Here is a 55838-nt window from a genome sequence, read left to right as displayed (position 1 = left end):
CCGGCCGGCACGGCACGGGTATCGGCCATGGCGAGCCGGGCGTCCTTGCCCAGCAGGGCCGGCAGATCGGCGATCCTGGCGCTGGCCGGGCCGCCATCCTGCGGCGCCACCAGCACGATGGCATTGCCGAGCAGGGTGCCACGCGTCGCCGTCTTCACCAGATCCTCCTTCTGCAGGTAATCCATCCAGTCGAGATCGGCCGAGATGAACAGATCCGCCGGCGCCCCGGCCTCGATCTGCCTGGCCAGCGCCGAGGAACCCGCGAACGAGGTCTTCACGCCGGCCGCCTTGCCCCGGGCGGTCCCGGCCCAGCCGGCATCGACCTCGGCCAGCGCGTTTTTCAGGCTGGCGGCGGCGAAAACGAGAAGATCGGCGGCATGCGCTGCCGGCGCGGCAACGAACAGGGCGGCGGCAAGGGCGAACACAGCAAGGGACGAGGCAGGGCGGCGCATGGCATCTCTCCGTTATATCCAAAGGACTATAACGACAGGCCGGCGCGGGCTGCAACCGTTATGTCCGAACGGCTATTTCGCGCGTTTCTTCTGCAGGGCGGCGATTTCGGCGGCGCAGGCCTTCACGGTGGCGGCCTCCATGCGGCGGAAGCGCGCCAGCACCTCGACCCCCAGCGGGGTCAGCGCCGCGCCGCCGCCCTTCGCCCCGCCGGTCGCCGCCGCGACCAGCGGCTGACGGAAAAACCCGTTCAGTGTCTCGACCAGCATCCAGGCGCGCTTGTAGCTCATGCCCATGCGCCGCCCGGCCGCAGCGATCGAGCCGGTCTCGGCAATCCCCTCCAGCAGATCGGCCTTGCCCGGCCCGAGCATGACGTCCTCGGCCAGATAGACGCGCAATCGCGTGCGCGGATAGGTGGCGGACTTAGGTTTCGCAGCGGCTCTGGGCATGGATGGACTAGACCACAGCCCCGGCCAGGCAGCCAGTGCCGACCGGCTTTCGCCTTGTCAGGCCGAAATCCGCAGCGGCTGATCCTCCGGTGCCGCGCTGCTCGTGGCGTCCGCCGGCAGCACCAGAATTGCCTGGGTGCCGCGGCCGGGCTGCGAATGCAGGCGCAGCTCGCCGCCATGCAGACGGGCAAAGGCGCGAGCCAGCGGCAGGCCGAGTCCGGTGCCGCGGCCGGAGCGGGCTGTCTGGCTGTCACGGCTGACATAAGGCACCAGTGCCTCGCGGGCTTCGGCGGCACTCATACCCGGGCCGGTATCGGTCACCGCCAGGGTCATGTCGCCACTGATGATGTCGCGGTCACAATCGACCGTCACCCGGCCGCCCGGCGGCGTGAAGGCGATGGCATTGGCCAGCAGGTTGACCAGTGCCTGGGTCATCACGCGGGCATCGGCCTGCAGCGGATTCTGCCAGCATTCGGCGGCACGGTTGGCGATCACCAGCGTCACGCCGCAGCGTTCGGCCTGCACGGCAGTCATGCGCCGGGCCGATTCGACGATGGCGCCCGGCGTAGTCGTCTGGCGCTCCACCACCCAGCGGCCGGATTCAATCTTCGACAGATCCAGGATGTTGTCGATCACCGACAGCAGATGCCGGGCGCTGTGCAGGATATCGCCGGCATAGTCCTTGTAGCGGGGCAACAGCGGACCGAATATTTCGCTGTTCATCATCTCCGAAAAGCCGATCACCGCGTTCAGCGGCGTGCGCAGTTCATGGCTCATATGAGTGAAGAAGTTGGCACGGCCGCGCAGGGTGCGCCGGGTCACGCGGTGACTGCGCTCCAGCGCCAGCATGGCGAAAATCTGCTGCTTCTGCCAGTGCAGCAGCACGCGGGTCGCGAAGGCCAGCAACAGGCCGGTGAACAGGAGGATAGCGCCTGCAATCTCGATGCGGAAACGCGGCGAGTAGAAATAGTCATTTGCTGAAGCCGCCACCAGCCGGGCCGAACGGCCGTCAGGCGTAAAAGCGTAAGCGACAGTCCAGTGCCGCCTGCCGGGCGTGCTGAGATCGGCAACACCGCGGCCGTCGACGGCCATGTCATTCCGGTGGATATAGTCGGAGAAAGCCTCCAGCAGATCGCGATCGCTGGCGTCGAATGTCGAATTGCGTTGCCAGGAGTTGGCCATATCCGCCGGATAAAGATACGTCCGGATCATCGAGCCGTTGGTGTCCAGCAGTTGACGGATCGTCTTGTCGGCATGCGGCTTCTGCCGGATATCTCGCAGTACATTGTTTACTGACGCATCCGCCTCGGGTTGCTGTTCCAGCACCTGCAGCAGGGCCCAGCTCGACAGGGCCACCAGCGATTCCTTGCGTTGCAGGCGCAGATCGCTGATCAGCCAGACGGCGCCGGCCAGCATCAGCATCAATGCGAAACCGCCGCTGACCAGCAGCACGACCGCGCGTTGCCGGTAAGTCGACCGGTAGATATCCTGGCGCCGGTGCCGCCTGTTGCGCCGCGACAGGCTTTCGGCCTCGCCAGGCATGGTGCTGTCGGTCATGGGGAAGCTGTTCGGCGAATCACTCGGCGACGCGCAGCCTCGGCCGGCGTTCGATGCGGAAGAAGCCGACCAGCTCGGACAGCTGGCCGGCCTGGTCGGCCAGCGACTGGGCGGAAGCGGAGGTCTCTTCCACCAGCGCGCCGTTGCGCTGGGTCATCTCGTCCATCTGGCCGACAGCAGTGTTGATCTGTTCGAGTCCGGTTGCCTGCTCCCGGCTCGCCGCGGCGATCTCGGCGACGATCTCGGAGACCTTCTTGATCGCACCGACGATGCCGTCGAGCGAATTGCCGGTCTGGTTCACCAGGTCCGCGCCGGTCTTGACCTGGGTGTTGGATTCGGTGATCAGCGCCTTGATGTCCTTCGAGGCATTGGCACTGCGCTGCGCCAGCGCGCGGACTTCCTGGGCGACCACGGCAAAGCCCTTGCCCGCCTCGCCGGCGCGCGCGGCTTCGACGCTGGCGTTCAGCGCCAGCAGATTGGTCTGGAAGGCGATCTCGTCGATCAGCGACACGATGTCGGAAATCCGCCGGGCGCTGTCCTCGATGCGGCTGACCGCGACGACGGCATCGCGAACCACGCTGCCGCCGGTTTCGGCGCTCTGGCGCGCGCTGCCGGCGAGCTGGTTGGCGGCGGCGGCATTCTCGGCATTCTGTTTTACCGTGGTGGTGATCTCGTGCATCGAGGCCGCCGTCTCCTCGACGCTGGCTGCCTGGCTTTCGGTCCGCTGCGCCAGATCCTGGCTGCCGGTGGAAATCTCCGCCGCCGCCGCCCGCACCGTGGCAGCGCTCTGCTGCAACTGCAGGGCGAAGCTGCGCAGTTTGCCAGCCATGGCGTTGACGCTGTCCTTGAGCGTGCCGAACACGCCGCGATAACTGCCTTCAACCGAACGGGTGAGATCACCCTCGGCCATGCCGGCGGTTACCGCGGCCATCTCACCGGTAATCTGCTGCAGCATGCCGGTCAGGCCGTTCAGCCGCTGGCTCAGGGTCAGCAGGAAGCCCTCCTTGCCGGCTTCGTCGAGCCGCCGGTCGAGATCGCCGTCGGCGACGCGGTTGCACAGGTCGGAGATTTCCTCGATGGCACGGCGTTCGCGTGCCTCGCGTTCGGCGCGCTGTTCCTCGGCCGTGCGGCGCTGTGCGGCGATTTCGGTTTCGGCTTGCTCGCGGGCGATCATGCTGTCCTTGAACACCTGTACCGCACCGGCCATGGCACCGATTTCGTCGCCGCGACCGGCGCCGGGAATGGCGGTGGCGAGATCGGTGCCGGCCAGCCGGGTCATCGCTGCGGTCAGCGCGCGGATCAGGCGGATGTCGCCGAAGATGGTCAGCAGGGCGCCGGCCAGGGCCACGGCCAGGGTCAGCGCGAATATCGCAATAATCCAGATATAGCTCGACGATACGGTGCGGTCGGCGTCGGCGGCGATCTGGCGGGCCTGGCGGTCCTGCAGGCCGGTGGCGGCTGTGATGGCCTCACGGAAATGCACGGCAGCGGCATTGAAATCGCCGGTGATCAGGCCGGCGGCCCCGGTATGGTCGCCGGCCTGTTCCAGCTCTTCCAGCCGTCGTTCGGTGGCGCCGAAATCGCCCCAGGCGGATTTCAGCGCGGCGGCCCGTTCAGCCTCCTCGCCTGGCGAGATCGACGGCGTATAGGCCGTCCACAGCCTGTCCATATCGTGCCGGATCGCGGCCTCTTCGGTCTGCAGCCGCTGGCGTGCATCGGCCGGCAGGTCCAGTTGGCCGGTGACATCGAGCCGGGCCAGCCGCTCGAAATCGCTCGAGAAGCCGCCGAACTGCATCAGCGTCGCGGCATTATCCTGCAGCCCCAGCGTCGCGCTGCCCAGATCGCGCAGCCGCAGCAGCATGACGCTGCCCATGACGGCGACACACAGCACAATCAACGAGAAGATGGCGATGATCCGGATACGCATGGAGAGCTTGGCGTGCATGGCAGTCCCGTGGGTGTGGCCGGCAGACACGGCTGCCGTGAAGGAAGGAGGAAGCGGGAAGGGAACAAATGTCTGACTAGAAGCCGGGCTGGAGCAGACCGGCAGCGGCAGGTGGACTCGCAGAAGTAGTGAGTGGATGGGAGGCCGATACGATCACTGCTGACGGACACATTATTGCTAGCCACTTTCGCGTGAAAGGCTGCGGATAAACTGTCAGGCCATAATATGGCGGTAATCAGTCAAAAATTATTAAATCTTCTTAATGTTCGGCCAAGAAGATCGGAAGCCCGGGCAGTTGTGATGATTCGCACACCACTAATAGTAGTCAGCACATCAACGGCTGACACCATTTGCCCAAGGCGTCTGGCCTGGAGAAATACTCGCAAAACGAGTCATACTTATGTATCACTGGCAGTTCAGGTATAAAAATAAGATCACCGTCCTAGCCACCACAGCCTCCGGGTCATCCGACGGAGATATCGGTGTCTTGCCATAAGGTCATCTGGGACTGGAGAGCGGGGACGTGGAGACGGGCATCTGCCGGCCGTGAATCGCCCGGGGCCCGCATTTGACAGTATAATGCGGTCCGGCATACTGGCATTGCACCGCAGCATAGCCAGTCGCCTGCGGATTTGGGTGGAACAGAAACAATGACCGAGAAGCCTGCCGACCTGTCTTTCCCCGAAGCCAAGTTTCCTGAAAGCTGGGCGAAGCTCGCCCGCAAGGAGCTCGGCGACAAGCCGCTGGACGGCCTGGTGTGGGACAGCCCCGAAGGCATCGCCATCAAGCCGCTGTATACCGCCGCCGACCTGGAAGGGCTGGAGGGCCTGGATACCCTGCCCGGCTTCGCGCCGTTCACCCGCGGCGTGCGCGGCACCATGTATGCCAACCGGCCGTGGACGATCCGCCAGTATGCCGGCTTCTCGACCGCGGAAGACTCGAACGCCTTCTACCGCAAGAATCTCGCCGCCGGCCAGCAGGGCGTCTCGGTCGCTTTCGACCTCGCCACCCATCGCGGCTATGACAGCGACCATCCCCGCGTGGTCGGCGATGTCGGCAAGGCCGGCGTCGCCATCGACAGCGTCGAGGACATGAAGATCCTGTTCGACGGCATCCCGCTCGACAAGATGAGCGTGTCGATGACCATGAACGGCGCCGTGCTGCCGGTGCTGGCCTGCTACATCGTCGCCGCCGAGGAACAGGGCGTTAAGCCGGAACAGCTTTCAGGCACCATTCAGAACGACATCCTGAAAGAGTTCATGGTGCGCAACACCTATATCTACCCGCCGGGCCCAAGCATGCGGATCATCGCCGACATCATCGGCTATACCGCCAGCCACATGCCGAAATTCAACTCGATCTCGATTTCCGGCTACCACATGCAGGAAGCCGGTGCGACCGCGGTGCAGGAGCTGGCGTTCACCTTGGCCGACGGCCTCGAATATGTGCGCACGGCCATTAACTCGGGCCTCGATGTCGATGCCTTCGCCGGCCGCTTGAGCTTCTTCTTCGCCATCGGCATGAATTTCTTCATGGAGATCGCCAAACTGCGCGCCGCCCGCCTGCTGTGGGCGCGCATCATGCAGCAGTTCAACCCGAAGAAGCCGGGTTCGTCGATGCTGCGCACCCATTGCCAGACCTCCGGCGTCTCGCTCACGGAACAGGACCCCTACAACAACGTGGTGCGCACCGCCATCGAGGCGATGGCTGCCGTGCTCGGCGGCACCCAGTCGCTGCATACCAACGCGCTTGATGAGGCCATCGCGCTGCCGACCGAATTTTCCGCCCGCATCGCGCGCAACACCCAGTTGATCATCGCCGAGGAGACCGAGGTCACCCGCGTGGTCGACCCGCTGGCCGGCTCCTATTACGTCGAGGCGCTGACCCATGCGCTGGTCACGCATGCCTGGGCACTGATCCAGGATGTCGAGGCGATGGGCGGCATGACCAAGGCGGTCGAAAGCGGCATGCCGAAGCTGAAGATCGAGGAGGCCGCCGCGCGGCGCCAGGCCCGCGTCGACAGGGGCGAGGATGTCATCGTCGGCGTCAACAAATACCGTACCACCAGCCAGGACGTGCCCGAGCTGCTGGAGGTCGACAACACCCGTGTGCGCGACCAGCAGGTCACCCGGCTCAAGACCATCCGCAACACGCGGGACAAGGCCGCGGCGGAAGCAGCGATCAGGGCGCTGGAAGAGGGTGCAGCCGGCAGCGCCAACCTGCTGGAGCTCTGCGTCAACGCGGCGCGCGCGCGCGTCACGGTCGGCGAGATGTCCTCGGCGATGGAAAAGGTGTTCACCCGGCACCAGGCCACCATCCGCTCGATCGCCGGCGTCTACGGCGCGGCCTATGCGAATGACGAGGGCTTCATGAAGATCCAGCAGGACATCGAGGCCTTCGCCGCCGAAGAGGGCCGCCGGCCGCGCATGCTGGTGGTCAAGCTCGGCCAGGACGGCCATGACCGCGGCGCCAAGGTGATCGCCACCGCCTTTGCCGATCTCGGCTTCGATGTCGATGTCGGCCCGCTGTTCCAGACCCCCGAGGAAGCGGCAAAGGATGCCATCGACAACGACGTGCATGTGATCGGCGTGTCATCCCAGGCGGCCGGCCACAAGACGCTGGTCCCCCAGCTGATCGAGGCGTTGCGCAGGAACGGCGCCGGCGACATCCTGGTGATCACCGGCGGCGTCATCCCGTCGCAGGATTACGAATACTTACGCAAGGCCGGCGTCGCCGGCATCTATGGCCCCGGCACCAACATCCCGCAGGCGGCGGCCGAAATCCTGCAGCTGGTGCGCAACCAGCACGCGGCCCCTTCCGCCAAGGGGGCGGCCAAGGGCGCCGCGGAATAGCCGGCCGCCCGGGGTCATCATCCGCCGGATCATCATCCGGCCGTATTTTCCCGTCGTATATAAGCCGAAGCCACCCTGGAGGCCGATATGGCGCTGCCCTTCTTCGTCACCCCGCTCTATGCCGCATTGTGCGGCCTGCTGCTGATGGTTCTTTCGGCACGGGTGATCCTGCTGCGCCGTGCGCTGAAGGTCGGGCTGGGTGACGGCGACCAGCCGGTGCTGCGCCGCGCCATCCGGGTGCAGGCGAATTGCGCCGAATATGTGCCGCTGGCGCTGATCCTGCTGCTGCTGCTGGAAATTTCGCACCAGGTTCCGGTGGTGGCGCTGCATGTGCTCGGCCTGCTGCTGCTGGTCGGCCGCATCGCCCATGCCCTCGGCGTCTCGCGCAGCGGGGGCACCGGGCTGGGGCGCATCATCGGCATCGGCGGGACCTTCAGCATGATGATCGTCGCTGCCGTCTGGCTGCTGGTGATCGCGCTGGCCGCCCTGCGGGTCTAGGCAAAAGCCGGCTTGCCGCCAGCCGGCGGCGCGTCCAGACTGGTATCAAAGACCGGGAGGGCGCCATGGAGTACGATTATATTGTCATTGGCGGCGGCTCGGCCGGCTGCGTGCTGGCGCGCCGGCTCAGCGATGACGGCACCACACGGGTCTGCCTGATCGAGGCGGGTCCCCCCGACGACCATGTGCTGTGCCGGGTGCCGATGGGCGCCGCCGTCTTCATGCCGGTGAAGTGGCGCAACTGGGGCTTCCAGACCGAGCCACAGCCGGGCCTGGGCGGGCGGCGCGGCTACCAGCCGCGCGGCCGCATGCTCGGCGGCTCGTCGTCGATGAACGCGATGATCTACGCGCGCGGCCATGCCTCCGACTACGACGACTGGGCGACGCTGCATGGGGCGGCCGGCTGGAGTTTCGCCGATGTGCTGCCGTATTTCCGCCGCGCCGAGCACAATGAGCGGCTCGACGGCGCCCTATTGGATGGGGCGCTGCATGGCCAGGGCGGACCGCTCAATATTGCCGACATCAACACGCCGAACCGCTTCAGCGACATCTTCCTGCAGGCCTGTGACGAACTGCAGCTGCCGCGCAACGCCGACTTCAACGGCGCCGAGCAGGAGGGCGTCGGCTATTTCCAGGTCACCCAGAAGAACGGCGAACGCTGGTCGGCGGCAAGTGCCTATCTGACGCCGGAGGTGCGCGCACGCCACAACCTGCATATCGCGACCGGCACGCGCGCCTTGCGCATCATCCTCGCCGGCCGCCGCGCCGTCGGCGTCGCCTGCCGCCAGGGCCGCCACGAAATCTCGCTGCGGGCGAAGGCCGGCGTGGTGCTGGCGGCCGGCGCCTTCCAGTCGCCGCAGCTGCTGATGCTGTCGGGCATCGGACCGGGCAGCCAGCTCGACGCCCATGGCATCCCGGTGCTGCACGAACTGCCCGGGGTCGGCCAGAACCTGCAGGACCATGTCGATTTCGTCCAGCTCTGCAAGGCCGACAGCACCGATCTGGTCGGCCTGTCATTGGGTGGCGGCCTGCGGCTGCTGCGCGAGATCGGCCGCTGGCGCCGCGACCGGCGCGGCATGCTGACTAGCAACTATGCCGAGGCCGGCGGCTTCCTGCGCAGCGACCCTTCACTGCCGCGGCCCGACCTGCAGCTCCACTTCGTCGTCGCGCTGGTCGACGACCATGCGCGCAAGACCCATCTCGGCCACGGCTACAGCCTGCATACCTGCGTGCTGCGGCCGAAAAGCCGCGGCACCGTCGGCCTGCACGGCGCCGATCCGCTGCTGCCGCCGAAGATCGACCCGCAATTCTTCAGCCATCCCGACGACATCGACCTGCTGCTGAAAGGCGTGAAGCTCGGCCGCCGCATCCTGCGGGCACAGGCCTTCATGGCGGAACGGCCGCGCGAGCTGTATCTCGACGGCATCGAGGATGACGACGGCCTGCTGAAGCAGATCCGCAGCCGCGCCGATACCATCTATCACCCGGTCGGCAGCTGCCGCATGGGTGCCGTCGACGATGCACAGGCGGTGGTCGATCCGCAGCTCCGCCTGCGCGGGCTGGAGCATCTGTGGGTGGCCGATGCCTCGGTGATGCCGGGCCTGGTCGGCGGCAACACCAATGCACCGACCATCATGATTGCAGAGAAGGCTGCCGACCTGATCCGGTCGGCGGCTGCTTGACGCTCCGTGTCAGGCCGGCCGGCGCTTCAGCAGCTGGGCCTCGACGGCCGCCAGCAGGTCGCTGCGTCGTACCGGTTTCTGCAGCACATGGTCGGCGCCGAGCTGGCCGATCATGTCGAGCAGGTCGCGGGCGGCGATCTGGCCGCCGCCCGACATGGCGATCACCGGCAGGTCGGGCCAGCGCCGCTTGACGCTGCGCACCAGTTCGATGCCGTCCACCTCGGGCATCAGGATGTCGGTGATCACCAGGTCGATCTCGCCCGCCTCGATCAGCGCGAGACCGGCCCGGGCGCCGTCGACCACCAGCGGCCGGTAGCCGGCGCCCTGCAGATGGGCGCGCAGCACCATGCCCAGATCGGCATTGTCATCGATGATCAGAATGGTTGCGGCAGCTGTCACAGGGATCCGTTCAGAATTTGGCGTTGTATCCGGCCAGCCAGCATATAGCATCTACAGTATACAACACCCGTATAGTACGGCAATCTGGGATTGAACATTTTATCCAGAAAGAAACGGAATGCTCAGCGACCATCTGCTCCGGGCAATCATCGACACGGCGATCGACGGATTCATCCTGATCGACGAGACCGGCCATGTGGCGCTGTTCAACCCGGCCTGCGAGAAGCTGTTCGGCTATCGCCCGGACGAGGTGATCGGCCAGAACGTCACCATGCTGATGCCGGAGCCGTATCACAGCGAGCATGACGGCTATCTGCAGCATCACCTGAAGACCGGCGAGAAGCGCATCATCGGCATCGGCCGCGAGGTGCGTGGCCGCCGCAAGGACGGCAGCGAATTCCCCTTCCAGCTCGCCGTGGGCGCCTTCGAGCGCGATGGCCGCCACATGTTCATCGGCGTGATCCACGACCAGTCGTCATGGCGCGACAGCGAGGCGGCCCAGCGCGACAGCGAGCAGCGCTTCCGCCTGCTGGTCGATACCGCCATCGACGGCCTGATCATGATCGACGAGGCCGGCCGCATCGCGCTGTTCAATCCGGCCTGCGAGAAGCTGTTCGGCTATCGCCCGGACGAGGTGATCGGCCGCAATGTCAACGTGCTGATGCCGGAACCCTATCGCAGCGGGCATGACGGTTACCTGCACCGTTATCGCGGCACCGGCGAGAAGCGCATCATCGGCATCGGCCGCGAGGTGCTGGGGCGCCGCAAGGACGGCAGCGTGTTTCCCTTTGAACTCGCGGTCGGCGAATACCGCCAGGACAAGACCAGCGTCTTCGTCGGCGTGATCCATGACCTGTCCCAGCGCCGCGCCAGCGAGGCCGGCATGCGCGACAGCGAGGCGCGTTTCCGCCTGCTGGTCGACTCGATCCAGGATTACGCGATCTTCATGCTGGATGCCGAAGGCAAGGTGCTGACCTGGAATGCCGGCGCCCAGAACCTGACCGGCTATACGCCGGAAGAGGCGATCGGCCGGTCCCGCGACCATTATTATCCCGATGCCGAGCGCCAGGCCGGTCTGCCGGACGAGACCCTGCGCACCGCCCGCGAAACCGGCCGCTACACCAATGCGGAATGGCGCCGCCACAAGGACGGCCACCGCTTCTGGGTCAATGTCGAGATCACGGCGATCCACAACGAAGCCGGCGAGCTGACCGGTTATGTCAACGTCACCCGCGACATGACGGCGCTGCGGCAGACCGAGGAACTGCAGGACCAGTTGCGCCAGGCCCAGAAGATGGAAGCCATCGGCCAGCTCACCGGCGGCGTGGCGCATGACTTCAACAACCTGTTGGCGGTGATCGTCGGCAACCTGGAACTGCTGGAGGACCGCCTGCAGGACGCTGACAGCCGCCGGCTGGCGCAGCAGGCCCTGCGCAATGCCGTGCGCGGCGCCGAACTGACCCAGCGGCTACTCGCCTTCAGCCGGCGGCAGAAGCTGAAGCCGAGCCGGATCGACGTCAACGCACTGCTGACCGGCATGCAGGAGATGATGCAGCGCAGCCTTGGCGAGACCGTGCAGGTCGAAACCCATCTGGCCGACGGTTTGCCGGCGGTCGAGGCGGATGCCAGCCAGCTCGAAAATGCCGTGCTCAACATTGCGCTGAATGCCCGGGACGCCATGGACAGCGAAGGTCGGCTGACCATCACCACCGCTTTGCAGGTGGTCTATGAACCGCGGCCGTCGGGCGACCGTACGATACCGCCCGGCAGCTATGTGACGATCGGCATCCGCGACACCGGCACCGGCATGCCGCCCGATGTGAAGGCGCGCATCTTCGAGCCCTTTTTCACCACCAAGGACATCGGCAAGGGCAGCGGGCTCGGTCTGTCGATGGTCTACGGTTTCGTGCAGCAGTCGGGCGGCATGATCGATGTCGACAGCGAGCCCGGCGATGGCACCGAATTCCGTCTGCTGCTGCCGGTGGCGGCTGCGGCCGGCGTGGAAAGCGTCACAACGCGGCGCTGCGTGCTTTGCGTCGAGGACAATCCCGATGTGCGGACCATGACCGTGGCCCTGCTGAAGACGCTCGGCTACGCCGTGCTGGCGGCGGCCAGCGGCCCGGAGGCACTGACGATCCTGCAGCGGCCGGTGTCGGTCGACCTGATGCTGACCGACATGATGATGCCAGGCGGCATGGGCGGCGTTGCACTGGCCGACAAGGCGGTCGAGCTGCGGCCGGGCCTGCCGGTGCTGTTCATGTCCGGCTCGCTCAGTGATGACGCGCTGCGCGGCACCCGGCATGCCGGCAGGACGAAGGTGCTGCACAAGCCGGTGCGCAAGGCGGCGCTGGCCGAAGCGATCGGCGAACTGCTGCCGGGCAGAAAAGCCGATTAGGCTTCGGTTGGGTCTTTCCAGGTGACGCTGTAGAGATCGAAGCGGCGGTCCTTCAGGTTCTGCACGGTGCCTGACTGGCGCGCATTGGCCAGGCTGTCGAGCTGCAGGTCGGCAATCGCCACCATCTCGACATTCGGCGTGGTGTCGGCGGCGATGCCGTCGCGGGCGAAGGGAAAGTCGCAGGGTGTCAGCACGCAGCTCTGGGCATACTGGATGTCCATGTTCTCGACATCGGGCAGGTTGCCGACATTGCCGGCCATGGCGACATAGCACTGGTTCTCGACGGCGCGTGCCTGGGCGCAATAGCGCACCCGCAGCCAGCTCTGCCGCTCGTCGGTGCAGAAGGGGATGAACAGGATCTGCGCGCCCTGGTCGGTCAGGTGGCGGCCAAGTTCGGGGAATTCCGCGTCATAGCAGATCATCACGCCGATCGGGCCGCAGTCGGTCTCGATGGCGTTCATGGTGTCGCCGCCGGTGATGTTCCACCAGTAACGCTCGTTCGGCGTCGGATGGATCTTGCGCTGCTCGTGCACCGAACCGTCGCGCAGGCAGACATAACAGATGTTGTAGACGCGGCCATCCGTCGCATCGCGGGTCGGATGCGAGCCGCCGATGATGTTGATGTTGTAGCTGACCGCCAGTTCGCTGAACAACGTGCGGATGCGGTCGGTATAGTCGGTCAGGGCGGCGATCGCCTCGGCGGCCGGGGCGCGCTTGTTCTCGATCGACAGCAATTGCAGCGTGAAGAGTTCCGGGAAAACCACGAAGTCGGCCTTGTAGTCGGCCACGGCATCGACGAAATACTCGACCTGGCGGGCAAAGTCGTCGAACGCAGCGATGGCGCGCTGCTGGTACTGCACGCAGGCGACCCGCACGGTATTCTGCTGGCGCAGGTTGGGACTGGCGGCGACATGGTCTTCCTCGCCGACCTGCGGGTTGCGCCACAGCATATGGGTGGCGAAGCCGCGCGATTCATGGTCGGAGGTCAGGTAGTCGCGCAGCACGCCGATCGGCTCGAAGCCGTTGCGCAGCTGGAAGCTGATCACCTGGTCGCGCAGGCGGCCCTCGCGGGCGAGTTCGACATAGCGCTCGGGTGAACGCACCTGGTTCCAGCGCCTACTCAGGCCCGGCATGCGGCCGCCGAACACGATGCCCTTGAGCCGCAGATGCTGGCACAGCTGCTTGCGCGCGTTGTATAGCCGCTGGCCGATGCGCAGGCCGCGGTAATCCGGGTCGACGCAGATTTCCATGCCGTAGAGATAGTCGCCTTCCGGATCGTGGCGCGAGGCATAGCCGCGACCGGTGATGCTGACCCAGTCATGCGGCTGCAGGGCGAGCCGGCCGCCGATGCGGAAGGTGGCGCAATAGCCGACGATGGCGTCTTCATAGACGGCGACGAACTGGCCGTCGGGGAAATGATGCTGGTGGCCGCGCAGCTGGGCGATGGAATAGGCGCCGTTGCTGCCGAGTGCAGCATAGACCTTGGCGGTCAGCGCGCGGATCGCCGCCATGTCCTTCGGTGTCGCATTGCGCACCACCAGCTTCGGCCGGCTGCTGCCGCTGCGGCGTGTGGGACCCGGGATGCTGCCGGCCTCGGCCGGCGCTGCTTTGGGTGCCGGCTTGGGGATGGCGGCCTTGGCAGGCGCGGGCTTGGTGGGGGTCTTGCGGGGTTTCTGGGCCATGGGTCTCTCGCGATTTGCTCGTTCTTGCCGGCTGCCCGTCCGGCCGTGCTGCCGGCCGGGGCCGGCATGAGGCAAAAGGCAGGCGGGCGCCGGAGCAGGACTCTGGCGGCGGGCGAGGCATCGGTCGGCGATGCCTGCGAGTGTGGTCGGCTGGTCCGGGTGGACCGGGGGAGGCAGGAGGGGGCCGCCCGGCGGCTCCTGGGGGGAATAGGAGGGGGGTGCCGGACGGCCCGAACAGGCCTGCTGAACTGACTGCCTGTTGTTCGATGGGGGTATTCAAGCCGGCAAAAAGGGCGGAATTAGGGCGTCCGATGACAAAATGCGAAAACCGCCTGTCTGGCTGGCGATCCGGTCAGGCTGCCGGTCGCTGCGGGTCCGGGCGGTTCTGGCGGGCCGGCCGCGCCAAGGGCCGTGACGGGAGCGCCGGAACGGGCCGCAGGGCGTGCTGTCGCGAAACTGTAATAATAGTAAAACCCTGAGTTATTTGACTTATTTTCCGGGGGTCCGGTAGAGTGCGCGGCCATGAGCGTTCCCCCCGCTTTGCTGCATCTGGCGATCCCGCCCGGCAGCCTGCGCCGTGCCCGGCGCCATCCGCGCCTGGCCGCCCTGTCCGGACAGCGGAGCGCCGTTTCACGTCCTGCCCTGACCGTTGAAGATACCGCCGGCCGTGCCTTCGCCGCCGCCGGCTGGCTCTGCCTTGGTGTCGCGGATGCCGCGACACAGCGCCACGAAACCCTTCCGGTCGCCGGCCTGCCGCTGAAGGATGCACCGCCGCTCGACGACAGCAGGACGATCCTCGCCGAGGGCCAGGCGGAAATCACCGGCCGGCTGCTTGCCGACGGGCTGGAGCTGCGACTGGTTCACCAGCGACTGACCAGAGGCGACGAGACCGCCGACTGCGGCGAGATCCTGCTGCAGGGCCCCGCCGATGCCGCCATTGCACTCGCGCTGGCGCTGGCCGACGACCTGCCGCTGGCCTGGAGCGGCGCCCCGCCGCTGATCTCGGCCGTCGCCGCGCTTGGCATCGTCGAGCCGCCGCCGCTGCGTGCCGGCCCGATCCCCTTCGACCTGCCCGGGGATGCCGACACGCTTGCCATGTTCTGCGCCATCGTGCGGCACTGCCTGCTGCAGTTCGACGGCAACATGCTGCCGGTACTGCGCAACCGCGACATCGAGGGGGTGCACCAGATGCGCGTGGCATTGCGTCGCCTGCGCTCGGCGCTCAGCCTGTTTGCGCCGGCGCTGCCGGCCGCGCTGACCGACCCGCTGATCGCCGAGCTGCGCTGGCTGAACGGCCCGCTCGGCCGCAAGCGCGATATCGACGTATTCCTGGCCGAAACCCTGGTGCCGCTGAGTGCGAAGCTGCCCGACCCCAAGGGCCTGCGCCATCTCGCCACCGTGCTGGAGGATCGCCGCGAGGCGGCCCAGGTGGCACTCGATGCCGCGCTGCGCTCGCCGCGCTGCCTGCGGCTGCGGCTCGGTTTCGAGGATCTGCTGCTGAAACTGCCACAGGCGGTGACGGATTCCTGGGATACGGCGCTGCGCGAGGCGGCGACCCAGCCGGCGCGGCGCTTTGCCGCCGCGCTGCTGCAGCGGCGCGCCCGCAAGGTGCGGAAGCTCGGCAAACGTCATGACGAGCTGGATGCCGAATCCCTGCATGTGCTGCGCATCCAGGCCAAGAAGCTGCGCTATGCGGTGGAATTCTTCCGCCCGCTGTTCGGCCGCAAATCGGTGCGGCGCTTCCATGGCGCGCTGGCGCAGCTGCAGGACTGCCTCGGCGCGTTGAACGACGCTGCGGTCGGCAACATGCTGATGCGCGACGTGCTGGCGGCGCCGGCCGGCGATCCGGCCGCAGCGGCCATCGCCGGCTGGTTCATCGGCCGCCAGGAAATGCAGCTCGCCCATCTCGGCGATGCCTGGAATATCTATGCGAAGACCGCGCCGTTCTGGAAGGACGCGCTGGAGGACTGAGCTTCAGTCGATCAGCCGGCCCGCGGGATCGAAAAACGGATAGGGACCGTCGTAGTCGCCGATCACCGCCGTATGGGTGACGAGGCGATTGTCGTGCCACCAGTGCAGCATGAAACCCGGCGGCTCCATGCGGAAGCAGCTCGGCGCGCTCTCGTCGATGTCGAGCGCCACCTGGTGCGCCGGGCTCGGGCAGGTCAGGGCCGGCCGGCCGCCGATATCGGCGCGGATGGTGCGGTGCAGGTGGCCGCAGAGGATCAGCTGCACCTGCGGATGCCGCGCCATGATCGCGGTGAACGCTTCACGGCCTTTCAGCCCGATCCGGTCCATATGGCCGATGCCGGTCACAAACGGCGGATGATGCATCATCACCAGGGTCGGTGCGTCGGGCTTCTGTATCAGTGTGGCATCGAGCCAGTCAAGCCGCGCGGCGCAAAGCTCGCCGCCGCCTTCGCCGGGGATCACGGTATCGAGGCCGACCAGCCGCAGCGGATAGTCGTCATCGATGGCGAACTGCAGGAAGCCGCTGTCCGGCAGATAGCCTTCCGACGCAAAGGCGGCGCGCATGCTGTCGCGGCCGTCATGATTGCCGGGGATGGCGATGATGCGCTGGCGCAGCGGTGCCAGGATCGATTTCAGATGATCGTATTCCTCGGGCCGGCCGAGGTCGACAAGGTCGCCGGTCAGCAGGATCAGGTCGGGCTGCGGCTTGAGCGCCAGCAGTTCGGCGACGCAGGCGCGCAGCATCGCCGCAGTATCGACCTTCTTGTAGGCCAGTTTGCCGGGCAGCTTGATATGGGTGTCGGTGATCTGGGCGATCAGCATGGGGGCTCCGTTGAGTCTTGTCATTCCCGCGCAAGCGGGAATCCCATTTCTGAATGGGACCCCGGATCAGGTCCGGGGTGACGATTCAATACTCCTACAGCACGAGAAGATTCTGCGCGGCGATCTGCAGGCCGACCGCCTCGCCATGGGCGAAGTCGCGGCGCTCGATGCTTTCGGCCACCAGCGGCTGTGCCTCGCCGACCTCGACGAACAGCCGGGTGCGGTCGCCGAGGAAGAAGGCCGCCGTGATGGTGCCCTGCAGCGGCGCGGCGTCCGGTGCGGTGATGCGGATGTCCTCGGGCCGGAACAGGATCTCGGTGGCTGCCGCCGGGGCCTGCGCCCAGGCCAGGTCGCCGGCGCGGCAGGAAAACACGCCGCCGCGGGTGGTGCCGGTCAGGCGGTTCATGGTGCCGATGAAGTCGGCAACGAACCGCGTCGCCGGTCGCTGGTAGATGTCGCGCGGCTTGCCGACCTGGGCGACGCGGCCATGCTCCATGACGACGATGCGGTCGCCGAGCGCCATCGCCTCGGCCTGGTCGTGGGTCACATAGATCGCCGTGATCCCCAGGCTGCGCAGCAGGGTGTCGATTTCGAGACGCAAGGTGTCGCGCAGCTTGGCATCCAGCGCGGTCAGCGGCTCGTCGAGCAGCAGGGCGCGCGGCCGCACCGCCAGCGCACGGGCCAGCGCAACGCGCTGGCGCTGGCCGCCCGACAGCTGGTCGATGCGGCGGTCGGCGAGTTGCTCGATGCGCATCATCGCCAGCATCTCGGCGACGCGGGCGCGGACGGCGGCGGCCGGGCTTTTGCGGATGCGCAGGCCGTAGCCGATATTCTCGGCGACGCTCATGTTGGGGAACAGCGCATAGGACTGGAACACCATGCCGACGTTGCGCTTCTCGATCGGCTGGCCGGTGACATCGGCGCCGTCGAACAGCACGCGGCCGCCAGCATCCGGGTCTTCAAGGCCGGCAATGATGCGGAGCGTCGTGGTCTTGCCGCAGCCGGATGGCCCGAGGAAGACCACGGTCTCGCCGGCGGAAATCTCGAGATCGAGCGGCTCCAGCGCGCGGGTGCCGTCGGCGAAGGTTTTCGCGCAGTTTTCCAGGCGGATGGCCAGCGGGCTCTGGCTCATGGCGATGTCGGTCATCCTTCACTCTCCGGCTTGGCGTGGGCGCGGCTGCGCGGACGGCTGAACCATTGCAGCGCGATCAGCAGCGGCACGATCATCAGGAAAAACACCAGCGTGTAGGCGCTGCCGACCTCGAGCCGCAGGCTGGCATAGGCATCGGCGAGGCCGACCGGCAGGGTCTTGGTCAGCGGCGTGTGCAGCAGCCAGGTCATGTTGAACTCGCCGACCGAGAGCGTCACCACCATCAGGGCGCCGGCGAGAATGCCAGTGCGGCAGTTCGGCAGCACCACGGTGAAGAACCGCGTCCAGAAGCCGGCGCCGAGCGAGGCGGCGCCTTCCTCCAGCGTCTGCAGGTCGATGGCGCTGAGCACGGCGAGCACCGAACGCACCATGAAGGGCAGGGTGAACAGCACATGGCCGACCAGGATGAAGGCCCAGGAGGTGCGGAAGCCCGACAGGCCGCCATAGGCGACAATCAGGGCCAGCGCGGTAGCAAGGCCGGGGATCGCCACCGGCATCACCATCAGCTCCTCGATGGCGCGGGTCAGGGCGGTCTGCCGCTTGGCCAGCACATAGGCGGCCGGCACGCCAAGCACGAGCGTGCAGGCGAGGCAGACGATGGCGATCCACAGCGACAGGAAGATGGTGTCGCTGTAGCCGGTCCAGACCTCGACCACCCAGCGCAACGTGAAGCCGCTGCTGATGCCGGTGAAGTAATTGTTGGTGACGCCGGCGAGGATCGACAGGATCACCGGCACGATCAGAAAGGCGCAGACGAACAGCGTAAAGCCGAGCTGCAGCCAGAACAGGGGTCCGCGTTTGTGGATCATGGCGCGCCTGTCCTCTCTCAGCCGGCCGCGGCGACCGAGGTGCCGGCCGCAGTACGCGCCAGCGCCAGTACCGCCCAGGTCACGGCGCCGAGCACGAAGCTGAGCGCGGCGGCCATGGCGATATTCGCCGACAGGGTGAACTCCGTGTAGATGGTCATCGGCAGCACGTTGATGCGGGTGGCCAGGGTGAACGCCGTGCCGAAGGCGCCCACGGCCGTCGCGAAACAGATCGCGCCCGACGACAGGAAGGCCGGCTTGAGCCCCGGGATGATGACGTCGAGCACGACGCGCAAAGGCGAGGCGCCGAGCGAGCGGGCGGCTTCTTCGAGTTTCGGGTCGAGCTTTTCGGTGGCGGCCATCACGGTGAGGATGATGCGCGGGATCGAGAAATAGACATAGCCGGTGAACAGCCCGGCCATGGAATAGGCGAAGACCAGCTTGTCGGCGCCGAGCATCTGGGTGATGTCGCCGATCAGGCCCTGGCGGCCGGCCAGCATGATCACCATGAAGCCGATGACGACGCCGGGAAAGGCGAGCGGGAAGGTCAGCATCGCCACCAGGGTGGCATTACCGGGGAATCTGTGGCGCTGCAGGAAGACGCCGGCGATGCCGCTGATGACAAGCGTCGCCGCCGTGGTCGCCGCGGCAACGGCCAGCGTCGCGACCAGGCTGCTGAAATAGTTGGCGTTGGTGACGATGGTGGCATAGGCCGACCAGCCGAGCTTGCCGCTGCCGCCGATCAGGAACAGGCGCACCATCGGCAGCAGGAAAAAGGCGGCGAAGAAAATGCCCGCCGGCAGCAGCAGGGCCAGCAGCCTTAAGGTGTCGCGGCGCATGGTCAGAATCCTGCCATCGTGTTCGGTCCCCGGACTACGGAAAAAGCGGGGCGATGGCAGGCCATCGCCCCGTCAGTCTGTCTCAAGCTAATCAGGTACTGTTACCCATACTCTCACTGTAACACCGTACTGTGATCCTGGCAGATCAGTGCACTTCCGCCCCGTAGCGCTCGACGATGGCCTTCTGCGATGCGGCCAGCTTCTTCAGGTCGACCGCCTTGGCGCGGGCGTATTCGGAATCGGGCAGGAACTTCGACTTCGCCTCGGCCGACAGCTTGTCGGCGAAGACCGGGCGCAGGTAGGCATTGCCCCACATCGCCTGGCTCTGGTCGGAGAGCACGAAGTCGAGCACCTTCTTGCCGTTCGCCTCATGCGGCGCCTTGTTCACCAGGCCCATCACATAGGGAAAGGTCAGCGAGCCTTCCTTCGGGATGACGAATTCGACCGGCGCCTTGTCGACATACTGGCCGCGATAGGCGTTGAAGTCGTAGTCGAACAGGATCGGGATCTCGCCCGAGATGACGCGGGCATACGACGTCTGCTTCGGCACGATCGGGTCGTTCTTGGCCAGTTCCTTGAAGAACTTGATCGCCGGATCGAGGTTGTCGTAGGTGCCGCCGAGCGCCAGGTTGACGGCCATCACGCCGAGCTGGCCGACAGCAGCCGAGGTCGGGTCGAGATAGCCGACCATGCCCTTGTATTCCGGCTTCAGCAGGTCGGCCCAGCTTTTCGGCACCGGCCGCTTGCCGAGCGCGGCCTTGTTGACGAACAGGCCGAGCGTGCCCGAATGGATGGTGAACCAGTAACCGTTCGGGTCCTTCAGGTCGGCGGGGATCTTGTCCCAGTTCTTCGGCTTGTAGGGCATCAGCACGCCGGCATCCTTGGCCGGATCGGCCGCGATGCCGCCGAGGTAGGTGACGTCGGCGACCGGATTGGCCTTCTCGGCGATCAGGGCGGCGATGGCCTGGCCGGAATTCTTGTTATCCGGCGGCACGGTGATGTGCAGGGTCTGCTGGATCGCCTTGAGCTGCGAGCCCCAGTCGGCCCATTGCGGCGGGCAGTTGTAACAGATAGCGGCCTCTTCGGCTTTCGCCTGGGCGATTCCGAAAAGCACGGACGCGCCGAGCGCTGCGCCGAGCATCACACGTTTCATCATGGTCAACCTCTCCTGCCGGTTGGCTGTTCTGCGAAGGAAGTGTCGTCCGACCAGACGACGAGACGGACGCCGGCGTCGCGCAACAGCGCGGCGATGGCGTCGGGCACCGGGCGATCGGTGAAGACGGCGGTCGCCTCGGTGATCCGTCCGCCGCGCACGGTGGCGCCGCGGCCGAATTTGGAATGATCGAGCACCAGGAAGCGCTGGCGGCAGTGCTGCGCCAGGCTTTCGCGCATATGCACCTCGTCGAGGCTGAAATCGAGCAGGGTGCCGTCCTCGGCGACGCCGCCGACGCCATAGATGCCGATGTCGACGGCGAAGCGGCCGAAAAAGCCATGCGCCTCGCCGGCGATCATGTCGCGGTCGAGGTTGCGCAGCCGGCCGCCGGCCACGGTGATCTCGCAGGCCGGGTTGCGGCTCAGCGCCATGGCGACATTCAGGTTGTTGGTCATCACCTTGAGGCCGGGATGGTCGACCAGCGCCAGCGCGCATTGCTCGGGCGTGGTGCCGATGCCGAAGAACAGCGAGGTGCCCTCCGGCACTTCGGCAGCGACGAGCTGCGCGATGCGGCGCTTGGCCTCGATGTTCAGCACCTGGCGGGCGGGATAGGCGAGGTTCTCGCCATCGGGCGGCAGCTCGACGCCGCCATGGCGCCGGCGCAGCAGGCCGCGGTCGCACAGCAGGTTGACGTCACGACGGATCGTCTGGGGGGTCACGCCGAAGCGGCCGGCCAGCACCTCGATGGCCTGAAAGCCCTCGCGACGTACAAGGTCGACGATGGCGCGTGCGCGGTCATCCGCTGGCAGCATCCCCACTCCGTTCATTTCCAGTCCCAGTCGGCCACTCTGCCCGTTGGCATGTTCAAATGAACATTGACAGCCGTTCTTTTCGTTATCATGACTTTCACATGAAAATTTCATGTCGTCAAACGAACGCGCCTAAGTGGCGGCGCCTGCAAGTGCGGCAACCGGAAGGGCGCGGGGTCGGCCGCTCAGGAGGTCCTGAGGGCCGCCTCGATATGGGCGGTGAAGGCGCGGGCCTTGGCGCTGGCCTGACGGCCGGCCGGATAGACCGCCCAGAGTTCCAGCGGCGGCAGGCTCCAGTCGGCCAGGGCCTCCTGCACGCGGCCGTTGGCCAGTTCGCGGGCGAACATCCATTCCGAGCCGATGGTGAGGCCGAGGCCGGCCAGCACGGCGGCGCGCACGCCTTCGGCCGCGGTCAGGCGCACGCGGCCACGCACGCTGACCGAGGTTTCGGTGGCGCCATGGCGGAAGGTCCAGGCGGTGGTGATATTCGATTGGGCCAAGGCGATGGCCTGATGGGCGCTCAGGTCAGCCGGCGTCGCCGGTATGCCGGCGCGGGCGAAATACGCCGGCGTGGCGAGCACCAGCCGCCGGCACTGGCCGAGCTTGCGCGCCGTCAGCGTCGAATCGCGCAGGCTGCCCATGCGCAGCGCGACATCGATACCCTCGCCGATCAGGTCGCTGCTGGCGTCATCCATGATGACATCGATGTCGAGCGCCGGATGGGCGGCGAGGAAGGCCGGCAGGGCGGGGATCACATACAGGCGGCCGAAGGTGACCGCCATGGACACCCGCAGCCGGCCGCTGAGGCCGGCGCCGGCGCCGCGCGCGGCCAGCTCGGCCTCGTCGGCCTCCTCAAGCGCGCGTTTGGCCCGCTCGTAGAAATTCTGACCGGCCTCGGTGGGGGCGAGGCCGCGGGTGGAGCGGCTCAGCAGCCGGACGCCGAGGCGCTCTTCCAGCTGGGCGATGGTTTTCGAGACGGCGGGCTGGCCGACATCCAGCTGCCGTGCGGCGGCGGAGAACGAGCCGGTCTCGATCACCCGGATGAAAGCTTCCATCGCTGTGAAACGGTCCATTCCATTCCCTCCGGGAATGAGAAATACGCCTCCCGGCAACGCCCTGCAATTGCAGGGAATGAAGCTCCCTACCGCCGGGAACGGCCGGCGGCGGGGCTGAGGTCAGTCAGGCGGCGGCGCGGGCGGTTTGCAGCACCGGCAGCATGTCTTCCGGCTCCGGCCGGCGGGTGTAGTCCGGGTTGACCTCAGCATAGAGGATGGTGCCGTCCTGGCCGATCACGTAGCGGGCCGGCATCGGCAGGGTCCAGTCCGGGTCGTCGTTGAACGATGGCAGGTCATTCTTCAGGCCCTTGTACAGCGCGACCAGATAGTCCGGCAGACTGAAGCGCAGGCCGAAGGCGGCGCCGGTCTCGCCCTTCACATCCGACAGGATCGGAAAGCCCAGCTTGTTCTGGCGCACCGACTTGCGGCTGTTCGGCGCAGTCTGCGGCGAGATGGCGACCAGTGTGGCGCCCAGCGCCTCAAAGTCCGGCCGCGCCGCTTCGAGGGCCTGCAGCTCCATGTTGCAGTAGGGGCACCAGACGCCACGGTAGAAGCTGACCACCAGGGGACCTTTTCGCAGCAGTCCGGCCGAGCTGACGCTGTTGCCCTCGGGGTCTTTCAGCGTGAAGGCCGGCACCTTGTCGCCGGCCTTCTTCGCCCGGCCGGCGGCGCCCGAGGCGATCAGCTCGGCGGTGGCGCGGTGCATGGTTTCGATCACCGAATAGGGCACGTTATAGGGCGGCTTGCCGGCTTCGAAATCGGCCTTGAAGGCGTCGAGCTTGGCTTGCAGGGACATGGTGGTTCTCCTCGATTGGCGCGGGGTCGCGGATGGCGGCGGGGCGTTACGCGGCCGCGGCCGGCTTGCGCCACTCGTTGCCCTGCATGAAGGCGTCGAGCGGGGTGTGGACGATGTGGTTGGTGTAGTTGCTCATCACCTTGGTGGCGACGCCGAGCACGACTTCCAGCACGTTGCGCCGCGTGTAGCCGGCGGCAATGAAGGCATCGACATCGGCATCCGACATCCAGCCGCGGTTGCGCACCACCAGACTGGCGAAGACATGCAGGGCCTCAAGCTTCGCATCCGGCAGCGGCGTGCCGGCGCGCAGCGCCTGGATCACGCCGGCATCCATCTTCTGCATCTTCGCCAGCGTGGTATGGCCGGCCATGCAGTAATGGCAGTCATTCTCGAAATTCGAGGTCAGGTAGACGACCTGCTGCTCGTGCGGCGTCAGGGTCGATTTCGAGAACAGATCCCACAGCGCCGAATAGCCGGCCAGCAGTTCCGGCGATTCCGCCATATGGGCCTGCAGGTTAGGGACGAAGCCGAAGGCGGATTTGACGGCGCCGAGCGTCGGGCGGGCGGCTTCCGGGGCGGTATCGGCAGTATAGGCGGTGAACTGGGTCATGGCGGCTCTCCGTAGATGGCGTGTCGGGCTGAATCGCGGCGACACGGCCAACCTACGGATCGCGGCGATGATCAGTAGCCGGCCCGTCGGACTATGGTTTATTCCGCGCCGGAATGAGGGGCGGGTGGGGCCAGCCGCGCGCCTAGGTAATACCCCCTAGGTAGAAGACCGAAATGTTCAGCCATCACGCTTCGGCGTACCCCTTGTGCCAACACAACGCACCCGACAGGAGACGGACCGATGGCCCTCGCACAAGCTTTCTCGCAGACCGCGACCCGCATGCCGATCCTGCCGCCGGGCGGCTTTCCGTCCCGCCATCCGGCCGGGATGCGCGGCCAGGAGATCAATCAGCCGGGCGCGAAGGTGGTGTCGCTGCCTGGCATGAGCGACGCACTGCAGCGCATCGGCCAGCCGCTGGTGATGCCGCGCAACCGCGTGGTGCACGAGGCCGGCGATCCGGCCAGCCAGATTTACAAGGTGGTCGACGGCACCCTGCGCGTGGTGCAGCTGCTGCCCGACGGCCGCCGCCATGTCATCAGTTTCCTGCATGCCGGCGACTATTTCGGCCTCGACGAGAACGGCGAATATGTCAGCACCGTCGAGGCGGTCACCGATTGCAGCCTGACCCGCTATCCGCGCCGGCAGTTCGATGCCGTGCTGGACGCCGACGCCAGCGCCGGCCGGCAGATCTTCCGCCTGATGTGCCACCAGCTCACCACCAGCAACCGCATGCTGCTGCTGCTCGGCCGCAAGACGGCGGCCGAACGCATGGCCAGCTTCCTGCTCGACATCGTCGGGCACAGCATGCCGTGCGGGGAAGCAAATCATGTGACGGTCAGCCTGCCGATGAGCCGTGGCGACATCGCCGACCATCTCGGCCTGACCGTCGAGACGGTCAGCCGCCTGGTGACCAAATTCCGCCAGCACAAGCTGATCCGGCTGGCCAGCGCCCACGAGATGATCATCCCCGATATCGAAGCCCTGCGCGACATGGCCGGCGACTGATCGCCGCGGTCCGCGCGTCCCTGTGGTTCCCCCGGCTGCCAGGTTTCGGCAGCATCCCCGGCCGGCAGCAGCGCTCCCCCCGCTGCTGCCGGTTTTTTATGCCGCACGCATAACCGGCCACGCCGCGGGCACGGCCGGGCGTGCTGCAGTCAGGCATGCTGCAGCCAGACATGCTGCAGCCGGTCAAACTGCAGATTGCCTTGTGGATCAGAGGGCGGTGAAAGCCTGTTCAATGGCGCCGAACAGCAGGCTGTGCGACAGCGGCTTGTCCAGCAGGGCCAGGGCGCCGAGTTCCTCGGCCTGGGCCTGGATCTGGCCGTCGCGGCGGCCGGTGATCAGGATCGCCGGCACGCTTGGGCTGCGCTGGCGAATCCGGCGCAGCACCTCCATGCCGGTCATGCCGGGCATGTGGACGTCGAGGATGATGCAGCAGCCGGCCAGATCGGGATTTTCACCGAGGAAGCGGTCGCCGGATTCGAAATCGCGGGCGACATAGCCGCGCACTTCGAGCAGCGCAATCAGCGAATCGCGGACGACCTCGTCGTCGTCGATCACATAGATGTTGGCTGCGGCGTTCTGCATCATGACAGGGTGATACATGCATCCTGCCACCCGGTCATGCAATTAAGGGACTATACTTATCGGGCCTCCGGCATGCCTTCGCCGCTGGTGAAACCGACACCCAGCGCCATGCGGACCAGATGCGACAGGCTGTCGGCGTTCATCTTCTTCATCACATTCGCACGATGTATTTCCACCGTGCGCGGGCTGATATTCAGGTGGTAGGCGATAATCTTGTTGGGATGACCGACCACAAGTTGCTGCAGGATGTCGCGTTCGCGCGGCGTCAGCCCGGCGATGCGGGTCCGTGTGTCGTCGGGATCGATCTGCACCGCCTGCCCGGCCTGGGCGGCGGCCAGCGCGCGCCCGATGGAATCCAGCAGGGTGGCGTTGCTGTAAGGCTTTTCGATGAAGTCGGCGGCGCCGGCCTTCATCGCCCGCACAGCCAGCGGCACATCGCCATGGCCGGTCATCACCAGGACGGGCAGTGCAATGCCCCGGCTGCGCAGGTGTTCCAGCAGGGCGAGGCCATCCATGCCGGGCATGCGGATGTCGACCACGGCGCAGGCCGGAGCGATGGGCTGGTAGCCGAGCAGGAAAGCCTCGGCAGAGGCGAAGGCCAGCGCGTTCAGGCCCTGGGTCTCCAGCAGCGCCGTCAGCGATTCCCGGACTGATTCATCGTCATCGACGATGAACACCATGCGCCCGCCACTCATGGGCCGGCTCCCTCACCGGTCTGTTCATCGGCCGTCTTTTCGCCGGCGGGTTGCCCGGGCAGCCGGAAGCGGAAGACGGTGCCGCCGTCGGGATTGGGTTCGGCCCACAGGCGGCCGTCGTGGGCTTCGACGATCGAACTGCTGATCGACAGCCCGATGCCCATGCCGTCCTGCTTGCTGGTGACAAATGGCGTGAACAGCCGCTCGGCGATCTCCGGCGCGATACCCGGGCCGGTATCGCAGATGGCGACCTCGAGGCCGCCGCCCTCGGCACGGGTGCTGATCACCAGCTCGCGGCGGTCCGCGTCGCGCAATACCTCGACGGCGTTGCGCACCAGGTTCACCACCACCTGCTGGATCTGGATCTTGTCGATGCTGACTGGCGGCAGGCCATCGTCGAGATCGAACTGCACGCGGATGCCGTCGACCCGGGCGCCAATGGCGGCGAGATTGCTGGCATCGATCACCACACGGTTCAGGTCTTCAGGGCTGCGTTCGACCGGACCCTTCTCGACGAAGCTGCGCAGGCGGCGGATGATCTGGCCGGCCCGTTCGGCCTGGGCGACGGCCTTGCCGAGGAATTCGGGCACCTTGGCCGGCACGGCGGGGCCGGCGGTTTCGGCGATCTGCCGCGCCGCCTCGGCATAATTCATGATCGCGGTCAGCGGCTGGTTCAGTTCATGGGCCAGCGACGAAGCCAGTTCGCCCATGGCGCTGAGCCGCGAGATATGCACCAGCTCGGCGGTCAGTTCGCGCTCGCGGCTTTTGGCCTCGTGGCGCTCGGTGATGTCGCGGATGATGCCGATGAAGCCGCGGCCGCTGGCACCGCTCATCTCGCCCACAGAAAGATCGATCGGAAAGACGCGGCCGTCCTTGTGGCGCGCCTCGACCTCGCGGCCGGTGCCGATGATCTTTGCCTTGCCGGTGGTGACATAGTTGTGCAGATAGCCGTCATGCTCGCCGTGATACGGCTCGGGCATCAGCACATGGACATTGCGGCCGATCACCTCGTCTGGATTGTAGCCGAAGATGCGCTCGGCGGCCGGGTTGAAGGTCTCGATGCGGCCCTGGGCGTTGATGGCGATGATCGCGTCATGGGCATTGTCGATGACGGCGCGGAAGCGCTCGGCGGCCCGGCGCTCGGCACGCGCAGTGGCGCGGAAGCTGATGCCGAAGGCCAGCAGAAGCGCGCCGGTGAGCAGCAGGCCGATGACGAGCCATGCCCAGCCGCCGGAGGCTTCGTAGGCCACGAAGGACAGCACCAGGCCGGCCGCCGCGACCGCCGCCATCACCAGGGAACCCGACCATTGCGACAGTTTCATACCTTCATACCGGCGGCAGCCTTCTCCCATGCCTTGGTGCGGTCTGATGGAACACGGGCATTTGGTATATACTCGATATTATCTTGATTATCTTGGATCGCATCATCCGGGTTCGATTTCAAGGCGCGCGTAGCCGGCGCCGCAGCAGCCGGGCGGGGCGCAGGTCGAGCGCGACGGCGAGGCAGATCAGCCAGCCGATCACCGTCCAGCCGAACAGCACATTGGCGACCAGGATGCGCTGCCGCAAAGGATGGCGCCGGCGCCAGGCCAGCAGGGCCGGCAGGCAGTAGGCGGCCAGCACCAGAACCAGGCCGATCAGCCGCGGCAATCCGCCCGCCATGACCCTATCCTCCTCGAATCCCAGCCGGATTCTGTCCGGCCGGGCCAGCCTAAACCGTTGCCGCGGCGGCGCAAAGCATTGGCGGCGGGGTGGAAATCGCTATAGTCCGGCGCATAGCTTCCATCCCCCGGCCGGGTTGGCCGGGGTTTCGTGCCAGGCAGGGGAATCCGTCATGTCGCTGCGCAACAAGCTTGTCACCGTTTTCGGCGGCTCCGGCTTTATCGGCCGCTATGTGGTCAAGCGGCTGGCCGAACAGGGCGCCCGGGTGCGTGTTGCCATCCGCCGGCCCGACGAGGGTCTGTTCCTCAAGCCGATGGGCAATGTCGGCCAGATCGACATCGTGCAGGCCAATATCCGCATGCCGCGCTCGGTGCAGCAGGCGGTGGCCGGCGCCGATTATGTGATCAACTGCGTCGGCATCCTCCATCAGAGCGGCGCGCAGAAATTCGGCGCGGTGCAGGCGCGCGGTGCCGAGGTGATCGCGCTCTGTGCCAAGGAAGCCGGCGTGCAGCATATGGTGCAGGTCTCGGCGATCGGCGCCGCTGCCGAAAGCCGCTCGGCCTATGCACGCAGCAAGGCCCAGGGCGAGGCCGGCGTGCGCCGCCACATGCCGCAGGCGGCGATCATCCGCCCCAGCGTGGTGTTCGGCCCGGAGGACGATTTCTTCAACCGTTTCGCCGCGATGGCGGCGCTGGCCCCGGTGCTGCCGCTGGTCGATGGCGGCCATACCAAATTCCAGCCGGTCTATGTCGGCGACGTGGCGGAAGCCATCGTCCGCGCGCTGACCGATCCGGCCGCCGCCGGCCAGACCTTCGAACTTGGCGGCCCCAGCGTGCACAGCTTCCGCGAGTTGCTGCAGATGACCCTGGCCGAGATCCACAAGAAGCGCCTGCTGCTGCCGATCCCCGGCGCGCTGCTCAAACCGCTCGCCCTGCTGATGGAACTGCAGCCGTTGTTCCCGCCGCCGCTCACCCGCGACCAGATCGAGCTCTTGAAGCACGACAACGTGGTGGCGCCGGGGGCGAAGACGCTGGCCGATCTCGGCATCACCGAGCCGACCCCGCTCGAGGCGGTGATCGGCACGTATCTGTATCGCTATCGCCGTGGCGGCGGAAAGTTCGAGCCGCGCTTCAGCTGAAGGCGCGAACGGGTGGAATAAAAACAGGCGGGACGCTGCGGTGTCCCGCCTTTCGTTTTGTCTTCAGCCGGCCATCGGCGTGATCAGTCCGGTCCAGAAGGCCAGCAGCTGCAGCGCGCCGAGCAGCGCGATCAGCAGCGCGCCGGCGAGCGCCGCGCCGCGGTAGAGCCGGCCGGCCAGTGCCGTCATGCGGCCGCCGGCCAGCGTGGCAGAGCGCTGCAGGCCGAGCGAGGCCAGCGTGACAATACTGACGGTCAGCGCCACGCCGAACGCCATGGCAAACGTCGAGACCACGCCGGTCAGCAGCATGCCGTTGGCGAGCGTGAACAGCAGCACCAGGATGGCGCCCGAACAGGGGCGCAGGCCGACGGCGACGCTGGTCATCAGCAGCGGCCAGCGCTGGCGCAGGGCCGGCCGGTGTGCGTGATCGTGGGCATGGTCGTGATCATGGCCGTCATGATCGTGGGCATGGTCGTGCGCGTGGCCATGTGCATGGCAATGATGCCGGCCGCTGGCGATGCCCCAGGCCATCCACAGCCCGAGCAGCATGATGGCGCCGTAGCTCAGCATCTCCAAGGTCGCGGCATGATCGAGGATGCGCCGTGCGCTGACGTCGAACACCGCGATCAGCAGGCCGACCAGCACGATGGCGGAGACCGCCTGCACCGCGGCGGACAGGAAACTGGCGCCGAGGCCGTGCAGTACCTGGGCCCGCCGGGTCAGGAAATAGCTGCCGAGCACCGCCTTGCCGTGGCCGGGGCCTACCGCATGGAACACACCATAGAGAAACGACAGCAGCACGATAGCGAAAGCCGGGCGCCAGGATGTACCGTCGCGCGCCGCTGCCAGGGCGGCCCGCAGCTTGGCATTCAGCGCGCTCTGCAGGGAGACGACAACACCGAGCGCACGGGCCAGCGGCGCCGGCAGGGTGATCGACGCTGTGACGGCCGGACCATTCGTCGCTTTTTCCGTCGCATCCGGCTTGCCGAAATAATCGGCAGCACGGGCCGGCTGCAACAGCAGCAGCGGTAACAGCAGGGCGATCAGCAACAGGCACAGGCGAGGCAGCGGCATGGCGATCTCAGCAGGCGATACGGATGGTGGGTGGAAAGACCGAGCCGAAATAGATCGGCCGTGTCTTGTCCGGCGCTATGGCGATCCTGCAGGTGGGTGCCGGCGGATTCTCCAGCCCGGTGGCAACGCGATGCTCGACGGGGCCGACGTCGACGTAATAGCTGTCGTCCCAGATGCCGATCTCGACCTGCACGGCTGCCGGATCGACCGGCTGCGACAGATCATAGGTGAAGGCATAGACCAGCCGATCGCCGTCGCGCCGCGCCGTGAAGTCGCGCACGCGGCCGGCCGTCATCGCCTGGCCGTCGATCCAGACGTGATGGAAATAGTGATAGTCCTTCAGGTTCTCGAAGGCCTTGTCATGCAGGGCACGGATCTCGGCGGCGGAGAAGGGAGGCGCGGCTTTCTTTGCAGTCTTCTCGCCGAGGATGTCGTGCAGCACGGTGGCGCTGAAATCCTCGTCGAAGTGCCATTCCTCGCGCAGGGCGGTCAGCGTCTTGCCGGTGAACAGGCCGGTCACCGTGTAATCGACCCAGACATGCGGATGCGCCAGCGCGGCGGGCGCTGCCAGAAGGAAGCCGAACAGCAGGGTGGCGAGGCTCGCCGGATGCCGGAAGGAAAACACGAATCCGCCCCAGGGAAGACCGGCGGATCATAAACCCGATGCCGCGGGCCCGGTTGCGACCAATGGCCGCAACCGGGTGCAGCGCGCAGATCAGGTTTCCTGCTGTCAGTTCTTCTGCATGGCCGCGACCATCTCGGGCACGTTGTTGCGGAACATCTTCACATAGGTATCGGCCGGGCCGCCGGCTTTCGACAGCGAATCCGAATACAGCGTGCCGCCGACCGCGGCATGCGCCTCGCGCGCGAGCTGCTGCACCAGGCGCGGATCGGTCATATTCTCGATGAACAGCGCCTTGATGTGTTCGGCACGCATCTGCTTGATCAGCTGGCCGACATGGGCGGCGCTGGGGTCGGCATCGGTGCTGATACCGAGCGGCGCCAGGAAGCTGATGCCATAGGCCGAGCCGAAATAGCCGAAGGCATCATGCGAGGTGATGATGCGGCGCTTGGCTTCCGGCACCGTTGCGATCTGGGTCTTCACCCAGGCATCGAGGTCCTTCAGGCCGGCGAGATAGGCGGTGGTGCGGGCTTCGTAATCGGCGGCATGGGCCGGATCGATGGCGTTGAGCGCCGTGGCGATGTTGCGGATATAAATGGCGCCGTTGGCGACATTCTGCCAGGCATGCGGATCGGTGACGATATGCGGTTTGCCGTCATCCTTGGCGGCAGCCTTGCTGTCGTGATCGTCGTCGTCGTCCTCGCTCATGGTCTGCGGCTTCACGCCGGTCGAGGCGGTGGCGATGCGGCCCTTGTAGCCGGACGCCGAGATCAGCCGGTCGATCCAGCCTTCCATGCCGAGACCATTGACCACGACGAGGTCGGCGCGGGCGATGTTTTTCGCATCGCCCGGTTTCGGCTGGTAGACATGGGCGTCGCCGCCCGGCGGCACCAGGGTAATCACATGCACATCATTGCCGCCGATTTCCTTCACCATGTCGCCGAGCACGCTGAAGGTGGCGACCACCTGGCGCGGCGCGGCCAGGGCGGGGGAGGCGGCAGTGGCGGCAACGGCCAGCAGGCCGGCGGCGCAAAGGTGGCGGAGGGACAGACGCATGGGGGAAGCTCCGGGTTGGGCGGTCAGAACTTGGAATGTTATAATATAACCCTCCTGACCTCTCAAGGCGGAACCGGCCCTTCATCGTCGGCCAGTTAAAAAAACCCGGGGGAGATGCCGGGGCGGCAGCAGGGTGGGGGCAGGAGACCTCCGCCGCCGGGGCCTCAGTGCGGCCAGGCCGAACCCAGGATGATCGAACAGAAATTCTGCCGCCGGTAACCCGGCAGCTTCATCTCCAGCACATCGGCCTTGACGTTACCGAAGGTGGTCAGTGGTTTGCTGCGGATGCCATCGGCGAAATGGTCGATGATGCTCTCCTTGAAATCCGCCTCGCGCGGATGATGGGTGCAGACATGATCGCGCTGGTCATGAGTGAAGTCGTCATAGGCGATGCCGAGCACATCCATCTCGACGCCGGCGGTGACCAGCGCGATGGTCGGCCGCATGTGTTCGGGGATGCCGGGCGTGGTGTGCAGGGCGATGGACGCCCAGACATCCTCGATATCGCGTTCCGGCACGCCATAGCCCTTCAGGAATGCGCGGGCGGCATTGGCGCCATCGACCTCGAAGCGCAGGTCGGGGCTGGCATGCGCCGCGGTCAGGCCCATGTCATGGAACATCGCGCCGATATAGAGCAGTTCGGGGTCGTACTTCAGGGTCTTGCGTTCACCGGTGAGCGCGCCCCAGAAAAAAACCCGGCGGCTGTGATTGTAGAGCAGATCGTCCTCGGTATCGCGGACCAGCTGGGTGGCGGCGCGCGCCAGCGCGCTGTCGGGCACGTGGATGCCGGCGATTGTCTGGGTCATGTGCAGTCACTCCTTCGGATCGTAAATGGCGCCGGAACCGTTTCCTGCCGCGCCATCACCTGACATGATTTATCTGGCGGGCCGGCCGCCGGCAGCAACATCGCCGGCCCGCCGGATCGCGCCAATGACACGGCATTTCAGGCCAGCGGCAGCCCGGCGGGGGGACCCATGGTTCAGAAGGTGGCGATCGCGATCCATGACGGCGTGCAGGCGCTGGACATTGCCGGCCCGGTCGACGCCTTCATGGAAGCGAATGCTTTCATCGCACCCGGTGATGGCTATGAGGTCGTGCTGGTGGCGGCGGACCGGCAGCCCCTGCGCGCATCGAGCGGCATGCGGATCGCCGCCGATGTCAGCTTCGCGGAAGCCCGGGACGATTTTGCGATCCTGCTGGTTGCCGGCGGGCCCGCCCTGCCCGTTGCCGCGCCGGATCCGGCGCTGACGCAATGGCTGTGTCGCGCGCCGGATCGTGCCGCGATCTACGGTTCGGTCTGCACCGGTGCCTTTGCGCTCGGCCACGCCGGCTTGCTCGACGGCCGCCGGGTGACCACGCACTGGCAGAATGCGGCGCAGCTCGCCGCGCAGTTCCCCGCCGCCCAGGTCGAGCATGACCGCATCTATATCCGTGACGGCCGGCTGGTCACTTCGGCCGGCATCACGGCCGGCATCGACCTCGCGCTGTCATTGATCGGCGAGCGGCACGGGCCGCGGCTTGCCGTCGATGTGGCCAAGCGCCTGGTGGTGGTGGCGCAGCGCCAGGGCGGGCAGTCGCAGTTCAGCCCCTTCCTGGTCGCGCCGGTGCAGGACGATTCCCCGATCGCGCGGGTGCAGACCCATGTCATGGCCCATGTCGGCGAGCGGCATACGCTGCAGACGCTGGCCGGGATCGCTGGCATGAGTACACGCAACTTCGCCCGCCATTTCGTACTGGCCACCGGAATCACGCCGCATGACTTCGTCGACCGGGCCCGCATCGATGCTGCCCGCCGCCTGCTCGAGGCCGACGACCAGCCCTTAAAGGCGGTGGCCTATGCCAGCGGCTTCGGCACGGCGGACCGGATGCGCATCGTGTTTCGCGAGCGGCTGGGGGTGTCGCCGGCGCAGTACCGCGCCAGTTTCCGCCGGACCGGGGAGAATGGCATGTCCGGCGCCTGAGCCGGCCCGCGAACCTGGTGTAAGCGATTCAATAGCTTGGCAAAAATTTAGTCCTGTATCGGTACTAATTTTCGGAGAATTGTCCCGATTGTGCCGTTCGCAGGCCAACAAACCCCTGCGCAATAAATGAAAAGGTCAACAAATATGACCTATCGACTAAAATTTGCTTGCAAACCGGCATCCGCGACACTAAAAGCTATGGGCAACCCCGCCTGACGGTCCCTTTGCGTCTGCCCCCGCCGCGTTCCGCGCGGCATCCTGACGCCGCCAGCCGGTCTCCCGGGGTTGTCCCGTAACTGACGTTGTCCAGTTCTAGAGTCTGACCTGCGCCTTCCGGGGAGCACGCCAAGAGAGCGGCCGTCCCTGGAAAGCGCCCGACAAAGCAGCCGCCACCCGACGAACGGGCCCGACGAACGGGTAAAGAGCGGGCAGGTGGAGTGAGGAGCGTTCGATGGCCGAGAAGATGCTGAAGTTCGTGCAGACCGCCCGGGACATGCCGGCGAAGCGGATGGCTAGCGAACGCGCCAAGGATTTCGACGAGATCTACCAGGAATACGCAGCCCAGAAGGCGGCCGAGCAATCCGCGCGCTGTTCGCAATGCGGCGTGCCGTTCTGTCAGGTGCATTGCCCGCTGCAGAACAACATCCCCGACTGGCTGCGCATGACCGCGGAAGGCCGGCTGGAGGAAGCCTACGAGCTGTCGTCGGCGACCAACACGTTTCCCGAGATCTGCGGCCGCATCTGCCCGCAGGACCGTCTCTGCGAAGGCAACTGCGTCATCGAACAGTCGGGCCATGGCACCGTCACCATCGGCTCGATCGAGAAATACATCACTGAAACCGCCTGGACCTCGGGCTGGGTCAAACCGCCGAAGCCGGTGGGCGAGGAACGGTCGCAGTCGGTCGGCATCATCGGCGCCGGTCCGGCCGGGCTGGCCGCCGCCGACAAGCTGCGCCGCAAGGGCTATCAGGTGCATGTCTATGACCGCTACGACCGCCCCGGCGGCCTGCTGATCTACGGCATCCCGAACTTCAAGCTGGAGAAGTCGGTCGTCGAGCGCCGCAGCAAGCTGCTGGCCGAGGCCGGCGTGCAGTTCCACCTGAACTTCGAGGTCGGCCGCGACGCCAGCCTGGACGACCTGCGCAAGAAGCATGATGCGGTCCTGATCGCCACCGGCGTCTACCAGGCGCGCGACATCCAGGCGCCGGGCTCCGGCCTCGACAATATCGTGCCGGCGATGACCTACCTGACGGCGTCCAACAAGCACGGCCTCGGCGACACGGTCGCCGACTTCGAGAGCGGCGCCCTGGATGCCAGGGGCAAGAAGGTTGTCGTCATCGGCGGCGGCGATACCGCGATGGACTGCGTGCGCACGGCGATCCGCCAGGGCGCCACGGCAGTGCACTGCCTGTATCGCCGCGACAAGGCCAACATGCCGGGCTCGATGCGCGAGGTGAAGAATGCCGAGGAAGAGGGCGTCGAATTCGTCTGGCTCACCCTGCCGAAAAGCTTCCGTGGCGAGGGCAAGGTGACCGCCGTGCATACCGGCCGCATGAAGCTCGGCGCGCCCGATGCCTCGGGCCGCCAGGCACCGGTGGAGATCGAAGGCGCCGATTTCGACACCCCGGCCGATCTTGTGGTCAAGGCGCTCGGCTTCGATCCCGAGAACCTGCCGCAGGTCTTCAAGTCACCGAACCTCGAGACCACCCGCTGGGGCACCGTGAAGATTTCGGCGCGCAGCAAGATGACCAACATTCAGGGTGTTTTTGCCGCCGGCGACATCGTGCGTGGCGCCAGCCTCGTGGTCTGGGCGATCCGCGACGGCCGCGAATGTGCCGATGCCATCCACCAGTATATCCAGGCGCGCGTGCAGCCTGCCGCCCAGGCGGCCGAGTAAGAGGAGTCCGACCCATGACCGACATGATCAGGAAGAGCGACGTCGAACAGTGGCAGGACAACGCAAAGCATCTGGCCGAGACCGGCATGTACCGGCCGGAAGAGGAGCATGATGCCTGCGGCGTCGGCCTGATCGCCTCGCTGGACGGCATGCCGCACCGCGCGGTGGTGGAAGCCGGCATCACCGCGCTGAAGGCACTGTGGCACCGCGGCGCGGTCGATGCCGATGGCAAGACCGGCGATGGTGCCGGCATTCACGTCCAGATCCCGCAGGATTTCTTCCGCGAGCATGTGCGCCGCACCGGCTTCGAGCCGGGCGAGGGCAAGCTCGGCCTCGGCATGGTGTTCCTGCCCAAGACCGACCTCGCCGCGCAGGAGACCTGCCGCACCATCGTCGAGACCGCGATTCTCGATTTCGGTTACGGCATCTTCGGCTGGCGCCAGGTGCCGGTCGACGCCACCATCATCGGCGAGAAGGCCAATGCCACCCGGCCCGAGATCGAGCAGGTGCTGATCGAGAACCGGCTCGGCAAGGACGACCACGATTTTGAGCGCGACCTGTTCCTGATCCGCCGCCGCATCGAGAAGCAGGCGCTGAACGCCCATATCAGCGAGCTGTACATCTGCTCGCTCAGCTGCCGCTCGGTCATCTACAAGGGCATGTTCCTCGCCGAACAGATCGACTATTTCTATCCCGACCTGCAGGACGCGCGCTTCGTCTCGACCTTCGCGGTCTATCACCAGCGCTATTCGACCAACACCTTCCCGACCTGGAAGCTGGCGCAGCCGTTCCGCATGCTTGCCCATAACGGCGAGATCAACACGCTGCGCGGCAACGTCAACTGGATGAAAAGCCACGAGATCAAGATGACCTCGGAGGCCTTTGGTGAGCTGTCCGACGACATAAAGCCGATCGTGCAGTCGGGCTCGTCCGACTCGGCGGCGCTCGATGCCGTCTTCGAGGTGCTGGTGCGCGCCGGCCGCATCGCGCCGATGGTCAAGACCCTGCTGATCCCGGAAAGCGCGTCGAACAAGCCGCTGATGCCGCAGTCGCATCGCGATTTCTACGCCTATTGCAATGCCATCATGGAGCCGTGGGACGGCCCGGCGGCGATCTGCGCCACCGACGGCCGCTGGGCGGTGGCCGGCATGGACCGCAACGGCCTGCGCCCGATCCGCTACACGGTCACCACCGACAACCTGCTGATTGTCGGCTCGGAGACCGGCATGGTGCCGGTGCCCGAGCACAAGGTGGTGCGCAAGGGCCGCGTCGGCCCCGGCGAGATGATCGCCGTCGACCTCAAGAAGGGCCGGCTGTACGGCGACCGCGAGATCAAGGACAAGCTCGCTTCCGAACATCCCTACGGCGAGTGGGTCAAGAACATCGTCACCATCGACAAGATCAAGGACGCCGCTCCGGTCGCCCGCGATTTCAGCCGCGACGAGCTGCGCCAGCGCCAGCTCGCCTTCGGCCTGTCGCTCGAGGACATGGAGCTGATCCTGCATCCGATGGCGGAAGACGCCAAGGAAGCGATCGGCAGCATGGGCGACGACACGCCGATCGCTGTGCTGTCGGAACAGTATCGCGGCCTGCACCATTTCTTCCGCCAGCAGTTCAGCCAGGTCACCAATCCGCCGATCGATTCCCTGCGTGAGAAGCGGGTGATGAGCCTGCGCACGCGCATGGGCAACCTGACCAACGTGCTGGACGAGGACGCCCACCAGGTCCGCATCCTGCTGCTGGAAAGCCCGGTGCTGACCAATGCCGATCTGGCGCGGGTGATGAAATACGCCGAGAAGACCACGGCGAAGATCGACTGCACCTTCCCGGTCGCGGCCGGCGAGGGTGCGCTCCGCGACGCGCTCAAGCGCATCCGCGCCGAGGCCGAGAATGCCGTGCGCGGCGGCGCCGGGCATATCGTGCTGACCGACGAGGCGATCGGGCCGGACCAGGCGGCAATGCCGATGATCCTGGCCACCGGTGCGGTGCACAGCCACCTGGTGCGCCAGGGCCTGCGCACCTTTACCTCGCTGACCGTGCGCTCGGGCGAATGCCTCGACGTGCATTACTTCGCCGTGCTGATCGGCGTCGGCGCCACCTCGGTGAATGCCTATCTGGCCGAGGCCTGCCTCGCCGACCGCGTGGCCCGCGGCCTGCTTGGCAAGCTGACGGTGGAACAGGCGGCGGCGCGCTACCGCGAAGCGGTTGACGGCGGCCTGCTCAAGATCATGTCCAAGATGGGCATCTCGGTGATCTCGTCCTATCGTGGCGGCTATAATTTCGAGGCGCTGGGCTTGAGCCGCGCGCTGGTCGCCGACCTGTTCCCCGGCATGCCGTCGCGCATTTCCGGCATGGGCCTGCTCGGCATTCAGAAGAAGGTGCTGGGCCTGCATGAAAAGGCCTTCCGCTCCGACGTGCTGGCGCTGCCGGTCGGCGGCATCTACCGCTATCGCCGCGGCGGCGAGGCGCATGCCTGGGAAGCCAGCCTGATCCACATGCTGCAGACCGCGGTGGGCAGCGAGAATTACGCGCTGTTCAAGAAATACACCGCCGGCCTGCGCGACCTGCCGCCGATCTCGGTGCGCGACCTGCTGGAGATCAAGCCGGCCGGCCAGGCGATCCCGATCGAACAGGTCGAGAGCGTCACCGAAATCCGCAAGCGTTTCGTCACGCCGGGCATGTCGCTCGGCGCGCTGGGGCCGGAGGCGCATGAGACGCTGACCATCGCCATGAACCGCATCGGCGCCAAGTCGGATTCCGGCGAGGGCGGCGAGGCCCCGGAGAATTTCAAGCCGCGGCCGAATGGCGACAACGCCAATTCCTCGATCAAGCAGGTCGCCAGCGGCCGCTTCGGCGTCACCGCGGAATATCTGAACAACTGCCGCGAGCTGGAAATCAAGGTCGCCCAGGGCGCCAAGCCCGGCGAGGGCGGCCAGCTGCCCGGCTTCAAGGTCACCGAGCTGATCGCCCGGCGCCGCCTGTCGACGCCCGGCGTGATGCTGATCTCGCCGCCGCCGCATCACGACATCTATTCGATCGAGGATCTGGCGCAGCTGATCTACGACCTCAAGCAGATCAACCCGGAAGCCTCGGTCTGCGTCAAGCTGGTCTCGGAAGCCGGCATCGGCACCATTGCCGCCGGCGTCGCCAAGGCCAAGGCCGACGTGATCCTGATTTCCGGCCATGTCGGCGGCACCGGCGCCTCGCCCCAGACCTCGGTGAAATACGCCGGCACGCCGTGGGAAATGGGCCTGTCGGAAGTCAACCAGGTGCTGACCTTGAACAAGCTGCGTCACCGCGTGCTGCTGCGCACCGACGGCGGGCTCAAGTCGGGCCGCGACATCGTCATCGCCGCCATGCTGGGGGCCGAGGAATACGGCGTCGGCACCGCGGCCCTGGTGGCGATGGGCTGCATCATGGTGCGGCAGTGCCATTCCAATACCTGCCCGGTCGGCGTCTGCACCCAGAACGAGGCGTTGCGCCAGAAGTTCACCGGCTCACCGGAAAAGGTCGTCAACCTGTTCAGCTTCATCGCCGAAGAGGTGCGCGAGATCCTGGCGTCCTTGGGCGTGCGCACGATCGACGAGATCATCGGCCGCACGGATCTCCTGATGCAGGTCAGCCGCGGCTGGGCGCATCTCGACGATCTCGACCTCAACCCGATCCTCGCCCAGGCCGATGCCGGCGACAACGCGCGCTACTGCACGCTCGAGGGCCGCAACGAGGTGCCCGACACGCTCGATGCGCAGATGATCCTCGATGCCGCGCCGGTGTTCAGCCATGGCGAGAAGATGCAGCTCGCCTACAACATCCGGAACACCCATCGCGCCATCGGCACGCGGCTGTCGTCGCATCTGGTGCGCAAGTTCGGCATGACCGGGCTGAAGCCGGGCCATATCACCGTGCGGCTGACCGGTTCGGCCGGACAATCTCTAGGTGCTTTCGCCGTGCAGGGGCTGAAGCTCGAAGTCTTCGGCGATGCCAACGACTATGTCGGCAAGGGCCTGTCGGGCGGCATGATCGTGGTGCGCCCGGCGCCGAGCTCGCCGCTGATGCCGAAGACCAACGAGAACACCATCGTCGGCAACACGGTGCTGTATGGTGCCACCGGCGGCAAGCTGTTCGCGGCGGGCCAGGCCGGCGAGCGGTTTGCCGTGCGCAACTCGGGCGCGGTCACCGTGGTCGAGGGCTGCGGCTCGAATGGCTGCGAATACATGACCGGCGGTCGCGTCGTCGTGCTCGGTGGTGTCGGCGACAACTTCGGTGCCGGCATGACCGGCGGCATGGCCTTCGTGTTCGATCCGGCCGATACCCTGCCGATCGCGATCAACGACGAGAGCGTGGTCTACCAGCGGCTGGCGTCGAGCTACTGGGAGGGCGTGCTGCGCGGCATGATCGAGGAGCATATCCGCGAGACCCAGTCGGTCTATGCCGGCAATATCTTCAGCGACTGGGATTCCCTGCGCGGCAAGTTCTGGCAGGTCTGTCCGAAGGAAATGATCGCCCGGCTGGAGCATCCGCTCAGCGATGCGGCCGCGGCGGCCAACGACGAAAAGCGCGCCTGACCTCACGGTTCCGGCGAAGTCTGGACCCGATCTCCTTCGGGCCCGGGGAAGCGGAAACGCCGCCGGAGTGATCCGGCGGCGTTTTTTGCGTCCGGCCCGGCCGGCGGAACTTTTTCCCGGCTGCAACATTATGTCGCGGCCATGTCCGGCGCGACCCTGGCGGCTGACGCTACGGCGATCCGGCGCTAGACTGCGGCCGTGCCGGTCATGCGGCCGGCACCAAGGAGTTTCCCCATGGCCATCCCCGCCCGATCCTTTCGTTCCGCCGCGGTCCTGCTGGCCGCAGCCGCACTGTTCACCGCCGCCGGCATCGCCGCTGCCACCGCGCAGACCGGCCAGGCCGCCATGCCGCGGCCGACCTTCTGCATCATGAACCAGGTCAACGGCACCGTGACCGCCGAGATCCGTGCCGGCAAGGCCACCACCAGGGTGCCGCTGCCGCCCGGCAAGGAAGGCTGCTGCGTGAACTTCTGTTCGCAGAACCCGGCGCCGGCCGGCTACCAGGTGACGATCATGGCGCAGCCGCCCGGCGGCATCAGCCACGAACTCTGCAAGACGACGGTGAAGCGCGAGCAGCTGCTCGATGTGGTCGGCACCCAGACCGAAGGCAAATGCGCCACCCGCGCGCTGCCCTGATGACGGCCGGGTGCCGTCTCGGTCTTGCAGCAGGTGTTCTGCTGCTCGCTGCCGCGGCTCCCGCCCATGCCTTCTGCGTGGTCAACGACAGCGACCGGCTGCTCGACATCAAGGCCGGCGGCCGCATCCCGGTGTTCTATCGCGGCAGCGTCAAGCCCGGCGAGCGGGTCTGCCATGTCCCGAAGCGGTTGGATGTCGGCATCATGGTGGAAATCTTCCAGAGCGGCACGGTCAGCGGCCGCGACCTGAAGTGCCGCTTCTCGGTGCCGCCGAAAGACGCCATCATCACCGTGGCGAAAACCTGCTCCGTCGCCGTCCACTAGGCGGCTTGCGTACCGCCGGCATAGAGCGCGGTGCTGAGGTATTTCATTCCGGAATCGACGGCGAGCGTCACCACCGTTTTGTCCGGCCCCAGCTGCCGGGCCAGTTCCAGCGCGGCAATGACGTTGGCGCCCGTGGATGTGCCGGCGAAAATGCCTTCCTCGCGGGCCAGCCGGCGCGTCATCGCCATGGCATCGACGGACGCGACCGGGCGGATCGCGTCGGCGAGATCGCCGCGCCACAGGGACGGCACGAAGCCCGGCCCGGTGCCCTCGATCTTGTGGCTGCCGCTCGCGCCGCCGGACAGCACGGCGGATTCCGTCGGTTCGACGGCGACGGCCCGCAGCGCCGGGTTCAGGTCGCGCAGCCGCGTGGCGATGCCGCGGAAGGAGCCGGCGGTGCCGACCGCCTGCACGAAGCCGTCGACGCGCTGTTCTGCCTGTTGCCAGATTTCATCGGCCATCCGGCCATAGCCGGGCAGCACGTCTGCATTGTTCAACTGGTCGGTCCAGTAACTGCCTGGCAGTGTCGCGGCGATGCGGCGCGCGGTCTCGATCATCGCCAGCGTCAGCGCTCTGGTGGTGCCGCCGGTTGGGCTCGGCACGAGCGTGAGCCGCGCGCCGAGCGCCGCCATATGGGTGCGCTTCTCTTCAGAGAAGGCTTCGGAAGTGACGATTTCAAGCGGGATGCGCTTCGCCGCGCAGACGAAGGCGAGCGAGACGCCGGTGCTGCCGCCGGTATATTCGACCACCGCGCCCCCCTCTCCCGAACTGGCGGGTTTCAGGCGGCCGTCGGCTTCGGCGGCCTCGACCATGGCCAGCGCCATGCGGTCCTTCATGCTGCCGGTCGGGTTTTCGTATTCCAGCTTGAGAAGAACCCGCGCGCTGCCCTCCGGCACAAGGTGCCGGAGGGGGACGAGGCGCGTGTGACCGATGCAGGCGAGGATGCTCACGGGTCAGCTGACCAGCGCGAACAGCACCATGGCCATGCCGATGACGCCGCCGAACCAGGCCAGCGTGCGCAGCCACGGCACGCCGATGGTGTAGACCACGGCATGCACCACGCGGCTGTAGAAGAAGACCTGGGCGCCGAGCGCGGTCCAGGCGTCGGCCTGGCCGGACGCCTGGGCGGCGAGGATCAGGGCCGCGAACGGTACCAGGTTTTCCACCATGTTGAGATGGGCGCGGTGCGAGCGGCCCATCCAGCCATGGCTGGCGGGGAAATCCTCGCGGTTGCCGACCACGGTGAACAGGCCGCGGGTGAAGATGAAGCCCATGGTATAGGGCAGGGCCAGCAGCACGCAGAGCGTGGCCGAGGCGATCAGCATCTGAAGGTCGACGGACATTGCAGTTTCTCCTGGTTGGTAAACGGCTGTGGTGAAGAGGTACGGTGAACGGGATCAGGCAGCCTGCGGTCCACTCGGCCGCAGCGCGCCGGCGGCGACCTCGGCCATCTGGGTCAGCTGCTCGCGGCTGGCGCCGCTCTTGCCCATCACCAGCAGGCCGTTGGCCATGGCGACGAGATAGCGGGCCAGCGCGTCGGGGTCGCCATCCGTCGCGATCTCGCCGCGTGCTTGCGCATTGTCGATGGCATGGCGGAAGGCAGCCTCCATGGCGGCCATATGGCTGCGCACCTTTGCCGCCACCACGGCATCGTGGGGCGCCAGTTCCAGCGCGGTATTGGCCATCAGGCAGGCGCGGCGCTTCGGATAGCGGATGATGAAATCGACCACGCCCATCGCCGTCGCGTGCAGCGCGGCGAGGCCGGCATCGGGCTTTGCCAGCGGCGCCAGCAGTTCGGTTGCCAGCCGGGCGCAATAGCTGTCGATGGCGGCAAGGAACAGGGCATGCTTGTCGCCATAGGTGTCATAGAGGCTCTGGCGCGAAATCCCCATGGCGGCGACCAGCTGTTCCATCGAGGTGGTGGCATAGCCCTGCTGCCAGAACAGCTCCATGGCACGCTCCAGTGCGGCGGCAGTATCGAATCCCTTGGGCCGGGCCATGGCCGGCATCCTGCCGATTCCGGAATGATCGGTCAAGAATAAAACAAGGAAAAGCCACCGGCCGCAGGATGCGGCCGGTGGCGGGAAACGACTGCTCCGGCGTCAGGTGCGGAAGTAGCTGACGAGGGTGGCCAGTTCGCGCGCCTGGCCGGACAGCGCCTGGGCCGAGGCCGAGGTCTCTTCCACCAGTGCGCCGTTGCGCTGGGTCATTTCGTCCATGTTGCCGACCGCGACATTCACTTCCTCAAGCCCGGTGGCCTGCTCGCGGCTGGCCGCCGCGATCTCGGCGACGATGTCGCTGACCTTCTTGATCGCGGTGACGATCTCGGTCAGCGAGCTGCCGGTCTGGTTGACGAGGCCGGCGCCCGTCTTCACCTGCGCGTTGGACTCGGTGATCAGACTCTTGATGTCCTTCGACGCATTGGCGCTGCGCTGGGCCAGCGCACGCACTTCCTGGGCGACCACGGCGAAACCCTTGCCGGCTTCGCCGGCGCGCGCTGCTTCGACGCTGGCATTCAAGGCGAGAAGATTGGTCTGGAAGGCGATCTCGTCGATCAGGCCGACGATATCGGCGATCTTGCGCGCACTCTCCTCGATCTGCGTCACCGCACGGACCGCGTCGGCCACCACCTTGCCACCGGTCTCGGCGGTATCGCGCGCCGCGGTGGCGAGCTGGTTGGCGGCCTGGGCATTGTCGGCATTCTGCTTCACCGTCGTGGTCACCTGGTGCATCGAGGCGGCGGTTTCCTCCAGCGCGGCAGCCTGCTGTTCGGTGCGGCCGGCCAGATCCTGGCTGCCGGTGGCGATTTCCGCGGCAGCATTGCTCTGGGTTTCGACGGCACTGACGATTTTCTGCATCACGTCGGTCAGCTTGCCGGCCATGTCATTCAGGTTGGCCTGCAGCTTGGCAAACAGGCCTTCGTAGCGGCCTTCCATACGCAGGCGCAGATCGCCGGCAGCCAGTCCGGCCACGGTGGTCTGGATGCTGTTGATGGCCTCGCCCATGGTATCGAGCAGGGTATTGATCTGCTGGCCGATCTTGGCTGCGACGCCCTCGAGAGCCGCGGTATCGATGCGCTGGTCGAGAGCGCCGGCATTGGCGGCGCTGACTACCTGGCCGATCGAGCGGTCGAGCAGGGCTTCCTGCGCCACCCGGTTTTCCTCGTTGCGGCGGCGCTCGGCCTCGATCTGCTGCTGCAGACGATCGCTTTCGATGCCGTTCTCCCTCAGCACGGCGACGGCCGTGGCGATGTTGCCGATCTCGTCGCCACGGTCCTGTCCCTGCACCTCGGCCGTCCAGTCGCGCTGCGCAAGGCGGCTGAGTGTACCGGTCAGGTCGAGCAGCGGTCGACTGATGCTGCGGATCACCATCCAGCCGAGCACGCCGATCAGCAGCACGACGCCGAAGAATATGCTGCCATTGACCAGCGCCTCACGCTGGAAGATGCGCTCGATATCGTCGATATAGATGCCGGTGCCGATGACCCAGCCCCAGGGCGCAAAGCCTTTCACGTAGGAAATCTTCGGTACCGGCCGGTCGGAGCCGGGCTTGGGCCAGAGATACGAGACGAAGCCGGCACCGTTGCGCTTGACCGTCTCGACGAATTCGACGAACAGGTGCTTGCCGTCCGGGTCCTTGATGTCGCTGAGATTCTTGCCGACAAGTTGCTTGGAGAAGGGGTGCATGATCATCACCGGGGTCATGTCGTTGACCCAGAAATACTCCTTCTCGTCGTAACGCAGGGTCTCGAGGTCGGCGAGCGCCAGCCGCTTGGCATCGGCCTCGCCGAGTTCGCCGGCCTGGACGCGGGCGTGATAGCGCGCCGCCACGCCATAGGCGACTTCGGCCAGGTTGCGGGTCTTGTCCATCCGGTCGGTCGTCAGGGTGTCGTGCAGGCGGTACAGGCCGAGTGCGCCGATCAGCGCGAGACCGATGACCGCAATCGCCAGAATCGACCACAGGCGATGCCCAATACGCATGTTTCTCATGACGCAGTCTCCAAGCATGTGTCCGGTGCCGACGGGGGCCGGCTTTGCACAGCAGTGGAGCGGTAGTTTTCCGATCTCGATACGTTACTTATCGGTAACATGCGATTTTCGGATGTAATTTTTCGATAGCACACTATGTTTCTGGTAATCTTTATACGGCAGATGAGGGGTGGCTGGAGGTGGTTTCCGCCGGCCGGGCTTGCTATCAACCGGGCCCGGATTGAAGGACTGCCATGGCTCCCCCGCTGCTGATCCTGCGCGACATCCACCTTACCTTCGGCGGCACCCCGCTGCTCGACGGCGCCGAGCTGTCGGTCAATGCCGGCGACCGGCTCTGCCTGGTCGGGCGCAACGGCTCGGGCAAGTCGACCCTGCTGAAGGTCGCCGCCGGCATGGTGCAGGCCGACCGCGGCGACCGTGTGGTGCAGTCGGGCGTCACCATGCGCTACCTGCCGCAGGAGCCGGATCTCTCGGGGTTCAGGGATACGCTGTCCTACGTGCTCGATGGCCTCGGCCCGGGCGACGACCCCCATCGCGCAAGAACCCTGCTCGAAGGCCTCGGCCTGACCGGCGCGGAAGATCCGGCGCGGCTGTCCGGGGGCGAGGCGCGCCGGGCGGCGCTGGCCCGCGCGCTGGCGCCGGAGCCCGACATCCTGCTGCTCGACGAGCCGACCAACCATCTCGACCTGCCGGCCATCGAATGGCTGGAGAGCGCGCTGAAGCCGTTGCGCTCTGCCCTGGTGCTGATCAGCCATGACCGCCGCTTCCTCGCCAACCTGTCGCGCGCCACGGTCTGGCTCGATCGCGGCAGCACCCGCCGGCTCGACCAGGGCTTTGCCGCCTTCGAGGACTGGCGCGATGCCCTGCTGGAGCAGGAAGAGACCGAGCGCCACAAGCTCGACCGCAAGATCGTTGCCGAACTCGACTGGGTGCGCCATGGCGTGTCAGGCCGGCGCAAGCGCAACATGGGCCGCATGCGCGCGCTGCAGGATCTGCGCAAGGATCGCCGCGAACAGCGTAAAGTCGCCGGCAATGTGACCATGACGGTCAGCGAGGCGGAGACCTCGTCGAAGCTGATCGCCGAGGTCAAGGGCGTGGCGAAATCCTACGGTGACCGCCTGGTGCTGCAGGATGTCTCGCTGAAGCTGCTGCGCGGCGACCGGCTCGGCATCATCGGCCCGAACGGCGCCGGCAAGACCACCTTGCTCAACATCCTGACCGGCCAGATCAAGCCCGACAGCGGCAGCGTGCGGCTCGGCGAGAATATCGCGCTGGTGACGCTGGACCAGAAGCGCGAGGCGCTCGACCCCGAGATGACCCTGCAGTATGCACTGGCCGGCGGCAGCGACAAGGTCACCATCAACGGCCAGCCGCGCCATGTGATGAGCTACATGAAGGACTTCCTGTTCCCGCCGGAACAGGCGCGCACGCCCTTGCGGGTGCTGTCGGGCGGCGAGCGCGGCCGGCTGATGCTGGCGCGCGCGCTGGCGAAACCGTCGAACGTGCTGGTGCTCGACGAGCCGACCAACGATCTCGATCTCGAGACGCTCGACCTGCTGCAGGAAATGCTGGCCGATTATCCGGGCACCGTGCTGCTGGTCAGCCATGACCGCGATTTCATCGACCGCGTCTGCACATCTGTCTTGGCCTTTGAAGGCGAGGGGCGCTGGCAGCTTTATGCCGGCGGCTATTCCGACATGGTGGCGCAACGTGGCCGTGGTGTGGATGATCGGGGTGTGACGGCACGCGAGGGCGATGCCGCGCCGGCGAAGAAAGCGGAACCGAAGTCTGCGGCGGGATCGGCCGAACGCAAGCGCAAGCTCGGCTTCAAGGAAAAGCACGCGCTGGAGACCCTGCCGAAGACCATCGCGGGCCTGCAGAAGCAGATCGCCGAGTATCAGGCGGCGCTGGCCGATCCGCAGCTGTTCAGCCGCAACCCGGCGAAATTCCAGGCGGCGACGGCGGGACTGGAGAAAGCCGGCGCCGAGCTTGCGACGGCCGAGGACCAGTGGCTCGAACTCGAAATGCTGCGCGAGGCGCTGGAGGGCTGAGTCCTCCGTCTGCGATGTTACCGAAAAAAGAGTTGAGCCGTGGCGCCATCGCGGCGAGGCTGGGTTACCGGACACGGCTGCAACCGTATTCAGGGGGAATCGTATGACCGTCTCGCAAAAGAACACGACCCTGCCGCGCCGCCGCGTGCTGCAGATGCTGGGTGCCGTTGCCGCCTGCCCGATCTGCACAGGCCTCGCCGGCCGCGCCTTTGCCACCGATATCAACATGCAGCCGGCACCGGCCGCCGGTCATGGCACGCCGACGCCCGACGCCCACGCGGCGCCACACTGGGAGTATGGCGGCGCCGGCGGCCCCGAACACTGGGGCCAGCTGTCGCCGGATTTCCAGGCCTGCGCGATCGGCCGCGAACAGAGCCCGATCGACCTGCGCTGGCCGATCCCGGCGCAGACCGGCCATATCGAGACGGCGTTTCGCGAGATGCCACTGCGCATCGTCAACAACGGCCACACCATCCAGGTCAACTGCGCGCCGGGCAGCCAGAGCCGCATCGACGGCACGGTCTACGACCTGCTGCAGTTCCATTTCCATCACCCGAGCGAACATCTGCTGTCGGGCAAGCGCTTCGACATGGAATGCCACTTCGTGCACAGGTCGACCGCCGGCGGCCTCGCCGTGCTTGGCGTGTTCATCCAGCCGGGTGCTGAGAACATGGCGCTGAAGCCGGTCTTCGACGCGATGCCGGCCCAGGCCGGGCCCGAGGTGGCCGCTGCCGCGGTGATCCGGCCCGAGGCCCTGATGCCGGTCGACCGCCATTACTTCCGCTATGCCGGCTCGCTGACCACGCCGCCCTGCAGCGAAGGCATCGTGTGGAGCGTCTATCGCCAGCCGGTCGAGGCCTCGGCCGCGCAGATCCGCAAGTTCGCGCAGCTGTTTGCCGGCAATGCGCGGCCGGTGCAGTCGCAGTTCAATCGCTATCTGCTGGAAGCGCTGTAGGCGACGCGACAGCCTGCAGGCCGAAGCGATACCTGGTCATGCATGCGGCTGCTGTCGCGGCCGGCCCGGTTACTGGAGTGTGCGGGCGTCCTGGCGCTGGGCGGGATTCATCGGCGGTACCCCGGCACCGATATCGATGAACACCAGGCCTTCGCCCTCTTCGTAGGAATCGGGATCGACCGCCGGCGCCTCGTCGGTCGGCAGCAGGCCGCTGGCGCAGCACAGGATCAGGGTGGCGGCCGAGGCACCGTCCTCGCGCAGCGGGCCGGTGACGAATTCGATCGGCAGCATGCCGCCGCTGCCCAGCCGCAGGAAATAGTAGATCGCCACCGAACAGGGCTGGGCCATCTGCGCCATGGTCAGATGCGCCCGCCAGGACCGGTTGGCCTTCGAGGTCAGGTCGAGGTAGTTGCAGCCGGTCAGGTTGACGCCGATCTGGTCGGTTACCGTGCGGCCGACCCATTCGACCAGGATGTCGTCATGGCCGCGCACGTTCAGCAGCAGGCAGGTCTCCGCCAGCTCGCCGAGCGCGGCATGGTCGATGTCGCGCCGCTCCGGCAGCAGGCGGTCGCCGCGCCAGCCGTGCCAGACACTGAAGAAACGCCGGCTGCGTGCGGTAAGCGGTGCCGGCAAGGTATCGAGAAAGCCCATCCCCATGGGGGCGCATTATAGCGCCTCCGTACGGGCGTCAACCGGATTCGCGGCAGCGGTGAGAAAAGGTCAGAAAGACCCGGCCGGAATGTGACGGCCGGGACATTGCTGCCCCGGCCGTTCTGTACCGGCCGTGTTTCGTGGGTAAAGCGCAGTCCGGCGGTTTACTTCGCCGCCTTGACGAATGTGTCGGTGAAGGTCTTCGACAGGTCGATCTTCGCCTTGGCCAGATCCGGGTCGAACTGCGCCAGCATGTTGTAGGCGCTTTCCATGCCGGCCTTGGGGATGATGCCGGTGCGCGAATAAGTCTCCATCGAATTCTTCACCGCTTCGAGATACAGCGGCTTGTCGCCGAGGTAATAGGCCTCGGGGACAGTGGCGACGACATCCTCGGGTTTCGCCTTGGCCAGCCACAGCAAGGCATGGTGGAAGGCATTGACCAGCGCCTGCACGGTCTGCGGGTTCTTCTCGATGAACTCGCGCTTGAGATACAGCACGGCGGCCGGGTTGGAGCCGCCGAAGATCGCCTTGGTGCCGGCTTCCGTGCGGCTGTCGGCCAGGATGAACACGCTCTTGTCGTGCTGCAGCTTGGAGATCACCGGATCGAGATGCGAGATGGCATCGATCTCGCCCTTCTCGATCGCCGCCACGCCGCCGGGGCCGCCGCCGACGCCGATGAAGGCGGAATCCTGCGGATTGCCGCCGGCCTTGGCGATCAGGAAGTTGGCGAAGAAGTTGGTCGACGAGCCCGGCGCGGTGACGCCGATCTTCATGCCCTTGAGGTCGGCCGCGGTTTTCACCTTGCCCTGCAGTTCCTTCTTCACGGCGAGTACGATGCCGGGGAAGCGGCCGAGCTCGATCACCGCCTCGATGTCCTGGCCCTTCTGCTGCATGCGGATGGTGTGCTCGTAGGCGCCGGTGACGGCATCGACGCTGCCGCCGACCAGGGCCTGCAGCGACTTCGCGCCGCCGCCGAAATCGTTGATGGTGACGTCGAGGCCCTGTTCCTTGAACAGGCCGCGACGCTCGGCGATGGTCAGCGGCAGGTAGTACAGCAACGGCTTGCCGCCGACGCCGAGCGTCAGGTCCTTCTTCTCCGGCGCCGCCTGGGCCGGCGCCTGCGCGGCCGTCAGCAGCAGGGCCGCCGCGGCGGCCAGCATTAGGTTCAGGTTCATCGTTTCCTCCTCGCAGTGTTTGTTTTTTGGTTGTCAGTCGTCAGGTCGTACGGGCCGAGCCGCTGTCGGGCCGCCAGCTCAGCAGCCGGTTCTCGATCAGGGTGACCACGGCATCCAGCGCGATGACGAACAGCGCCAGCACCAGCATGCCGGAGAACACGCCGGTGACGTCGAACACGCTTTCCGCCTGCTGGATCTTGTAGCCGAGCCCGGCCGCCGAACCGAGGTATTCGCCGACCACGGCGCCGATCAGCGCGAAGCCGACCGAGGTGTGCAGCGACGAGAACATCCAGGTCAGCGCCGCCGGCCAGTAGACATGGCGCAGCAACTGGCGGTCGTTCATCCCCAGCATGCGCGCGTTGGCCAGCACGGTGGGGCTGACTTCCTTGACGCCCTGGTAGACGTTGAAGAAGACGATGAAGAACACCAGCGTGAAGCCGAGCGCCACCTTCGACCAGATGCCGAGCCCGAACCACAGCGCGAAGATCGGCGCCAGCACCACGCGCGGCAGCGAGTTGGCGGCCTTGAGATAGGGATCGAACACGGCGGCCAGCAGGGCGCGCCGCGCGAAGGCGAAGCCGACGACGATGCCGCCGCCGGCGCCGATGGCAAAGGCGAGGATGGTTTCCAGCAGGGTGATGCCGATGTGGCGCCAGATCTCGGTGCCGGTCAGGTCCTTCCAGGTGCGCGCCAGCACGTCGAGCGGCGTCGAGAAGAAGAACGGCGGCAGCAACGGCTTGCCGCCGGCGCCGAGCGGCAGGGTGGTCAGCAGATGCCAGGCGAGCAGGAAGACCGCGGCGGCGAGCACCTGCAGCAACAGCAGGACGGGACGGGAAACCGGGATCATTGTTGCGCGTCCTCGCCCTGCATGTAGGCCTTCTGCACTTCCACGCGCAACGTGGCCCAGATCGCCTTGTGGATGTCGTGGAAGGCGGCTTCGGTGCGGATCTCGGCGATGTCGCGCGGCCGCTCAAGCGGCACGCGGTAGTCGCCGACGATGCCGGCGGCAGGGCCGGCCGACATCACCACCACGCGGTCGGCCAATGCGATGGCCTCTTCCAGGTCATGGGTGACGAACAGGCAGGCTTTCCTGTCGGCCGCCCACAGATCGAGCAGCAGGTTGCCCATGATCTGCCGGGTCTGCGCATCCAGCGGCCCGAAGGGCTCGTCCATCAGCAGGATTGCCGGATCGCGGATCAGCATCTGCGCCAGCGCGACGCGCTTACGCTGGCCGCCCGACAGCATATGCGGATGGCGGTCGGCAAAGCCCTTCAGCCCGACGCGGCCGAGCCAGTCGCGCGCGCGGGCCAGCGCCTCAGGCTTCTTCACCCGCTGCGGCTCCAGCGCCACGGCGACATTCTCCAGGGCCGTCTTCCACGGCATCAGCGCATCGGCCTGGAACAGGTAGCCGGCCTTCGCATTCAGCCCCGACAGCGCCGCGCCGTCGATCTCGACGCTGCCGGCCGACGGCTTCAGCAGGCCGGCGGCGGCATTCAGCAGTGTCGACTTGCCGCAGCCGGTCGGCCCGACGATGGCGACGAATTCGCCCGGCGCCACGGCAAGGTCGATGCCGGCCACGGCCCGGTGGCTGAAGCCGACCTTGAGCTGGAAGGTGATGTCGAGGCCCGACAGCCGCACGGCGGGGCGGGCGGGCGGCGATGGCGCGGCCGCGGATGCAAGGCTGCTGCTGGCGGCCTGGGGCGTCACCGGCTGGTTCCCTCCCGGGGAGTTTGTTCGTATGCGTCGCAGGACGTCGGCGCACGATAACGACAGCGCCGCCGCGCCGTAAAGCCCGGAGCGGTTGCGATTTTTGCGCCGGCAGCGGGAAGCCGGCTCATGCTGCGGTGCAGTGGCGCGGCCGGGTTTCAATCCGGTCCGTTCCGGTCCGTTGCGTCCCGCTGGTGACCGTTTCGCACCGCTGGCGACCGCGGGTGACCATTTTGGACCGCTGGTGACCGCTGCGGACCGCCGGTGCCCGTTTCGCACCGTTCCGGCCCGCTGGCGCGATCCCGGCGCCATCACTGATATCAGTGATATCACCCGGCGATGGCGGGTCGGCCGGCAGACGGCGGATTCACGATGGCCGACAGCGGGTTTGCATAAAGAGAACAAATATAGTACAATAAAGCAGGCCGGTCAACGGCATGCCGGGGTAGTTGCGGTTTTTGCGCCGGCGGCGGGAGGCGGGCTCATGCTGCGGTGTACGCGAACTGGCAAAAGAGAACAAACGAAGTACTTCAAATAATTCTAACGGATGCTATGCGGGCCGCAGTAAATTCTTGATTTTAAGACGTCGGTATCTCAAGAAAAGATTCTTGTCGCTAACGTAATCCTCCAGCTGTTTTTCTACCCCATAGATGTTATCAAATTGAGTTTTGACCTCGATCCCTACCATTTCATCTTTTGAAACAACCAAGATATCCGCACGCCTTCGTGCGCCAACGAAGGGCACTTCCAATGCAATAGTGCGTTCTTCCTCACTAAAATTCACTAGGAGGAAGTCTATAAGTGAGGCTTTGAAGTCAGATTCATACATGCTTTAAACGGAAGGTGTGGAGAAAATAGGAAAGAGTTGAGCTTTACTAAAGCCTAACTTTTTGAAAGAGCAACATAGTAGATTGATAAGTGAGATCAAAGGACTTGGCAGTAAAGCCTAAACTTATAAGGTGAGCTGTATTGCGCAACACAGAAAGGCAAAAAAGCCCCCGCATTGCTGCGGGGGCTTTCGTCTGCCGGGGAGGCAGGCGTGCGGTATGAGGCGAGGGGCAGGCCTCACGCCGCGGCGGCATCCGTCTCGGTCTTCACCGCCGCATCGCGCGGCTGGGCCACTGGCTGAGCTACTGGCGGATAAAACCGGCCCATCATCCGCGTCACGTAATCGGTGACGTTATCCAGCGCCAGCGCGCGACGGCGCAACGGCGAGTCGAGGTCGGGCACGATCAGCGCGGCGAGCACGCCGGCCGCCGTCGCATCGGTGGCGGTCGGTGCATCGCCGAACAGGAAGTCGCGGCCGCCGAGCAGCATGGCGAAGCTCTCCAGCGAGCGGATGCCGAGTTGCGCCACCTCGTTCATGCTGTGCCGGCCGATGCCATGGGCATGCATGTTGCCGGTCACTTTCGCCAGCGCGTTGTTGCGCAGGTCGTCCTGCAGTTCCGCCGGCGCGGTGTCGAAGAAACGCGCCGGGCCGGCGGCGAAATTCTCCGCCGGAATCCAGCGGAACCACGCCATTGCCCAGCCGAGATGGTCTTCCAGCATGCGTTCGATGCTCCAGCTTTCCGCGCGCTGGCGCGCATCCAGCCCGGCATCGAGGTCGAGGCCGTATTTGCGCTCGATATGGGCGCGGATGAAGGTGCTGTCGGGCACGATCTCCTGGCCGTCGCGGATATAGGGCAGCTTGCCCTTCGGTGCCTGCGCCTGGCCGGTGAAATCCTTGATGTAGGCCAGGCCGGCCATCTTGAGCTGGATTTCGGTCTTCAGGCTGAAGTGGCTGCCCGACGGCAGGCCCTGCCACGGCCCGAAGCTGTAGAGCACGATCGGCTGCGCGGCATTGGCGCTGCGGGCGATCTCGTAAACATTCGGCATGGCGTTCATCGGGCTCTCCTGTCGATGCCCGCCAGTGGTGTCCGGGGGTGTCCGGGCGGCGGGGCGTTGCGTTGCCGCCCTTGTAGAAGCCTGCTGCTGACAGCATGCTGTCAGCAGTGCCGCGGCAGTCTGCCGGCCGTCTTTCCCTGCTGCCAGCACGCTGTCAGCAGCCCGGCCCCAGCTTTCCTCCAGGACCGAACCCGATGCGTCGTGCCGACCGCCTGTTCCAGATCATCCAGATCCTGCGCCGGGCCCGCGCGCCGCTGACCGGCGAGGCCATCGCCACCGAGCTGGAATGCTCGACGCGCACGCTCTATCGCGACATCGCCGAACTGATGGCGCAGCGCGTGCCGATCCGCGGCGAGGCCGGGCTGGGCTATGTGCTGGAAGGAGGCTACGACATGCCGCCGCTGATGCTGACACCGGACGAGATCGAGGCCGCCGTGCTCGGCGCGCAATGGGTCAGCGGCCAGGGCGACCCGGCGCTGGCGCGCGCGGCGCAGGACCTGATCGCCAAGATCGAGGCGGCGATCCCGGAGAAGCTGCGGCCCTATATCGCCGATCCCGCCGCAACGGCGCCGTCCTTTGCGGTGCGGCCGGCCGACGGGCTCGATCTCGCGCTGCTGCGGCTGCAGATCAGGCAGGGCCGCAAGCTCGCCTTTGCCTATGTCGATGCCAATGGCCGCGCCAGCCGCCGCGTGGTCTGGCCGGTGACGCTCGGTTTCCTCGAGACCGTGCGCATCGTCGCCGCCTGGTGCGAGCTGCGCCAGGACTTCCGGCACTTCCGCGCCGACCGCATCAGCACGCCGGAATTCCTCGACGACCGCTATCCCGAACGGCCGGCGGCGCTGCGGGCGAAATGGCGCCGGCATCTGGCGGAGCGGCGCGAGAAAGAGAAAGAGTAGGCCGGAAACTGCCTGTAATACCGGCAGTTTTCCGGCTGCCCGTCATGTATTCGTTGAGCCGGTTTTAAATATTCAATGAATAATAAACAGGGATTCCGGTCCTTTAGACTGCGAAACCGGCAATAAAACGCCGGATCAATCGGCATAAATATTTGTTTTTCTTGATAAATTTCCGGATTCTGCTAGGGTTTCGTCACGGCAATTTCTTGCCGTGTTACCGAGAGGTCATCCAATGACTCAGACCCAGACCCAGAATACCGGCAGTCCGCTGGCCGCCATGGAAAAGAAGGTCGCCGAGGCCCAGGCCGCGGACAAGACGGCCGCTGCCGCCGGGCCGGCCCTCGCGCCGGTGCCCCAGCAGGCCGAGGCCGCCAAGACCGCCAAGATCTGACACTGGCAAGGTCTGACACCGGCAAAGCCTGACACCGGCATCGCCGGCGACAGACCGGACAGAAGCGAGGGGCGGCGCATCGGTCGCCCCTTTTTCCGGCCCGCACCCGCCGCCTGACGGTGCCCGACCTGCCTGCCGTTCCGCAGGATTTCCAACCCGCAAGGAGGCCATCATGGCCAACACCACCATCAGCAAGCCGACCCTCGCCGAGCGATGGGATAGCATCAAGCCCGCCGCCTTCGCGCTTGTGGTCGGCCTGATCGCCGGCCCGATCCTGTCCAACATGATCGGTTTCCAGATCCTGAGCAGCACCGCGCGCGAGCGCAGCCAGTCGGCCGGCGTTGCCGTGCAGGCGCAAATCTGCGCCACCCAGGCCCGCATCGCCGACCCGAAGGCGGGCGAACTCGACTGGAGCGCCCGTCGCGACCTCGCCGATCACTGGGCGATCATGCCGGGCGCCAAGGAAGCCGCGCCGGGCGTCTCCAGTGCCTGCAGCGACCTGCTGGCCGGATAACACGCTGATGTGGCGCCAGCGGCAGTCGATCCTGACCGGCACCCTGCGCTGGGGAATGGCGATCGCGCTGCTGCTGATGCTGGCCACCATCATGGGCCAGTTCGGGCTGCTGCCGGTCTGACCGGCGGCCGTCCTCCGGCCGTACTGACGCCTGTTCCGGCCGGATACCCGGCCCGCATCGGCGGCCGGTGACCGGCTGGCCTCGCCGCCGTGGCCCCCGTATAGTCGGGCGACCATGAGTCACTGGCTTGAACTGGCGCTGATCGCGCTGCTGATCCTGGTCAACGGATTCCTCGCCATGGCGGAACTCGCCGTGGTTTCGGCGCGCCGCCCGCGACTGCAGGCGATGGCGCGACGCAAGGGACGGGGCGTACAGGCGCCCAATATACAGGCCCGGGGCGCCCGCATTGCCCTGCAGCTTGGCGAAAACCCCGGCCGTTTCCTGTCCTCGGTGCAGACCGGCATCACCCTGGTCGGCATCCTTGCCGG

The 55838-nt window shown here is 66.4% G+C and carries 50 protein-coding genes (2 of these 50 cut by a window edge); 18 read left to right on the top strand and 32 right to left on the bottom strand.

Annotated features, from left to right (window positions below):
• From modA to ACFOOQ_RS07735, 4 genes are all read right to left on the bottom strand, one after another.
• Positions 1–452, bottom strand: partial view of a molybdate ABC transporter substrate-binding protein gene (gene modA / locus ACFOOQ_RS07750; RefSeq protein ID WP_379724002.1) — the 5' portion only. 346 nt of this gene lie to the left of the window's left edge; the window shows 452 of its 798 coding nt (coding positions 1–452); it begins with the start codon at positions 450–452; its stop codon lies beyond the left edge, outside the window.
• Between the two features lie 72 nt (positions 453–524).
• Positions 525–899 carry a winged helix-turn-helix domain-containing protein gene (locus tag ACFOOQ_RS07745; RefSeq protein WP_379723999.1) on the bottom strand — a complete coding sequence of 125 codons (375 nt, stop codon included), beginning with the start codon at positions 897–899 and terminating at the stop codon, positions 525–527.
• A gap of 57 nt (positions 900–956) precedes the next feature.
• Complete coding sequence (locus ACFOOQ_RS07740) at positions 957–2456, bottom strand: sensor histidine kinase (protein WP_379723996.1); 1500 nt, start codon at positions 2454–2456, stop codon at positions 957–959.
• A 19-nt stretch (positions 2457–2475) separates the two neighbouring features.
• Positions 2476–4401: a HAMP domain-containing methyl-accepting chemotaxis protein gene (locus tag ACFOOQ_RS07735; protein WP_379723993.1), complete on the bottom strand. Its 1926-nt coding sequence runs from the start codon at positions 4399–4401 to the stop codon at positions 2476–2478.
• A gap of 650 nt (positions 4402–5051) precedes the next feature.
• Here ACFOOQ_RS07735 and scpA point away from each other — a divergent pair.
• The 3 genes from scpA to ACFOOQ_RS07720 all read left to right on the top strand — a co-directional run bounded on the left by scpA (position 5052) and on the right by ACFOOQ_RS07720 (position 9433).
• Complete coding sequence (gene scpA / locus ACFOOQ_RS07730) at positions 5052–7253, top strand: methylmalonyl-CoA mutase (RefSeq protein ID WP_379723990.1); 2202 nt, start codon at positions 5052–5054, stop codon at positions 7251–7253.
• Positions 7254–7340: 87 nt separating this feature from the next.
• Complete coding sequence (locus tag ACFOOQ_RS07725) at positions 7341–7751, top strand: MAPEG family protein (protein WP_379723987.1); 411 nt, start codon at positions 7341–7343, stop codon at positions 7749–7751.
• Between the two features lie 65 nt (positions 7752–7816).
• Entirely contained in the window at positions 7817–9433 is a 1617-nt protein-coding gene (locus tag ACFOOQ_RS07720; protein WP_379723984.1) for a GMC family oxidoreductase, read from the top strand.
• A gap of 9 nt (positions 9434–9442) precedes the next feature.
• On the opposite strand, the gene ACFOOQ_RS07715 is transcribed toward ACFOOQ_RS07720, so the two are convergent.
• Positions 9443–9832: a response regulator gene (locus ACFOOQ_RS07715; RefSeq protein ID WP_379723981.1), complete on the bottom strand. Its 390-nt coding sequence runs from the start codon at positions 9830–9832 to the stop codon at positions 9443–9445.
• Positions 9833–9950: 118 nt separating this feature from the next.
• Between ACFOOQ_RS07715 and ACFOOQ_RS07710 the strand changes: the two genes are divergently transcribed.
• Positions 9951–12227 carry a PAS domain S-box protein gene (locus ACFOOQ_RS07710; RefSeq protein WP_379723978.1) on the top strand — a complete coding sequence of 759 codons (2277 nt, stop codon included), beginning with the start codon at positions 9951–9953 and terminating at the stop codon, positions 12225–12227.
• Here the strand turns inward: ACFOOQ_RS07710 and ACFOOQ_RS07705 are convergent.
• Positions 12224–13909 carry a GNAT family N-acetyltransferase gene (locus tag ACFOOQ_RS07705; RefSeq protein ID WP_379723975.1) on the bottom strand — a complete coding sequence of 562 codons (1686 nt, stop codon included), beginning with the start codon at positions 13907–13909 and terminating at the stop codon, positions 12224–12226. The two genes, ACFOOQ_RS07710 and ACFOOQ_RS07705, sit on opposite strands and share 4 nt — an antisense overlap.
• Before the next feature lie 522 nt (positions 13910–14431).
• Here ACFOOQ_RS07705 and ACFOOQ_RS07700 point away from each other — a divergent pair.
• A complete protein-coding gene (locus tag ACFOOQ_RS07700; RefSeq protein WP_379723972.1) occupies positions 14432–15880 on the top strand; it encodes a CHAD domain-containing protein in 1449 nt (482 codons plus the stop codon).
• A 3-nt stretch (positions 15881–15883) separates the two neighbouring features.
• Here the strand turns inward: ACFOOQ_RS07700 and ACFOOQ_RS07695 are convergent, their stop codons facing one another.
• The 9 genes from ACFOOQ_RS07695 to ACFOOQ_RS07655 form a co-directional block, all read right to left on the bottom strand.
• Positions 15884–16702 carry a phosphodiesterase gene (locus tag ACFOOQ_RS07695; protein WP_379723969.1) on the bottom strand — a complete coding sequence of 273 codons (819 nt, stop codon included), beginning with the start codon at positions 16700–16702 and terminating at the stop codon, positions 15884–15886.
• Positions 16703–16796: 94 nt separating this feature from the next.
• On the bottom strand, positions 16797–17849 hold the full coding sequence (locus ACFOOQ_RS07690) for an ABC transporter ATP-binding protein (RefSeq protein ID WP_379723965.1): 1053 nt from the start codon (positions 17847–17849) through the stop codon (positions 16797–16799).
• Positions 17846–18661 (bottom strand): ABC transporter permease, encoded by an 816-nt coding sequence (locus ACFOOQ_RS07685; RefSeq protein ID WP_379723962.1) that lies wholly within the window; start codon positions 18659–18661, stop codon positions 17846–17848. The genes ACFOOQ_RS07690 and ACFOOQ_RS07685 overlap by 4 nt, the downstream gene beginning before the upstream one ends.
• A 17-nt stretch (positions 18662–18678) precedes the next feature.
• Positions 18679–19497, bottom strand: coding sequence for an ABC transporter permease (locus ACFOOQ_RS07680; protein ID WP_379723959.1), 819 nt, complete (start codon positions 19495–19497; stop codon positions 18679–18681).
• A 145-nt stretch (positions 19498–19642) separates the two neighbouring features.
• Complete coding sequence (locus ACFOOQ_RS07675; protein WP_379723956.1) at positions 19643–20653, bottom strand: extracellular solute-binding protein; 1011 nt, start codon at positions 20651–20653, stop codon at positions 19643–19645.
• A gap of 2 nt (positions 20654–20655) precedes the next feature.
• Positions 20656–21462 carry a DeoR/GlpR family DNA-binding transcription regulator gene (locus ACFOOQ_RS07670; protein WP_379723953.1) on the bottom strand — a complete coding sequence of 269 codons (807 nt, stop codon included), beginning with the start codon at positions 21460–21462 and terminating at the stop codon, positions 20656–20658.
• Positions 21463–21644: 182 nt separating this feature from the next.
• A complete protein-coding gene (locus ACFOOQ_RS07665; protein WP_379723950.1) occupies positions 21645–22532 on the bottom strand; it encodes a LysR family transcriptional regulator in 888 nt (295 codons plus the stop codon).
• Between the two features lie 106 nt (positions 22533–22638).
• Positions 22639–23310, bottom strand: coding sequence for a peroxiredoxin-like family protein (locus ACFOOQ_RS07660; protein ID WP_379723948.1), 672 nt, complete (start codon positions 23308–23310; stop codon positions 22639–22641).
• A gap of 46 nt (positions 23311–23356) precedes the next feature.
• Positions 23357–23920 carry a carboxymuconolactone decarboxylase family protein gene (locus tag ACFOOQ_RS07655; protein WP_379723945.1) on the bottom strand — a complete coding sequence of 188 codons (564 nt, stop codon included), beginning with the start codon at positions 23918–23920 and terminating at the stop codon, positions 23357–23359.
• A gap of 240 nt (positions 23921–24160) precedes the next feature.
• Here ACFOOQ_RS07655 and ACFOOQ_RS07650 point away from each other — a divergent pair, with 240 nt between their 5' ends.
• A complete protein-coding gene (locus ACFOOQ_RS07650; RefSeq protein WP_379723942.1) occupies positions 24161–24925 on the top strand; it encodes a Crp/Fnr family transcriptional regulator in 765 nt (254 codons plus the stop codon).
• Between the two features lie 207 nt (positions 24926–25132).
• Here ACFOOQ_RS07650 and ACFOOQ_RS07645 read toward each other — a convergent pair whose 3' ends face one another.
• The 4 genes from ACFOOQ_RS07645 to ACFOOQ_RS07630 all read right to left on the bottom strand — a co-directional run bounded on the left by ACFOOQ_RS07645 (position 25133) and on the right by ACFOOQ_RS07630 (position 27864).
• Positions 25133–25525: a response regulator transcription factor gene (locus ACFOOQ_RS07645; RefSeq protein WP_379723939.1), complete on the bottom strand. Its 393-nt coding sequence runs from the start codon at positions 25523–25525 to the stop codon at positions 25133–25135.
• A 38-nt stretch (positions 25526–25563) separates the two neighbouring features.
• A complete protein-coding gene (gene fixJ / locus ACFOOQ_RS07640) occupies positions 25564–26202 on the bottom strand; it encodes a response regulator FixJ (RefSeq protein ID WP_379723936.1) in 639 nt (212 codons plus the stop codon).
• A complete protein-coding gene (locus tag ACFOOQ_RS07635) occupies positions 26199–27524 on the bottom strand; it encodes a two-component system sensor histidine kinase NtrB (protein ID WP_379723933.1) in 1326 nt (441 codons plus the stop codon). Before ACFOOQ_RS07635 ends, fixJ begins: the two co-directional genes overlap by 4 nt.
• A 118-nt stretch (positions 27525–27642) precedes the next feature.
• Complete coding sequence (locus tag ACFOOQ_RS07630; RefSeq protein ID WP_379723930.1) at positions 27643–27864, bottom strand: superinfection immunity protein; 222 nt, start codon at positions 27862–27864, stop codon at positions 27643–27645.
• A 172-nt stretch (positions 27865–28036) separates the two neighbouring features.
• Between ACFOOQ_RS07630 and ACFOOQ_RS07625 the strand changes: the two genes are divergently transcribed.
• On the top strand, positions 28037–29002 hold the full coding sequence (locus ACFOOQ_RS07625) for a complex I NDUFA9 subunit family protein (RefSeq protein WP_379723928.1): 966 nt from the start codon (positions 28037–28039) through the stop codon (positions 29000–29002).
• A gap of 63 nt (positions 29003–29065) precedes the next feature.
• Here ACFOOQ_RS07625 and ACFOOQ_RS07620 read toward each other — a convergent pair whose 3' ends face one another.
• The 4 genes from ACFOOQ_RS07620 to ACFOOQ_RS07605 all read right to left on the bottom strand — a co-directional run bounded on the left by ACFOOQ_RS07620 (position 29066) and on the right by ACFOOQ_RS07605 (position 32560).
• Entirely contained in the window at positions 29066–30076 is a 1011-nt protein-coding gene (locus ACFOOQ_RS07620) for a nickel/cobalt transporter (protein ID WP_379723925.1), read from the bottom strand.
• A gap of 7 nt (positions 30077–30083) precedes the next feature.
• Positions 30084–30701 (bottom strand): DUF1007 family protein, encoded by a 618-nt coding sequence (locus tag ACFOOQ_RS07615; protein WP_379723922.1) that lies wholly within the window; start codon positions 30699–30701, stop codon positions 30084–30086.
• 105 nt (positions 30702–30806) lie between these two features.
• Entirely contained in the window at positions 30807–31754 is a 948-nt protein-coding gene (locus tag ACFOOQ_RS07610; protein WP_379723919.1) for a metal ABC transporter substrate-binding protein, read from the bottom strand.
• Positions 31755–31918: 164 nt separating this feature from the next.
• Entirely contained in the window at positions 31919–32560 is a 642-nt protein-coding gene (locus tag ACFOOQ_RS07605) for an HD domain-containing protein (protein WP_379723916.1), read from the bottom strand.
• Positions 32561–32728: 168 nt separating this feature from the next.
• On the opposite strand from ACFOOQ_RS07605, the gene ACFOOQ_RS07600 reads away from it, so the two are divergent.
• From ACFOOQ_RS07600 to ACFOOQ_RS07580, 5 genes are all read left to right on the top strand, one after another.
• On the top strand, positions 32729–33715 hold the full coding sequence (locus ACFOOQ_RS07600) for a GlxA family transcriptional regulator (RefSeq protein ID WP_379723913.1): 987 nt from the start codon (positions 32729–32731) through the stop codon (positions 33713–33715).
• 451 nt (positions 33716–34166) lie between these two features.
• Positions 34167–35612, top strand: a complete 1446-nt coding sequence (locus tag ACFOOQ_RS07595) for an NAD(P)-dependent oxidoreductase (RefSeq protein ID WP_379723910.1) — start codon at positions 34167–34169, stop codon at positions 35610–35612.
• A 14-nt stretch (positions 35613–35626) separates the two neighbouring features.
• Entirely contained in the window at positions 35627–40177 is a 4551-nt protein-coding gene (gltB, locus tag ACFOOQ_RS07590; protein ID WP_379723906.1) for a glutamate synthase large subunit, read from the top strand.
• Between the two features lie 234 nt (positions 40178–40411).
• The gene (locus ACFOOQ_RS07585; RefSeq protein ID WP_379723903.1) at positions 40412–40813 is read left to right on the top strand and encodes a hypothetical protein; all 402 of its coding nucleotides are present in this window, start codon (positions 40412–40414) and stop codon (positions 40811–40813) included.
• On the top strand, positions 40813–41136 hold the full coding sequence (locus ACFOOQ_RS07580; RefSeq protein ID WP_379723900.1) for a hypothetical protein: 324 nt from the start codon (positions 40813–40815) through the stop codon (positions 41134–41136). The genes ACFOOQ_RS07585 and ACFOOQ_RS07580 overlap by 1 nt, the downstream gene beginning before the upstream one ends.
• Here ACFOOQ_RS07580 and ACFOOQ_RS07575 read toward each other — a convergent pair.
• The 4 genes from ACFOOQ_RS07575 to ACFOOQ_RS07560 form a co-directional block, all read right to left on the bottom strand.
• Positions 41133–42086 (bottom strand): PLP-dependent cysteine synthase family protein, encoded by a 954-nt coding sequence (locus tag ACFOOQ_RS07575; protein WP_379723898.1) that lies wholly within the window; start codon positions 42084–42086, stop codon positions 41133–41135. The genes ACFOOQ_RS07580 and ACFOOQ_RS07575 overlap by 4 nt on opposite strands.
• Before the next feature lie 3 nt (positions 42087–42089).
• Complete coding sequence (locus ACFOOQ_RS07570; RefSeq protein ID WP_379723895.1) at positions 42090–42479, bottom strand: MAPEG family protein; 390 nt, start codon at positions 42477–42479, stop codon at positions 42090–42092.
• A 54-nt stretch (positions 42480–42533) separates the two neighbouring features.
• Positions 42534–43136 carry a TetR/AcrR family transcriptional regulator gene (locus tag ACFOOQ_RS07565; protein ID WP_379723892.1) on the bottom strand — a complete coding sequence of 201 codons (603 nt, stop codon included), beginning with the start codon at positions 43134–43136 and terminating at the stop codon, positions 42534–42536.
• A gap of 102 nt (positions 43137–43238) precedes the next feature.
• Positions 43239–45125: a methyl-accepting chemotaxis protein gene (locus ACFOOQ_RS07560; RefSeq protein ID WP_379723889.1), complete on the bottom strand. Its 1887-nt coding sequence runs from the start codon at positions 45123–45125 to the stop codon at positions 43239–43241.
• Positions 45126–45358: 233 nt separating this feature from the next.
• Between ACFOOQ_RS07560 and ACFOOQ_RS07555 the strand changes: the two genes are divergently transcribed.
• Together ACFOOQ_RS07555 and ACFOOQ_RS07550 are read left to right on the top strand one after the other, a co-directional pair.
• Complete coding sequence (locus ACFOOQ_RS07555) at positions 45359–47176, top strand: ABC-F family ATP-binding cassette domain-containing protein (RefSeq protein WP_379723886.1); 1818 nt, start codon at positions 45359–45361, stop codon at positions 47174–47176.
• Positions 47177–47279: 103 nt separating this feature from the next.
• Positions 47280–48131 carry a carbonic anhydrase gene (locus tag ACFOOQ_RS07550; RefSeq protein WP_379723883.1) on the top strand — a complete coding sequence of 284 codons (852 nt, stop codon included), beginning with the start codon at positions 47280–47282 and terminating at the stop codon, positions 48129–48131.
• A 69-nt stretch (positions 48132–48200) separates the two neighbouring features.
• On the opposite strand, the gene ACFOOQ_RS07545 is transcribed toward ACFOOQ_RS07550, so the two are convergent.
• From ACFOOQ_RS07545 to ACFOOQ_RS07525, 5 genes are all read right to left on the bottom strand, one after another.
• Complete coding sequence (locus ACFOOQ_RS07545; RefSeq protein WP_379723880.1) at positions 48201–48788, bottom strand: PAS domain-containing protein; 588 nt, start codon at positions 48786–48788, stop codon at positions 48201–48203.
• Between the two features lie 158 nt (positions 48789–48946).
• Positions 48947–49957 carry an ABC transporter substrate-binding protein gene (locus ACFOOQ_RS07540; protein ID WP_379723877.1) on the bottom strand — a complete coding sequence of 337 codons (1011 nt, stop codon included), beginning with the start codon at positions 49955–49957 and terminating at the stop codon, positions 48947–48949.
• 40 nt (positions 49958–49997) lie between these two features.
• Positions 49998–50804 (bottom strand): ABC transporter permease, encoded by an 807-nt coding sequence (locus ACFOOQ_RS07535; protein WP_379723874.1) that lies wholly within the window; start codon positions 50802–50804, stop codon positions 49998–50000.
• On the bottom strand, positions 50801–51664 hold the full coding sequence (locus ACFOOQ_RS07530; RefSeq protein WP_379723871.1) for an ABC transporter ATP-binding protein: 864 nt from the start codon (positions 51662–51664) through the stop codon (positions 50801–50803). Before ACFOOQ_RS07530 ends, ACFOOQ_RS07535 begins: the two co-directional genes overlap by 4 nt.
• A gap of 1065 nt (positions 51665–52729) precedes the next feature.
• The gene (locus ACFOOQ_RS07525) at positions 52730–53548 is read right to left on the bottom strand and encodes a glutathione S-transferase family protein (protein ID WP_379723868.1); all 819 of its coding nucleotides are present in this window, start codon (positions 53546–53548) and stop codon (positions 52730–52732) included.
• A gap of 194 nt (positions 53549–53742) precedes the next feature.
• On the opposite strand from ACFOOQ_RS07525, the gene ACFOOQ_RS07520 reads away from it, so the two are divergent.
• From ACFOOQ_RS07520 to ACFOOQ_RS07505, 4 genes are all read left to right on the top strand, one after another.
• Positions 53743–54444 carry a helix-turn-helix transcriptional regulator gene (locus ACFOOQ_RS07520; RefSeq protein WP_379723865.1) on the top strand — a complete coding sequence of 234 codons (702 nt, stop codon included), beginning with the start codon at positions 53743–53745 and terminating at the stop codon, positions 54442–54444.
• Between the two features lie 232 nt (positions 54445–54676).
• Positions 54677–54835: a hypothetical protein gene (locus tag ACFOOQ_RS07515; RefSeq protein ID WP_379723862.1), complete on the top strand. Its 159-nt coding sequence runs from the start codon at positions 54677–54679 to the stop codon at positions 54833–54835.
• A gap of 172 nt (positions 54836–55007) precedes the next feature.
• A complete protein-coding gene (locus tag ACFOOQ_RS07510; protein WP_379723859.1) occupies positions 55008–55349 on the top strand; it encodes a hypothetical protein in 342 nt (113 codons plus the stop codon).
• Positions 55350–55584: 235 nt separating this feature from the next.
• Positions 55585–55838, top strand: partial view of a hemolysin family protein gene (locus tag ACFOOQ_RS07505; RefSeq protein ID WP_379723856.1) — the beginning only. It continues 1108 nt past the right edge of the window; only the first 254 of its 1362 coding nucleotides appear in the window; it begins with the start codon at positions 55585–55587; the stop codon falls past the right edge of the window.

The sequence above is a fragment of the Ferrovibrio xuzhouensis genome, from assembly GCF_042648965.1.
GTDB lineage: Bacteria > Pseudomonadota > Alphaproteobacteria > Ferrovibrionales > Ferrovibrionaceae > Ferrovibrio > Ferrovibrio xuzhouensis.
The sequence above is the reverse complement of the archived record's forward strand: the minus strand, read 5'-3'. Positions and strand labels throughout refer to the sequence as shown.

Excerpts from the sequence above, each read along its gene's own strand:
- ACFOOQ_RS07610 (WP_379723919.1), bottom strand. The coding sequence starts at position 31,754 with ATGCGTCTGTCCCTCCGCCACCTTTGCGCCGCCGGCCTGCTGGCCGTT.
- ACFOOQ_RS07660 (WP_379723948.1), bottom strand. The coding sequence starts at position 23,310 with ATGTCCCTGCAAGCCAAGCTCGACGCCTTCAAGGCCGATTTCGAAGCC.
- ACFOOQ_RS07705 (WP_379723975.1), bottom strand. The coding sequence starts at position 13,909 with ATGGCCCAGAAACCCCGCAAGACCCCCACCAAGCCCGCGCCTGCCAAG.
- ACFOOQ_RS07545 (WP_379723880.1), bottom strand. The coding sequence starts at position 48,788 with ATGGGGATGGGCTTTCTCGATACCTTGCCGGCACCGCTTACCGCACGC.
- ACFOOQ_RS07510 (WP_379723859.1), top strand. The coding sequence starts at position 55,008 with ATGGCCAACACCACCATCAGCAAGCCGACCCTCGCCGAGCGATGGGAT.
- ACFOOQ_RS07560 (WP_379723889.1), bottom strand. The coding sequence starts at position 45,125 with ATGAGAAACATGCGTATTGGGCATCGCCTGTGGTCGATTCTGGCGATT.
- ACFOOQ_RS07555 (WP_379723886.1), top strand. The coding sequence starts at position 45,359 with ATGGCTCCCCCGCTGCTGATCCTGCGCGACATCCACCTTACCTTCGGC.
- ACFOOQ_RS07655 (WP_379723945.1), bottom strand. The coding sequence starts at position 23,920 with ATGACCCAGTTCACCGCCTATACTGCCGATACCGCCCCGGAAGCCGCC.
- ACFOOQ_RS07535 (WP_379723874.1), bottom strand. The coding sequence starts at position 50,804 with ATGATCCCGGTTTCCCGTCCCGTCCTGCTGTTGCTGCAGGTGCTCGCC.
- ACFOOQ_RS07540 (WP_379723877.1), bottom strand. The coding sequence starts at position 49,957 with ATGAACCTGAACCTAATGCTGGCCGCCGCGGCGGCCCTGCTGCTGACG.
- ACFOOQ_RS07670 (WP_379723953.1), bottom strand. The coding sequence starts at position 21,462 with ATGCTGCCAGCGGATGACCGCGCACGCGCCATCGTCGACCTTGTACGT.
- ACFOOQ_RS07720 (WP_379723984.1), top strand. The coding sequence starts at position 7,817 with ATGGAGTACGATTATATTGTCATTGGCGGCGGCTCGGCCGGCTGCGTG.
- ACFOOQ_RS07725 (WP_379723987.1), top strand. The coding sequence starts at position 7,341 with ATGGCGCTGCCCTTCTTCGTCACCCCGCTCTATGCCGCATTGTGCGGC.
- ACFOOQ_RS07550 (WP_379723883.1), top strand. The coding sequence starts at position 47,280 with ATGACCGTCTCGCAAAAGAACACGACCCTGCCGCGCCGCCGCGTGCTG.
- ACFOOQ_RS07740 (WP_379723996.1), bottom strand. The coding sequence starts at position 2,456 with ATGACCGACAGCACCATGCCTGGCGAGGCCGAAAGCCTGTCGCGGCGC.
- ACFOOQ_RS07650 (WP_379723942.1), top strand. The coding sequence starts at position 24,161 with ATGGCCCTCGCACAAGCTTTCTCGCAGACCGCGACCCGCATGCCGATC.
- ACFOOQ_RS07675 (WP_379723956.1), bottom strand. The coding sequence starts at position 20,653 with ATGATGAAACGTGTGATGCTCGGCGCAGCGCTCGGCGCGTCCGTGCTT.
- ACFOOQ_RS07520 (WP_379723865.1), top strand. The coding sequence starts at position 53,743 with ATGCGTCGTGCCGACCGCCTGTTCCAGATCATCCAGATCCTGCGCCGG.
- ACFOOQ_RS07645 (WP_379723939.1), bottom strand. The coding sequence starts at position 25,525 with ATGTATCACCCTGTCATGATGCAGAACGCCGCAGCCAACATCTATGTG.
- ACFOOQ_RS07515 (WP_379723862.1), top strand. The coding sequence starts at position 54,677 with ATGACTCAGACCCAGACCCAGAATACCGGCAGTCCGCTGGCCGCCATG.
- ACFOOQ_RS07635 (WP_379723933.1), bottom strand. The coding sequence starts at position 27,524 with ATGAAACTGTCGCAATGGTCGGGTTCCCTGGTGATGGCGGCGGTCGCG.
- ACFOOQ_RS07570 (WP_379723895.1), bottom strand. The coding sequence starts at position 42,479 with ATGTCCGTCGACCTTCAGATGCTGATCGCCTCGGCCACGCTCTGCGTG.
- ACFOOQ_RS07595 (WP_379723910.1), top strand. The coding sequence starts at position 34,167 with ATGGCCGAGAAGATGCTGAAGTTCGTGCAGACCGCCCGGGACATGCCG.
- ACFOOQ_RS07735 (WP_379723993.1), bottom strand. The coding sequence starts at position 4,401 with ATGCACGCCAAGCTCTCCATGCGTATCCGGATCATCGCCATCTTCTCG.
- ACFOOQ_RS07710 (WP_379723978.1), top strand. The coding sequence starts at position 9,951 with ATGCTCAGCGACCATCTGCTCCGGGCAATCATCGACACGGCGATCGAC.
- ACFOOQ_RS07525 (WP_379723868.1), bottom strand. The coding sequence starts at position 53,548 with ATGAACGCCATGCCGAATGTTTACGAGATCGCCCGCAGCGCCAATGCC.
- scpA (WP_379723990.1), top strand. The coding sequence starts at position 5,052 with ATGACCGAGAAGCCTGCCGACCTGTCTTTCCCCGAAGCCAAGTTTCCT.
- ACFOOQ_RS07745 (WP_379723999.1), bottom strand. The coding sequence starts at position 899 with ATGCCCAGAGCCGCTGCGAAACCTAAGTCCGCCACCTATCCGCGCACG.
- ACFOOQ_RS07605 (WP_379723916.1), bottom strand. The coding sequence starts at position 32,560 with ATGACCCAGACAATCGCCGGCATCCACGTGCCCGACAGCGCGCTGGCG.
- ACFOOQ_RS07600 (WP_379723913.1), top strand. The coding sequence starts at position 32,729 with ATGGTTCAGAAGGTGGCGATCGCGATCCATGACGGCGTGCAGGCGCTG.
- ACFOOQ_RS07685 (WP_379723962.1), bottom strand. The coding sequence starts at position 18,661 with ATGATCCACAAACGCGGACCCCTGTTCTGGCTGCAGCTCGGCTTTACG.
- ACFOOQ_RS07630 (WP_379723930.1), bottom strand. The coding sequence starts at position 27,864 with ATGGCGGGCGGATTGCCGCGGCTGATCGGCCTGGTTCTGGTGCTGGCC.
- ACFOOQ_RS07695 (WP_379723969.1), bottom strand. The coding sequence starts at position 16,702 with ATGCTGATCGCCCAGATCACCGACACCCATATCAAGCTGCCCGGCAAA.
- fixJ (WP_379723936.1), bottom strand. The coding sequence starts at position 26,202 with ATGAGTGGCGGGCGCATGGTGTTCATCGTCGATGACGATGAATCAGTC.
- ACFOOQ_RS07690 (WP_379723965.1), bottom strand. The coding sequence starts at position 17,849 with ATGACCGACATCGCCATGAGCCAGAGCCCGCTGGCCATCCGCCTGGAA.
- ACFOOQ_RS07620 (WP_379723925.1), bottom strand. The coding sequence starts at position 30,076 with ATGCCGCTGCCTCGCCTGTGCCTGTTGCTGATCGCCCTGCTGTTACCG.
- ACFOOQ_RS07585 (WP_379723903.1), top strand. The coding sequence starts at position 40,412 with ATGGCCATCCCCGCCCGATCCTTTCGTTCCGCCGCGGTCCTGCTGGCC.
- ACFOOQ_RS07700 (WP_379723972.1), top strand. The coding sequence starts at position 14,432 with ATGAGCGTTCCCCCCGCTTTGCTGCATCTGGCGATCCCGCCCGGCAGC.
- ACFOOQ_RS07680 (WP_379723959.1), bottom strand. The coding sequence starts at position 19,497 with ATGCGCCGCGACACCTTAAGGCTGCTGGCCCTGCTGCTGCCGGCGGGC.
- ACFOOQ_RS07580 (WP_379723900.1), top strand. The coding sequence starts at position 40,813 with ATGACGGCCGGGTGCCGTCTCGGTCTTGCAGCAGGTGTTCTGCTGCTC.
- ACFOOQ_RS07665 (WP_379723950.1), bottom strand. The coding sequence starts at position 22,532 with ATGGACCGTTTCACAGCGATGGAAGCTTTCATCCGGGTGATCGAGACC.
- gltB (WP_379723906.1), top strand. The coding sequence starts at position 35,627 with ATGACCGACATGATCAGGAAGAGCGACGTCGAACAGTGGCAGGACAAC.
- ACFOOQ_RS07565 (WP_379723892.1), bottom strand. The coding sequence starts at position 43,136 with ATGGCCCGGCCCAAGGGATTCGATACTGCCGCCGCACTGGAGCGTGCC.
- ACFOOQ_RS07625 (WP_379723928.1), top strand. The coding sequence starts at position 28,037 with ATGTCGCTGCGCAACAAGCTTGTCACCGTTTTCGGCGGCTCCGGCTTT.